This window comes from Micromonospora sp. NPDC004540 (assembly GCF_040610095.1).
Lineage (GTDB): Bacteria > Actinomycetota > Actinomycetes > Mycobacteriales > Micromonosporaceae > Micromonospora.
In genome coordinates this window covers 1-55964 of sequence record NZ_JBEXLR010000010.1, presented here as the reverse complement: position 1 = coordinate 55964, position 55964 = coordinate 1, and the positions used below count along the sequence as shown (strand labels likewise).

The window sequence follows — 55964 nt, the reverse complement described above, 5'->3', positions numbered from 1 at the left end:
CCAGGGCAACGACCTCAAGATGTCGATCGACTACAACACCACGGAGGCCGGGGCGTACCCGATCGTCCTGGCGACCTACGAGATCGTCTGCAGCAAGGGCCTCGCCGCCGACAAGCTGCCCCTGGTCAAGGGCCTGCTGAGCCACGCCGCCAGCGCCGAGGGCCAGCAGGAGCTGGTCGAGCTGGGCTACGCCCCGCTGCCCGAGACCGTCCGCGCCAAGGTCGAGACCGCGGTCAAGAGCCTCTCCTGACCCGCTGACCGACACACCTCCACTACCCCGAAGCGAGCGAGCAGATGGGTGACACCCCTCACCGCTCGGCGCACGCCGGCACCGGCGGGACCCACGTGGCCACGAGCCACGAGTGGCCCGCCGGTGCCTCGGCGCGTGTGGCCGAGCCCTCCGGCATCCCTGGCATGCCCGAAAACGGACTGGGGGGCGGCGGCGGGCTGCCCCGGGCCCGGGCCTTCGGCGCGGAACGGGCGTTCCGCGGCCTGACCCTGGCGGCCGGCACCACCGTCCTGGTGGTCATCGCGGCCATCGCGATCTTCCTGATCGCCAAGGCCGTGCCGGCCCTGCGGGCGAACAGCGAGTCCTTCTGGACCTTCGAGGGCTGGTTCCCGAACGACGACCCGCCGAAGTTCGGCATCGGCGCGCTCGCCTTCGGCACCGTCCTGAGCTCGCTGCTGGCGCTGCTCATCGCGGTGCCGGTCGCGCTGGGCATCGCCCTCTACCTGTCGCACTACGCGCCGCGCCGGCTGGGCAACGCCCTCGGCTTCCTGATCGACCTGCTGGCCGCCGTGCCGAGCGTGGTCTTCGGGCTCTGGGGCCGGGACTACTTCGCCCAGCCGGTCGCCGACCTGTCGGCCTGGCTGAACCGGTACTTCGGCTGGATCCCGATCTTCGGCGAGGGCCCGTACGGGAACTCGATCCTGCTCGGCTCGGTGGTGCTGGCGATCATGGTGCTGCCGATCGTCACCTCGCTCTCCCGCGAGGTGTTCCGGCAGACCCCGACCGCCAACGAGGAGGCCGCCCTCGCGCTGGGCGCCACCCGCTGGGAGATGGTCCGCACCGCCGTCCTGCCCTACGGCCGGCCGGGCGTGATCGCCGCCGTGATGCTGGGCCTGGGCCGGGCGCTCGGCGAGACCATCGCCCTGGCGCTGACCCTCGGCTCCACGTACGCCATCTCGTTCAACGTCCTGCAGAGCGGTGGCAACTCGATCGCCGCGAACATCGCGAACCGGTTCGCCGAGGCGAACGACACCGGCCGGGGCGCGCTCATCGCCTCCGGCCTCGTGCTCTTCGCGATCACGCTGATCGTCAACATCACCGCCCGGGCGATCATCTACCGCCGCCGCGAGTTCACGGAGTCTGCGGCGTGAGCGCGAGGAGTGAGCCGGGGTTGCGAGCCCCGCAGTCGCGAACTGAAGGAAGCCCAGCATGACCTCCACCGTCACCTCCCACCGCCCGCAGCCACCGGCCCAGCCGGTCACGCTGCGGGCCAAGCGGCTTCCCGCGTACGCCGCGCCCCTCGTCGCCGTCGTGGCCCTGCTGGCCTCGGCCGGCATCGTGTACGGCGCCGGCATCGGCGGCCCGGTCCTGGTCGTGGTCGTCGGCGCGCTGCTCTACCTGGCCGGGCTCTTCGCCGCCGCGAACGCGGTGGAGGGCCGCCGGGCCGCCCGCAACCGGACCTGGAGCGCACTCATCCACTCCGCCTTCGTGCTGGCGGTGCTGCCGCTGGCCTCGGTGGTGTGGACCCTGGTCAGCAAGGGCGCCGAGCGGCTGGACGGCAACTTCTTCGGCACCTCGATGAACAACATCGGGGCCCGGGACGCCAACGGCGGCGCCTACCACGCAATCGTGGGCACCCTGGAGCAGGTCGGCATCGCCACGCTGATCACCGTCCCGCTCGGCGTGCTCTGCGCGATCTACGTGGTCGAGTACGGCCGGGGCCGGTTCGCCTTCACCATCCGCTTCTTCGTGGACGTGATGACCGGCATCCCGTCGATCGTGACCGGCCTGTTCGTACTGGCCTTCTGGGTGCTGATCGTCTCGCCGTGGTTCAACGACGGCCGGCCGGGCTTCTCCGGCTTCGCCGCCGCGCTGGCGCTGAGCGTGCTCATGCTCCCCACCGTGGTCCGCTCCACCGAGGAGATGCTCCGCCTCGTGCCGGCCCCGCTGCGCGAGGGCGCGTACGCCCTCGGCGTGCCGAAGTGGAAGACCATCCTGCGGGTCGTGCTGCCGACCGCGCTGCCCGGCATCGTCACCGGCATCATGCTCGCCATCGCGCGGGCGGCCGGCGAGACCGCGCCGGTGCTGCTCGTGGCCGGCGGCGGCGCCGCGATCAACTTCAACCCGTTCGAGAACAACCAGTCGTCGCTGGCTCTCTTCGTCTACCAGCAGGCCGGCGAGGCCTCGAAGTACTCGCCGGCGCGGGCGTGGACCGCGGCGCTGACCCTGGTCGCCCTCGTCCTCATCCTGACCGTCGCGGCGAAGTTGCTGGCCCGTCGCAACCGGCTCGGCCGATGAACCCCGGAGGTACCACCACCATGGCCAAGCGCATCGAAGCCACCGACGTCACCGCCTACTACGGCGGGTTCAAGGCGATCGAGAACATCAGCCTCACCGTCGAGCCGAAGACGGTGACCGCCCTGATCGGCCCGTCCGGCTGCGGCAAGTCCACCTTCCTGCGGTCGATCAACCGGATGCACGAGGTGCTCCCGGGGGCCCGGGTCGAGGGCAGCCTGACCATCGACAATCAGGACATCTACGACCGGGACGTCGACGTCACCGCGGTCCGCCGGATGATCGGCATGGTCTTCCAGCGGCCGAACCCGTTCCCCACCATGAGCATCTTCGAGAACGTGGTGGCCGGTCTGCGGCTCAACGGCGTCCGGCGCAAGTCGATCCTGGAGGAGGCGGCCGAGAAGGCGCTCCGCTCGGCGAACCTCTGGGACGAGGTGAAGGACCGGCTCGGCAAGCCCGGCGCCGGCCTCTCCGGCGGTCAGCAGCAGCGGCTCTGCATCGCCCGGACCATCGCGGTCGAGCCGCAGGTGGTGCTCATGGACGAGCCCTGCTCGGCGCTCGACCCGATCTCCACGCTGGCCATCGAGGACCTGATGTTCCAGCTCAAGGACAAGTTCACCATCATCATCGTCACGCACAACATGCAGCAGGCCGCCCGGGTGTCGGACCGGACCGCCTTCTTCTCCATCGAGAAGACCGGCGACCCGGGCCGGCTCATCGAGTACGACAACACCCAGAAGATCTTCAGCAACCCGAGCCAGAAGAAGACCGAGGACTACATCACCGGCCGCTTCGGCTGAGCCGCTGACAACCCGGTCCGCGAGGGCCCCGGTCGATCCCGACCGGGGCCCTCGGCGTGTCCGGCGCACCGGCTCCGCTCAGCGCAGCGCGGCGAAGAACCGCCGCAGGTCCGCCGCCAGCAGGTCAGGCACCTGGTGGGCCGCGAAGTGCCCGCCCCGGTCGTAGGTGTGCCAGGAGACGATGTTCTTGTGGTCGCGCTCGGCGAGCGTGCGGATCGACTGGAAGTCCCAGGCGAAGTTGGCCAGGCCGAGCGGCACCGTGGTCGGCTCCGGCGCGGTCGCGCCCCGGCCGTTGACCTTCTGCGTCGGGTGCACCACCTCGGCGTCCTCGTAGTAGTAGCGGGCCGCGGACGCGGCGGTGTTGGTCAGCCAGTAGATGGTCGTGTTGGTGAGCACGTGGTCGACGTCGAGCTGATCCCCCATGAGCTGGCCCAGCCAGCCGAGCAGGCCCACGGGCGAGTCGGCCAGCGCGTGCGCGACGTTCTGCGGCTCGGTCGAGTGCAGCTTGTCGTAGCCGCCGCGCCGCTGCACGAACCAGTCGGCGAACGCCACCTTGCCCCGCTCCTCCTCGGTGAGCGCCGCCAACTCGGCGGGGTCACCGGAGGGCAGGGAGAAGACCTGCGTGACGTGCACCCCGAGCACGTGCTCCGGGTCGGCCCGGCCCACCTCGGGGGAGACGAACGCGCCGAGGTCGTTGCCGGCCGTGCCGTAGCGCTCGTAGCCGAGGCGGCGCATCAGCTCGGCCCAGGCGCGGGCCACCCGGAAACGGTTCCAGCCACGCTCCCGGGTCGGCCCGGAGAAGCCGAAGCCGGGCACCGACGGGATCACCAGGTGGAAGGCGTCGGACGGGTCACCGCCGTGCGCCCGCGGGTCGGTCAGCGGACCGATCACGTCCAGCCACTCGGCGACCGTGCCGGGCCAGCCGTGGGTGAGGATCAGCGGCGTGGCGTCCGGCTCCGGCGAGCGGACGTGCAGGAAGTGGATGCGCTGCCCGTCGATCTCGGTGGTGAACTGCGGGTACGCGTTGAGCCGCGCCTCCCACTCCCGCCAGTCGTACGCCGTGCGCCAGCGCTCGGCCAGCCGCCGCACCCAGCTCAGCGGGACGCCGTACTCCCAGCCGGGCGGGATCGGGCCGGCGGGCGCGGCCGGGTCGGGGTCGGCGGGCAGTTCCTCGGCCCAGCGGGTCCGGGCCAGCCGGTCGGCGAGGTCGTCCAGGTCGGCCTGCGGGACGTCGATACGGAACGGGACGATCGCGGTGTTCTCAGCCATGCTCATGAGCGTAGAGATTGATTAGGAACACTTCGTTCCTAATGGCCTGGCAGAATCCGCAGGATGTTGGAGACCTCGGCGCGGCTGCTGCGCCTGCTGTCGCTGTTGCAGACCCCGCGCGACTGGACCGGCGCCGAACTCGCCGAGCGCCTGGCGGTGAGCACCCGGACCGTGCGCAACGACGTGGAGCGGCTGCGTGCGCTCGGCTACCCGGTGCACGGCACCCGGGGCGCCGTGGGCGGCTACCGGCTCGGCGCCGGGGCGGCCCTGCCCCCGCTGCTCCTCGACGACGAGGAGGCGGTGGCGGTGGCCGTCGGGCTGCGGACCGCCGCCGGCGGAAGCGTCGCCGGCATCGAGGAGACCTCGCTGCGCGCGCTGGCCAAGCTGGAGCAGGTGCTGCCCCACCGGCTGCGCCGCCGGGTCACCGCCCTGCACACGCACACCGTCCGGGTGCCGCACGACCAGCCCGGCCCGACCGTGGACGCCGAGACGCTCAGCGTGATCGGGGCCGCCTGCCGGGACCGGGAACGGCTGCGGTTCGACTACGTCCGGCACGACGGGACCGCCGACCGGCGGGACGTCGAGCCGTACCGGCTGGTCAACTGGGGGCGACGCTGGTACCTGGTGGCCTTCGACCCGGCCCGGGACGACTGGCGCACCTTCCGGGTGGACCGGATCAGTCCGCGTACCCCGACCGGCCCCCGGTTCGCGGCCCGCGACCTGCCCGGGGACGTGGTGGACCGGGTCCGGCACGGCGTCTCCTCGGCCGCCTGGCGGCACCGGGCCCGGGTCCGCGTGCACGCCCCCGCCGAGGTGGTGGCCGACCGGATCAACCCGGCCGTCGGCACCGTCGAGCCGGCCGGCGACGCGACCTGCCTCCTGCACACCGGCGCCGACCGGCTGGAGACCATAGCGGTCTGGCTCGGCCTGCTCGACCTCGACTTCACCGTCGAGGACCCGCCCGAACTGGCCGACCTGCTGCGCACCCTCGCGGCCCGCTACCTCCGCGCCGCCGGCTGAGGTCAGGAGAGGCGGAAGCGCGGGTCGTCGGCGTCGGAGAGGTCGAGGTGCGGGGTGACCGGCGTGCCGGGGTCGCGTTCCGCCGCCGCGCGGGCCACGCCGGCCAGGTCGCCAGCGGCGGCGACCTCGGCGAGGGTGACCAGGGTGGGCGGGAGCATGGTCAGCTCGCCGGCCTCCGCCCGGGCCAGGGCGTCCGCCGGGCGCAGCCACAGCGTGTGGTCGGCCTCGCCGGAGACGTCCCGGGTCCGCTGCCCCTCCGGCAGCAGGGCGACGAAGAAGTACGTGTCGAAGCGGCGCGGCTCGAACTCCGGGGTGATCCACCGGCTCCACGGCAGCAGCAGGTCGGACCGGAGGGTGAGCCCCTGCCCGGCCAGCAGGTCGGCGAAGCCGGTCCGCCGGGCCACCAGGTCCTGCCGGGCCGCCTCCCAGTCGTCGCCGCTCACGTCGCCCACCACGGTCCCGCCGTCCGGGCCGGCCAGCAGCACGCCCGCCTCCTCGAAGACCTCACGAGCGGCGGCGCAGACCACCGCCTGGGCGGCGTCGGGGGCGAGCCGGAGCCGCTCCCCCCAGCCGGCCGGCGTCGGGCCGGCCCAGTCCAGGTGGGCCTGCGAGTCGGAGCGGTCCACGCCGCCGCCGGGGAAGGCGTACATCCCGCCGAAGGTCATCGCGGCCACCCGGCGGATCAGGTACACCTCGAAGTCGGCGCCGGCCGGACGGAGCAGCAGCACGGTGGCGGCGACCCGGGGCACGGCCGGCACGCCGCCCTCGGCGCGGAACCGGCGGGCGTGCTCCACCAGGGCGGGGGGTGCGGCGAAGCCGTCGATCGTCATGACCCGAGCCTAGTTCCCGACGGCTGGACCGCTTCCCCGGCGGCTCGGCGCGAGGCGCCCGGGCGCTGTCCACGCGGCCGGGACGCCTTCGGCCGATCGAGCGGGTTCCGAGTGGAACAGGTGTGTCCGTCCGGGCAGCAGGAGCGGGGTGACCAGCAGGAGAACGCCGGAGGTGGTGATCGCGGCGAGGGGGCTGGTGAGTGTGGCGAGGAGGCCCCAGATCACCATGAGGGTGGCCTGCACGAGTTTGCTACTGACACTCCAGGTGGTGAGGACCTGGGCGGCATGGTCCGCGGGAGTCCGTTGCAGGCGTTCGGTGGCGTAGATCGGGTTGAAGATGGCCATGCAGGTGATCAGCAGCCCCTCGACGACGATGACGGTGAGGAGCCCGGTGATGCCGGGCTGGGTGAACGCGAGACCGAGCGGGAAGAGCGATCGCAGCCAGCCGGAGACGGTCAGGACCCGGTGCCGGCCGTGACGCCGCACGAGGCGCGCGGAGAGGCGGGCACCCACGAAGCCGCCGAGTGCCGGGATGCCGAAGGCGAGACCGTACTGCCAGGCCGGGAAGTGGTATTCGCCCAGCAGGAGGACGGCCAGCGGTGGGACGGTGGCCATGATCAGGCCGCCGACCAGGATCGAGTTGAGGAACAGGCACCGTAGTGCGCGGTCGTGGCGGATGAACCGCCAACCTCCGAGGAGGTCGGCTCCGCGCAACGTGCTGGCCGGTTCGCGGGGCGCCGCGACGTCGCCGCCGCGGATGCGGAGGACCCCGAGCGCGGACAGCAGGTAGCTGAAGGCGTCGACCATGATGGTGACGACCGGGCCGAGCAGCCCGATGAGCGCGCCGCCGAGCGGCGGGCCGGCCGCGGTCGCCACCCAGCTCGTGCCCTCGAATCTCGCGTTCGCGACCAGGAGCTGATCACCGCGGACGAGGTGTTTCAGGTACGCGCCGGATGCGGCGGTGAAGGCGATGCTCGCAGTTCCGGAGATGACCGAGACCACCAGCAGCTGGCCGTAGGACAGCAGGCCGAGGAAGTACGCGACCGGAACACTCGCCATCGCGAGGAACCGGGCCAGGTCCATCGCGATCATCACCGGACGCTTGGACCGGTGCTCGACCCACGGCCCGAGCGGGAACGCGATGATCGCCGCGACGGCAAGCCCGGCCGCCTCCAGAAGCGAGACCGCGAATGCCGACGAGTGCAGCACCCGGACCGCGATGAGCGGGAACGCTCCGAAGGCGATCCACGTGCCGTACGTGCTGACGGCGTAGGCCGACCACAGCCAGCCGAAACCGGGCCCCAGTCTCACGCGCACCTGACTCCTCCGAGAACAACCGATGTCCGGGTCCCCGGATCACATCGGTTGCCGGCGAGCGGGATCAAACAACCGCCTTCCGGCGAGCCACAACGATCGGTTGGGCGGTCATAGGCTGGCCCGGTGGATACCGAGGCGGTGCGCTCGTTCGTCCGGGCGGCCGGGCTCGGCCAGTTGCAACACGCGGCCGACGAGCTGGGCGTGACCCAGCAGGCGGTCTCGAAGCGGGTCGCCGCCCTGGAGCGCGAGCTGGGGGTCCGCCTGTTCACCCGTACGGCCCGAGGGGTCGAACTGACCCTCGACGGCCAGGCGTTCCTCCCACACGCCCGGAGCATCGTGGCGGGTGTCGATCGCGCCGTCAGCGCGGTACGGCCGGGCTCGCGGGCCCTTCGGATCGACGTGCTGGGCCTGCGCAGCGCGCAGGCCGTGCTTCTGCACGACTACTGGCGGTCGCATCCCGGAACCCACCTCGACGTGGTGACCCTCCGGGTCGACGACCCCCACGTGGCGGCCGCCGCCGTCCAGGCAGGCGATGTCGACGCCTCGTTCCGCACCGTCACCGATCCGGCCACGCTGCCGCGCGACGTGCGAATGATCCACGCCTTCGACTCCCCGCTGGAACTCCTCGTCGGCCCCCGGCATCCGCTCGCCTCCGCACGGACACTGACACCATCCCAGCTGCGCAGGCGTCGGATCTGGGTGCCGGGGATCGCGCCCCGGAGCGAATGGGCGGAGTTCTACGACCAGCTCGCCACCGCCTTCGACCTCCGCATCGACGCGGCCGGCCCGCACTTCGGTGACGAGGTGCTCCTCGACGCCCTCGCGGAATCCGCCGACGTGGCCACCCTCGTCGGCGCCCGCGACCGGTACATCTGGCCGACGTGCCACGACCTTCGCCGCATCCCGATCGTGAACCCGACGCTCGCCTACCCGCTCTCGCTCATGGTCCCCAGAACGAATCCGCACCCCGGACTTCGGGCGATCATCAACCACTTCGCGAGCCTGACACCGCTCCCCGGGACGGCCTGGCGTCCGTCCTGGGCGACGACACCCTCATTCCCGACGGGTGGATCTTCTGCCTGGCGCGGCGACGGCCCGGGATAGCGTGCCGGCATGACGCGTTGGGGAATCCTGGCCACCGGCAACATCGCCGCCCGTTTCGCCGAGGACCTGCGGCTGGTGCCGGGGGCCGAGCTGGTGGCGGTCGGCTCGCGTACCCGGGAGAGCGCCGAGCTGTTCGCGCGGCGGCACGACGTGCCCCGGGCGTACGCCTCCTGGGCGGAACTGGCCGCGGACCCGGACGTGGATGTCATCTACGTGGCCACCCCGCACGCCGCGCACCACGAGGCGGCCCTCACCTGCCTGGCCGGCGACAAGGCCGTGCTGGTGGAGAAGCCCTGCACGCTCGACCTGGCCACCACCACGGAGCTGGTCGAGACGGCCCGCGCCCGCGGCCTCTTCCTCATGGAGGCCATGTGGATGCGCACCAATCCGCTGATCCTCCGGGTGCTGGAGCTGATCGCGAAGGGCGCCATCGGTGAGGTGACCCACGTGCGGGCGGACTTCGGGACGGCCGGCCCGTTCCCGCCGGAGCACCGGATGCGGGCCCGTACGCTCGGCGGCGGCGCCCTGCTCGACCTCGGCGTCTACCCGCTCAGCCTGGCCCACCTGCTGCTGGGCGTACCCGATCACGTGCACGCCTGGGCGAAGCTGAGCCCGGAGGAGGTGGACGAGAACACCGGCATCGTCCTCGGCTGGGACTCCGGAGCGGTGGCGACGCTGAGCTGCGGGATGGTCGGCGCCACCGCGATCACCGCCGCGATCACCGGCACGACCGGTCGGATCGACCTGCCGGAGCCGTTCTACCGGCCGGGCGCCGCGGTGCTGCACCGGCTGGGCGCGGAGCCGGAGACCATCCCGGCCGACCTGACCGGCGGCGGCTACCAGTACGAGGCGATCGAGGTGCAGCGCTGCCTGGCGGCCGGGCTGATCGAGAGCCCGCTGGTGCCGCACGCCGCCACCCTGGAGGTGATGGCCCTGCTGGACGACATCAAGGACCGGATCGGCGTCTCCTACGCGTAAGGGGTCCCCCGCCATGGCGGGGGACCCCTCGGCGTCGGTCGCTCAGAACAGCGGACGGACCAGCAGGTACGCCAGGCAGGCGATGGCCGCGGCGGCCGGGAACGTGATGATCCAGGCGATCACGATGTTGCCGGCCACGTTCCAGCGGACCGCGGAGAGCCGCTTGGTCGCGCCGACACCCATGATCGCCGAGGTGATCGTGTGGGTGGTGGAGATCGGGGCCTTCAGCACCAGGGCGTTGAAGTAGAGCACGGCGCTGGCCACGGTCTCGGCCGCGAAGCCCTCGGGCGGGCCCAGGTCGATGATCTTCCGACCCAGGGTGCGGATGATCCGCCAGCCGCCCGCGTAGGTGCCGGCCGCCAGCATGGCCGCGGAGGTCCAGAACACCCAGCCGGGGATGTGCGTCTTGGACTCCTGGAAGCCGCCGGTGTAGAGGGCCAGCACGATGATGCCCATGGTCTTGGCGGCGTCCTGCATGCCGTGGCCGACGGACATGGCGGCGGCCGAGGCGGTCTGCGCCCAGCGGAAGCCGCGGTTGAGCTTGCCGGGCTGCCCCTTCCGGAAGAGCCAGATGATCAACAGCATCACCAGGAAGCCGAGCAGCAGGCCGACGACCGGCGAGAGCACCATCGGGATGAGGACCTTCTCGACGATGTTGCCCCACTGCACGATGCCGCCGGAGAAGAGGGTCGCGCCGACCAGGCCGCCGAAGAGGGCGTGCGAGGAGGACGACGGCAGGCCGAAGTACCAGGTGATCAGGTTCCAGGCGATCGCACCGAGCACCCCGGCGAAGACCACCCCCAGGCTCTCGATCCCGGTGGGCAGGGTGACCAGCCCGTCGCCGACCGTCTTGGCCACCCCGGCGCCGAAGTGCGCGCCGATGAAGTTGCCGACGGCGGCCAGCGCGAGGGCGACCCGGGGTGTCAGCGCCCGGGTGGACACGCTGGTGGCGATCGCGTTGGCCGCGTCATGGAAGCCGTTCGTGTAGTCGAACGCCATGGCGACCACGATCACCGCCAGCACGGCGATGAGTTCGGGACTCACAGGATCAGGACTCCTTGACCGCGATGGTCTCGACGGTGTTGGCCACGTGCTCGAAGGCGTCGCAGGCGGCCTCCAGCTCGTCGGCCACCTCCTTCATCTTCAGCACCGTGAGCGCGTCGTACTCACCGCTGAAGAGGCGGACCAGCAGCATCCGGTACGCCTGGTCACCGTCGTTCTCGAGGCGGTTGCACTCGATCCAGTAGTCTTCGAGATCCTTCATCGACTTCAGCCGGGGCATCGCCTCGGCGGTCAGCTTGGCCTGCTGGTCGAGGACGTTCACCAGCTCGTGCATCTCGCGCGGCAGCGACGGCAGCTTGGTCAGGCCGTAGAGGTAGAGCAGGTTGCCGACCGCCTCCAGGTGGTCCATCACGTCGTCGAGCAGCGAGCCCAGACGGTAGATGTCCTCCCGGTCGAACGGGGTGATGAAGGTGGAGTTGATCTTCTTGTAGAGCTCGTGGGTGATCTGGTCGCTGTCGTGCTCGACCTCGGTGAGCCGCTCGCTCACCGACTGGACCTCGACACCCGGCAGGGCCAGCTCGTTGAGCAGCTCGGTTCCCTTCACCAGGTTCTGCGCGGCCCTGGTGAAGAGCTCGTAGAAGGCGCCCTCGGTGGGACGGAAGGAAAACTTCACAGCACGGACCTCGTCGTGTCGGTGGAAGGGTGGCGGTCGCCCCGGAAGGCGTCTGCTCTGCGCATGCTAGGTACCCCGTGGAACCGGGCAACGCCCGGCCCACCCCTGGTCAGGCCCGATTCACCGCTCGTTCACCTGCTGTTCACCTTGCCCCGTGCCGCCCTCGCTCCGCAGCCGGTCCCGCTCCCGCGCGATGTCGAAATCGGCAGGCGGATACCCCAGATCCAACCCGTCGAACGTCTCCCTGAGCAGGTGCGCCACCGCCCAGTCGCGGTACCACTTCCGGTCCGCCGGCACCACGAACCAGGGCGCGTCGTCCGGGCCGCACCGCTCGATCGCGTCGGCGTACGCCGCCTGGTAGTCGTCCCACCGTGCCCGGGTGTCCAGATCGCTCGGGTTGTACTTCCAGTACTTGGTGGGGTCGGTGAGCCGCTCCATCAGCCGCTCGCCCTGCTCGGCGTACGAGATGTGCAGCATGACCTTCACCACGGTGACCGCGTTGTCGGCCAGTTCCCGCTCGAAGTCGTTGATCAGGTCGTAGCGGCCCCGCCAGGTGTCCTCGTTGACCAGGCCCTCGACCCGGGCGATGAGCACGTCCTCGTAGTGCGAGCGGTTGAAGACGCCCACGTAGCCGGGGGGCGGGAGGGCCCGGCGGATGCGCCACAGGAATTCGTGCCGCCGCTCCTCCTCGGTCGGCGGGCCGAACGAGCGGATGTGCAGGCCGAGCGGGTTCATGGCGCCGGCCACCCGCTTGACCGTGCCGTCCTTGCCGCCGCAGTCCATGGCCTGGAGCACCAGCAGCACCCGGCGCGGGCGGTCACCGTCGAGCTGGGCGCCGGCCTGGGTGGGCGCACTGGTCGCGCTCCCCGGGCCGGCGGCGCCCTTCGCGGAGGCGTACAGCATCTCCTGCTGCCGGCCGAGCTCCGCGCCGAGCAGCTCCACCTGCCCGCGCGCCCACTCCTTGCGCGCCCTGCCACGCCCGGCCGCCCCGGGCAGCCCCGGCGTCGACCGGGGATCCACCGCCGCCAGGTCCACCCCGCCCGGGCCGGCCCGGAGCAGTTCCCGCATCGACCCGCCCTCGGGCCGCACCACCTCGTCGACACCGCTCATCCCTCGATCCTCACCCACCCCGCCCGCCACCGCCTCCCGAGCGGGTGTCACCCAGGGCGGCGGCGCGTCCAGGGGTACGGGGAGAATGGGTGCACCGGGCGGGAGGGGCGCGACGTGCACGAGCGGGCGGCGGAGTTCGAGGCGGAACGCGGGCACCTGCTGGCGGTGGCCCAGCGGATGCTGGGCAGCCGGAGCGAGGCCGAGGACGCGGTCCAGGAGACCTGGCTGCGCTACGCGGGCGCGCTCGGCGACCCGGCCGCCCGGGAACAGGTCCGCGACCTGCGCGGCTGGCTCACCACCACCTGCTCGCGGATCTGCCTGGACGTGCTCCGCTCGGCCCGGGTGCGCCGCGAGGCGTACCCCGGTCAGTGGCTGCCGGAGCCGGTGGTGAGCGCGGTCCCGACCGCGGACGGGTTCGCCCCCGACCCGGCCGAACGGGCGGTCCGGGCCGACCAGCTCGGCACCGCCCTGCTCGTGGTGCTGGAGCGGCTGACCCCCGAGCAGCGGGTGGCCTTCGTGCTGCACGACGTCTTCGCCGTGCCGTTCGCCACGGTCGCCGAGGTGCTCGGCACCACGCCGGCGGCCGCCCGGCAGCTCGCCTCCCGGGGCCGCCGCGCGGTCACCGCGCCGGACGTCCCGCGGCACACGGCCGACCTGGCCGAGCAGCACAAGGTGCTCGCCGCGTTCGTGGCGGCGGTCGAGTCCGGCGAGCTGGACCGGCTGGTCGAGGTGCTCGCCCCGGACGTGGTGGTGATCGGCGACAGCGGCGGGCACTTCCCGGCCGCCCGTCGGCCGGTGGTCGGCGCCGACCTGGCGGGCCGCTTCATCCTCGGCCTCTTCGGCCAGGCCGCCCGGTACGGCGAGCGCCTGCACGCCCGGCCGGTGCTGGTCGACGGCGCGCTCGGCTGGCAGGCGGAGACGGTGTTCCGGGACGGGCGGCCGCTGCGGATGGTCACCTCGTTCGCCGTGCACGAGGGGCGGATCACCGGCGTGTTCAACCAGCTCAACCCGGAGAAGGTGGCCCACCTGAGCGGCGTCGAGGCCGAGGGCTGGCCGCCGCGCTACTGAGCCCGGCTCAGACCACCAGGGCCAGCCACTTGCGGTAGGAGGTGGCGAACGGCTCGGTGCCGTCGCCGAGCGCGCCGAGCAGCCAGCGGGCCGCGGCCTCGGCCTCGGCCACCACGTCGTCGGGGTAACCCCAGCGGGCCCGGTGCTCGGCGAACTCGTCCTCGTCGCGCAGCTCGACGAGGCCGGTCTCCCGCCGGCGCACCACGTCCAGGTCGAGGTCGACCAGGTGGACCGTCTCCTCGCCCTCCCAGCGCGCCGGTGTGGCGATGTCGCAGTAGACCTCACTGGTGCGCGGGGGCGGGTTGAACATGCCGGTCCACCAGCCGTGCCGGGGCACCAGCAGGACGAACGGGATCCGCTCCACGGAGGGCCGGCCGTGGTAGACCGACTCGGTGCCGGCCGGCACGCCGAGCCAGACGCCGAGGTCGTCCTCGGCGAGCCGGCGGGCCGGGTAGTCGCGGTGTGCGCTGCCGTCGTACTTGCGGTAGATCACGCGGACCACGTCGCTCGGCATGACTGGCACCCTAACCGATTCCGGCCACGCGACGCGATCGGCAGGTAACCGGACGCGACCTGCCGGCCACGCCACGCGGCGGAGCGACCCACCCCCTGTCGGCCGCGGCGGGTACGGTCGCACGGTGACCCCGCCCCGCACCGCCACCGGCCCCGCCGTCCCCAAGAAGCGCCGGGGCGGCAAGCCCGGCGGCGGCGAGCTGCTGGCCGCCGCGGTCGGCGCGGTCCCCGGCGGCGCGGCCCGCCCCGGCCAGCAGCAGATGGCCGAGGCGATCGAGCGGAGCATCGCCTCCCGCGAGCACCTGCTCGTGCAGGCCGGCACCGGCACCGGCAAGTCGCTGGCCTACCTGGCCCCGTCGCTGACCGTGGACGGCCCGGTGGTGGTCTCCACCGCCACCCTGGCGTTGCAGTCCCAGCTGGTCGACCACGACCTGCCCCGGCTGGCCGACGCGGTCGAGCCGGTGCTGGGCCGCCGCCCCACCTTCGCCGTGCTCAAGGGACGGCACCACTACCTCTGCCTGGCCCGGCTCGACAACTCGGTCGAGGAGGAGCCGGAGGACACCCTCTTCGACGCCCCGCGCCCGGGCGGCGGCACGAAGTGGCTCGGCGAGGCGGGCCGGCTGGGCAAGCAGATGCAGCGGCTGCGCGACTGGGCCGAGGAGACCGCCACCGGCGACCGGGACGAGCTGGACCCGGGCGTGGACGACCAGGTCTGGCGGAGCGTCTCGATGCCGGCCCGGGAGTGCGTGGGCGCCACCCGCTGCCCGTTCGGGCAGGAGTGCTTCGCGGAGGCGTCCCGGGCCCGGGCCCGCGAGGCGGACATCGTGGTCACCAACCACAGCCTGCTCGCCGTCGACATGCTCGCCGGCCGGCACATCGTGCCGCCGCACAAGCTGCTCGTGGTGGACGAGGCGCACGAGCTGGCCGACCGGGTCTCCTCGGCGGCCCAGGCCGAGCTGGAGCCCCAGCTCATCGACCGGTCCGCCCGCCGGGCCCGGCCGCTGCTCCGCCCCGACGTGGCCGAACGGCTCACCGAGGCCGGCGACGCGCTCGCCGTGGGGCTGGCCGAGGCGCCGGCCGGGCGGCTCACCAACGGCCTGCCGCCCGCGCTGCGCGAGGCGTGCACCCTGCTCGACGCGGCCACCCGGGCCGCGCTGGAGGCGATCGGCGACATCAAGGCCGACGACCCGGACCCGGTGCGCAAGCAGCAGGCCAAGGCCGTGCTGGACGAGCTCTCCACCACCGCGCAGCGGCTGCTGGAGGAGGCCGACCACGACGTGGCCTGGGTGGAGAAGCCGGAGAACGGCAGCCGCCGGGCGCTGGTGGTGGCGCCGCTCTCGGTCGCCGGCACCCTCGCCACCCACCTCTACGACGAGCGCACCGTGGTCGCCACCTCGGCCACCCTGGCGCTGGGCGGCCGGTTCGACACGGTGGCCCGGGCGCTGGGGCTGGACGCACCGCCGCCCGCCCCGCCCTCGCCGGCCGCCGCCGCGCTGGCCACCGCGGCCGCCGCCGGCCGGGCCGGCACCACGCCACCGGTGGCGAGCACCGACGGCAGCCGGGCGGCGATCGGCACCGTACCGGCCACCGAGGGGCCCGGCTGGACATCGCTCGACGTCGGCTCACCCTTCGACTACGCCCGGCAGGGCATCCTCTACGTCGCCGCGCACCTGCCCCGGCCCAGCGTCTCCGGGCTGCCCGAGGCGGCCGGCGAGGAGCTGCTGGCGCTGGTCGGGGCGCTCGGCGGGCGTACCCTCGGGCTCTTCTCCTCCCGCCGGGCCGCGCAACAGGCGGCGGAGCTGCTGCGCGCGCGCACCGATCTGCCGGTGCTGCTCCAGGGCGAGGAGGCGCTGCCGCTGCTGGTCCGCCGGTTCCGCGAGGAGCGGGAGAGCTGCCTGTTCGGGGTGATGTCGCTCTGGCAGGGGGTGGACGTGCCGGGCGACTCCTGCCAGCTCGTGGTGATCGACCGGCTGCCCTTCCCCCGGCCCGACGAGCCGCTCGCGGCGGCCCGGGCGGCGGCGGTCGACGCGGGCGGCGGCTCCGGCTTCGCGGCGGTGAGCGTGCCGATCGCGGCGGTCCGGCTGGCCCAGGGGGTCGGCCGGCTGATCCGGGCCACCGGCGACCGGGGCGTGGTGGCGGTGCTCGACTCCCGGCTGGAGACGGCCCGGGGCTACGGCCCGTTCCTGCGCCGCTCGCTGCCCCCGTTCTGGTACACCACCCGCCCCGACGTGGCGCGGGGCGCGCTGGAACGGCTCGGGAAGAGCTGACGCCCGCGCCTCCCCCGGTGGGGGCGACGCGGGCGTCCAGGGCTCCGTGCGGTCAGGGCGCCTGGGAGGCGACCACCACGGCGTCGGGCGGGGTGTCGGGGACGGTCCGCGCGGCGAGCCGGCGGATCGCGGTGTTGAGCACGGCGATCAGCGGCACCGAGACCAGCGCGCCCGCGATGCCGGCCAGCACCACCCCGGCCGCGATGCCGATGATCACGGCGAGCGGGTGGATGGCCACCGCCCGGCCCATGATCAGTGGCTGGAGCACGTGCCCCTCGACCTGCTGCACACCGATCACCACGCCCAGGATGATCAACGCGGTCACCGGGCCGCTGTCGACCAGCGCCACCAGCACGGCCACCACGCCGGACAGGGTCGCACCGACGATCGGGATGAACGCGCCCAGGAAGACCAGCGCGGCCAGCGGGAAGGCGAACGGGATGTCGAAGATGACCAGGAAGATGCCGATGCCCAGGGCGTCGATGAAGGCGACCAGCACGGTGGCCCGGACGTAGGCGCCGAGCGTCGCCCAGGAGGCCCGGCCGGCGTCGTCCACCTTCCAGCGGGCCTTCACCGGCAGCAGCCGGACCAGGAACCGCCAGATCTTGCTGCCGTCCCGGAGGAAGAAGAAGGTCGCGAAGAGCACCAGGACGGTGCCGGTGAGCACCTCGGCCAGGGTGGCCGCCGTGTTGAGCGCCCCGCTGGTGAACTTCTCGGTGTTGCCGTTGATCCAGCTCTGCGCCTCGTCGATGTAGCGGTTGAGCTGGCCGTCGGAGAGGTGCAACGGGCCGGTCTTGAGCCAGTCCTGGATCTGCCGGACACCCTGGGACGACTTCTCGCTCAGCTCCGGCACGCCCTGGATGAACTCGTTCACCACCAGGGTCAGCGTGCCGATCACCGCGGCCAGGCCGCCGACCAGCACCACGCCGGTGGCCAGCGACCGGGGCAGGCGGGCCCTGAGCAGCCAGCCGACCGCCGGGGCGAGCAGCGCGGAGAGCAGCAGCGCGACCGCCAGCGGGATGATCACGATGCGGATCGTGCCGACGATCTTGAGCAGCGACCAGGTGACGATGCCGACCACGATGAGCCGCCAGCACCAGGCCGCGGCGATCCGCAGCGCGTGCGGCACCTCCACGTCGTCCTGGCTGGTGGTCGTGGCGTGCGCGGGAGGCGGAGGCTCGGCCCCCACCACGGTCGCCGCCCGCGGCGCCGCCGGGCCCGGAGAGGAGGGCGAGGCCAGGCCGGGCTCCTCCGCCGACCGGTCCGGGTCGGCCCGCCGGGCCCGAGCCGACTCGCGGCCGGACTCGTACGCGCGGCGGAGCCGTCCGCGCATCCGCTCGAAGCGGCTCAAGCGCACCTCCCGCAAACTCGTCCGCCCCCGGGGACAGGAGGGGACAGGATACGTCCGTCCGCCCCACCCTAGGGCGACTGCGCCACACATTGCCCCCCTGCCGCACCGCCCAACCACGCCGGGACCGGCCTGCGGGCACGCGGTAGCGTCTTCGCGTGACCGCCGACCAGAACCTCGACGCCGGCCTGCCGATCCGCCTGCTGCACGACCGCGTGCTGGTGCGTACCGAGAACGGCGAGGGGGAACGTCGTTCCACCGCCGGCATCGTGATCCCGGCCACCGCGGCGGTCGGCAAGCGGCTGGCCTGGGCCACCGCCGTGGGCGTCGGCCCGAACGTCCGCTCCATCGTCTCCGGGGACCGGGTGCTCTTCGACCCCGACGACCGCTCCGAGGTCGAGTTGCACGGCCGGGCGTACGTCCTGCTGCGCGAGCGGGACGTGCACGCCGTGGCGGCCGAGCGGGTGGAGAAGGAGCCGACCGGCTCGACCGGCCTCTACCTCTAGGCGCCCGCGTCACGGGCGCCGTTTGCACCGCCGTCCGGCGGGAAGCCCCAGGCACGACAGCGCCCTGGGGAGGGACCATGCCGGTAGTCGTGAAGAAGATACTCGCCTGGGGATTCCTCGCGTTCCTGATCTACTTCATGGCGTTCCGGCCGGACGGCGCGGCCCAACTGTTCAAGGGGATCGGGGCGGCCCTGATGGCCATCGCCCAGGGCCTCGGCGACTTCCTCACCGGCCTGATGACCTGACCCGCGCCAGCCGGGGGCGCCCCGCTCAGGCGTGCGGGCCCCAGGGGGCGGCGGGGCGGTGGCCGTAGCCGCCGGGTGGGCCGTAGGGGTGCGGGAAGGCGGGCGGCGGCGGGGCCAGCACCACCGGGATCGGCACCACCGGCTCGTCCGGGGCCTCGACCGCGCGCCGCGACCCGTCCGGGAAGCGCAGGTGGTAGCGCTGCCCGTCCCAGACACCGACCGGCGCCTGCGGGTCGCGACCGACGAAGAACGACCGGTACGCCCCGATCGCGTCCAGCAGCTCCCGTTCCTCCCGCGCCGTCCGGTCCCGCTCGGCGGGCTTGCGGTCCAGCCCTCGGCGCATCCCGTCGCGCAGCAGCGCCAGCCGGGTGGCGGCGAACTGGTAGCCGCGCATCGCCTTCACGCCGCCGTCGCCGGCCACCCGCCGGGCCCAGGTCCGGGCGGCGTGCCGCCGGCCGAGGCTGCCCAGCGCGGCCACCTCGGGCGGGGTGAGCCAGCCGGCCCGGACGTAGTCCGGCAGGGTGCGCTCGGTGAGCCGCCCCTCCCAGGCGCGCAGCCAGACGGCCAGCCCCACCATGCCGAAGAAGATCGGCACCATCACACCGAGGTAGCCGTAGAGCGCGATCAGCGGCTGCCCGGTGGCGGCGGCCAGCGACGGCAGCAGGTTCCAGGTGCCGTGCAGCATCATGGCGAGCAGCAGGCCGGCGATCGGGGCGAGGAAGCGCACCCGCCGGTCGGCGGTCCGCGCGGCGACCCCCAGCCCCACACCGGTCATCGAGGTGAACAGCGGGTGGGCGAAGCCGAAGAGCAGGATCCGCACGATGAAGATGGCGATCACCTGGCGCGCGCCGGTGGCCGGGCCGTACTCCTCGACGCCGGTGCGGTAGCCGTATCCGCCCAGGTAGAGGATGTTCTCCACCATGGCGAAGCCGACCGCGGAGAGCCCGCAGTAGACCAGGCCGTCGGTGACCCCGGAGAACTCCCGCCGGCGGAAGATCAGCAGCAGCAGCGGGCCGGCGGCCTTGGTCAGCTCCTCGATGAACGGGGCGACCAGCACGGCGGTCAGCGCCGAGGGCAGCCCCCAGTTCTCGAACAGCCGGGCGCCGGTCTCGTTGACCAGCAGCGAGATGGCGGTGGAGACGAACGCGCCCCAGGCGAAGCAGAAGATCAGGTATTTCAGCGGCTCGGGCTCGTAGCGGTCGAGCCAGAGGAAGCAGGAGACCAGCACCGGCACCGGCAGGATGGCCGCGATCACGCCGACCAGCAGGGCCTCCGCGCCGAGGCTCTCGCCCAGCGTGAAGACCATGAAGACCGCGCCGCCGGCGATCAGCAGCACCACCCCGGCCAGCGCCAGGAACCGCCGCCAGCCGAGCCGGCGCAGCGGCATCCGGGGGGCCGGCGACCCCGGCGGGACGGCGGGCGCGGTCGGCGGCGGCGGCAGGGCTCCGCCGGGCGGGGTGACGGCCATGCGGTCAGCGTAGTCACCCGCGACCCACTGGTCCGGTCGCATCGCGGCCGCTATGCTCCGGGACAGGTCACGAGTGCCAGCGCGAAGCCCCGGCTTGCTGGCCGGCAACCCTCGTCGAGTTCGCGGTGGGGTGCCCCGGGTGATGACCGGGCCCAGCCCGAACCGCGTGCTGGGCAAGCGCGGACCCCGTCCCGGTGCCCACCCACCCGGGGTCCCCTGGACCCGGGAGGCTCCGGCATGACCATCACCCTCGCACCCTCGCTGCCCACGCTGACCACCCCGAGCCGGCCGGACCCGCTCGGCGTGCTCGGCGTACCGGGGGAGATCAACCTGGACCACGCGGCCAGCGCGCCGTGCGCGCGGGCCGCGGCCGACGCGGTGGCCGAGCTGCTGCCCTGGTACGCGAGCGTGCACCGGGGCGCCGGCGCGCTCTCGCGGCGCTGCACGCTGGCCTACGAGCGGGCCCGGCAGACGGTCGCCGACTTCCTCGGCGCCCGCCCCGACGACCACGTGATCTTCACCCGGAACACCACCGACGCGCTGAACCTGCTGGCCCGGGCGCTGCCCGCCGGCACCACGGTGGTCACCTTCGCCGGCGAGCACCACGCGAACCTGCTCCCCTGGCCGCGCGGCTCGGTCCGGCTCCCGGTGCCGGACGGCCCGGGCGGCGCGGTCCGCTCCCTCGACGCGGCGCTGGGCGAGCTGGCCCGCGACGCCCGGCCGGGGCTGCCGGTGCTGGTCGCCGTGACCGGCGCGAGCAACGTGACCGGGGAGCGCTGGCCGGTGGCCGAGCTGGCCCGGGTGGCCCGCCGGCACGGCGCCCGGATCCTGGTCGACGCCGCCCAGCTCGCCCCGCACGCCCCGGTGGACCTGGCCGCGCTGGACGTCGACTACCTGGCCCTCTCCGGCCACAAGCTCTACGCGCCGTTCGGCGCGGGCGTGCTGGTCGGCCGGGCGGACTGGCTGGACGCGGCCCCGCCGTACCTGGCCGGCGGCGGGGCCACCAGCCACGTCGGGGCGGGCACCCACGAGGTGCGCTGGGCGACCGGCCCGGCCCGACACGAGGCGGGCACCCCGAACCTGCTCGGCGCGGTGGCCCTGGCCGCGGTCTGCGCGGCGCTGGGCGCCGCCGACCGGGACGCGCTGCACGCCCGCGAGCAGGCGCTGCTGGCCCGGCTCCGGGACGGCATCGCCGCCCTGCCGGACGTGGTGGAGCTTCGCACCTTCGGCCCGGACGCGCCCCGGGTGGGCATCGTCAGCTTCGTGGTCGCCGGCCGGGACTCCGCCGAGGTGGCCGCCCACCTGGCGACCGCGCACCGGATCGGCGTCCGGGACGGCCTGTTCTGCGCCCACCCGCTGGCCCGCCGCCTGCTCACCGAGGCGGCGGCCCGGAGCGGCCGCCGGGACCTGCCCCCCACCGCCCTCCGCGCCAGCCTCGGCCTCGGCACCACCCGGACCGACGTCGACGCCCTCCTGACCGCCCTGGCCGCCCTTCCCTGACCGGCTCAGCCGACCGGGGGTGCGGTGGGGGGTTTGGGGACGGGTTCCTGTTCCGTGGTCTCGCCGGAGCGCTGCTCCCGGTCGCCGAACGACTGACGGACCAGGCGGTTCGCCTCCTCCTGGTCGATGCCGGAGGCCACCAGCAGGTCGCTGGCCGTGGTTCGCACCTGGGCGATCACCACGCTGCCGGAGAACCCCACCCCCTCCGCGTACGCCCGGCCGGCCTCGCTGACCGCGCGCAGCGCGCGCTCGCGGGCCTTCTGCGGCTCCTCCCCGGCGGCGAACTCGTGCCGGAGCAGGCGTACCGACTCGGCCAGGTGGGCGATCGAGTCGGGCATCGTCTCAGGCACCTGTTCCTCGTCCTCGATGATGGTGACCGAGCGGCGGATCAGCGTGCCGCTGTTGCGCATCGCCCGGTCGATCGGATCGGCCGCCTCGGCGTAGTGGGTCAGCTCGTCGCGCCGGTGCCAGCGGGCCGGCGAAATGGTGATGGTCTCCTTGGCGCCCTCGATCGCCTCGCCGAGCGCGGCCAGCTCGTCCTTGTTCTCCCGGAGCCGGAACAGCGCCCGCTGCGCGGCCTCCCGGTCCCGGTTGCGCAGCGCGTCCGCGCAGGTGTCGAGCTGCCCGGCGAGCAGGTCCAGCGCCGGCCGGGCCGCCCGGTTGATCACGCGCAGCGGGTTCAGCGGCAGCAGGATCGCGGTGACCACCAACGCGATGCCGCCGCCGATGAAGGCGTCGATGAAGCGTGGGAACTCCAGGTTCTGGGTGGACGGGCTGAGCGTCACGATCAGCACCGCGGTGGCCGCCGCCTGGATCACGATGGCCACGCTGGCCCCGGCGAAGACGGTGAGCAGGATCGCCGCGGTGACCACCAGGCCGAGTTGCCAGGCACCGGTGCCGAGAAAGTAGATCAGGAGATCCCCGACGAAGACCCCGACCGCGACCCCGATGATCAACTCGACCGTACGCCGGAACCGCTGCCCCACGGAGGCGGCCAGGGTGCCCACCGCGGAGATCGGCGCGAACACCGGCTGCGGGTTGTTCAGCACCACGTGGGAGATCAGGTACGCCAGGCCGGCGGCCAGCCCGGCCTGTAGGGCGAGGCCGAAAGCGGTCCGCACCCGGTGCAGCCGGTCGTGCAGGGTGGCCTTGCTCCGGTGCCGGAGCTGCTCCATGGCCTCGGAGATCCGCGCCCCGTCGACGTCGACCAGTCCCTCGCGTAACGCGGTACGCCGGAAGAACGGCGGTCGTCGGTCCCGGGCCACGGCCATGGCCGGGACTACCCGTCCCGCCCCCGGTGAATCCTCCGGGCCGGCGGGGTCGGGCAGACTGCACCGGGTGGACGAGCTGATCGAACGGTGGCGGGCCGCGGTCCGGGCGGCGGGCGCGACCGACCCGGCCGGCGTCGAGCGGGCCGGGGCGCGGCTGCTGGCCGGCTGGCGGGAGCCGCACCGGCACTACCACACCCCGACCCACCTGCGGGCGGTGCTCGACGTGGTCGACGCGTACGCCGGGTCGGCCCGTCGCCCGGACCTGGTCCGGCTGGCGGCGTGGTGCCACGACGCGGTCTACGACCCGCGGGCCGGCGGCGACGCCAACGAGCGGGCCAGCGCCGAGCTGGCCGGGGACCTGCTCGCCGCAGCCGGGCTGCCGGCGGACGCGGTGACCGAAGTAAGCCGCCTGGTGCTGCTCACCGCCGGCCACGCGGTTGGGCCGGACGACCCGGACGGCGCCCTGCTCTGCGACGCCGACCTGGCGGTCCTGGCCGCCCCGCCGGCCGACTACGACCGCTACGCCGCCGCCGTCCGCCGCGAGTACGCCCACGTCACCGACCCGGCGTTCCGCGCGGGCCGCGCCGCCGTCCTGGCGAACCTGCTGGCCCTGCCCTCCCTCTACCGGCTTCCCGAGCCGCGCTCCCGCTGGGAGATCCGTGCCCGCGCCAACCTCACCCGGGAACTCGCGACCCTGCGCTGACCCCGGCGTCTCGTGCCGCCGGCCGAGCCGGAGCGGGAACCGTGCGGGGCTTGGGCCGGCGCAGGTCGGCGGCGCGGAGGAGGCGGACGATCTCGCGGGAGGGGACGAGCCGGGCGCCCAGCCAGACGGCCATCGGGACGCGTTCGGCGGGGAGGTCGTAGTGGTCCCGGTCGAAGCCGCGCCGGGGCACGCCCAGCGCCTCGGCGAAGGCGTGCAGTTCCGCGTACGAGACGTCGCTGATCAGGTGTGACCAGAGCCGCCCCCGAGAGGGCACCGCGGGCGGGTCCAGGTAGAGCATGGCGACCAACGGTACGCCCGGTTGGTCAACCCCGCCGGCACGACCTAGCCTTCCCGGCATGGCCGCCCATCCCCTCCTCGACGAGCTGCGGACCGCCCTCGGCGACGCCGCCGTGCTGACCGACCCCGACCTGCTGCGGACGCACGAGCGCGACGAGGCCGACCTGTGCGCGGCGGGCACCCCGCTGGTGGTGGTCCGCCCGCGCGACACCGGAGAGGTGGCGGCGGTGGTCCGGGCGGCGGGCCGGCACGGCGTACCCGTGGTGCCGCAGGGGGCGCGGACCGGGCTGGCCGGCGCGGCGAACGCGGTGGACGGCGCGGTGGTGCTGAGCACGGTGGCGATGGACCGGATCCTCGAGGTCGATCCGGTCAGCCGGATCGCCGTGGTGCAGCCCGGCGTGGTCAACGCGAGGCTTGCCGGGGCGGTCCGCGAGCACGGCCTCTGGTACCCGCCGGACCCCGGCTCCTGGGAGTCGTCCACCATCGGCGGCAACGTGGCCACCAACGCCGGCGGCATGTGCTGCGTGAAATACGGGGTGACCACCGAGTACGTGCTCGGGCTGGAGGTGGTGCTCGCCTCCGGCGAGGTGCTGCGCACCGGCCGGCGCACCGCCAAGGGCGTCGCCGGCTACGACCTGACCCGGCTCTTCGTCGGCTCCGAGGGCACCCTCGGCGTGATCACGGAGGTGACCGTGGCGCTGCGCCCGGCGCCCGAGGAGTCGCTGACCCTGGTCGCGGTCTTCCCGACCACGGCGGCGGCCGGCACCGCGGTCGCCGGGATCGCCGCGCGCGGGCTCACCCCGAGCCTGCTGGAACTGCTGGACCGGACCCACCTGGGTGCCATCGAGGCGTACCGGCCGATGGGGCTGCGCACCGACGCGCAGGCGCTGCTGCTCGCGGCCGTGGACACCGGCTCCCGGGCGGCCGACGACCTGGCCCGGCTCGCCGAGGTGTGCACGGCGGCCGGGGCCGACGAGGTCTACGCGGCCACCGACGCGGCCGAGGCGGCCGCCCTGCTCCAGGCCCGGCGGCTGGCCCACCCGGCGATGGAGAAGTTCGCCGCCGACGCCTTCCCCGGCGGCAACGGCGGCCTGGTCATCGACGACGTGGCGGTGCCGCGGGGCGCGCTGGCCGCGCTGCTGGACGGGGTGGCCCGGATCGCCGAGGAGTGCGGGGTGCCGATCGGCGTGGTCGGGCACGCCGGCGACGGCAACATGCACCCGAACATCGTGGTCGACCGGGCCGACCCGGCCAGCCTGGCCCGGGGACGGCGGGCCTTCGACGAGATCATGCGGCTCGGGCTGGAACTCGGCGGCACCTGCACCGGCGAGCACGGCGTCGGCCTGCTCAAGCGGGACTGGCTGGCCCGGGAGATCGGCCCGGTGGGCGTCCGGGTGCACCAGGCGATCAAGGCCGCGCTGGACCCGGCGGGGCTGTTCAACCCCGGGAAGGTGTGCTGAGGACTCAGCTCTTGTCCTCGGCCGGGGTGGCCTGGGTGATCAGCAGCAGGACCTGGTAGGCCACCGGGGGCTTCGGCTCGCCCGGGCAGTCCTGCGTGGTGATGGTCAGCCCCGGCGGGATCAGCAGCGTCGAGGTCAGCGCGTCGATGCAGCCCTGCTTGTAGTGCCGGGCCTCGTCGGTCTCCTTCGCCAGGGCCGGGTCGGCGAGCATCTGCTGCAACCGCTGCGTCTGCTCGGGGGTCAGTGCCCCGGTCGAGTCGACCCCGTCGCCCGCGCAGTCGCGGCACTGCCACCGCCCGGTGCGGTCGACCTCCAGCGTGCGCGCCGGGCCGTCCGCGCCGAGCTGCTGCACCAGCGAGACCCGTCGCCCGTCCGGCGTCGGCGAGGCGGTCACCGCCCCGCCCGGCGTGGTGGCGCCCTCGGCCGGATCGAAGAACGAGCAGCCGCTCAGGGCGATCGCCAGCAGGACGCCGACGGACAAAGCACGGACGCGCGACCAGGATGGGCGAACCACGCCGCGAAACCTACACTTCCGTAGGTAAGGCCGGTACCCTCCGGACCGACGTTACCGACGGGTCACCGGGAAGACGACGGAAGCTCGGCGCTGTCGCCGTCGGCACCCCGGTCCGCCGCGAAACCACGGACGTCCGGCGCGCCCAGCCGGGCCGCGTCGGCCGCCACGTCGTCCGCCATCAGCTGCGACTGCCGCTCGGCCTCCACCCGGGCCCGGTAGTGGGCCAGTTCGCGGGCGCGGGTCGCCTCGTCCCAGCCGAGCACCGCACCCATCAGCTCGGCGGCGTGCTCCGCCGACTCCAGACCGCGGTGGCTGGTCTCGATGGAGATCCGGGTGCGCCGGGTCAGCACGTCCTCCAGGTGCAGCGCCCCCTCGGCACGGGCCGCGTAGGTCACCTCGGCGGCCAGGTATTCCGGTGCGCCGGCCAGCGGGGAGCCGAGCAGCGGGTCGGCGTCGACCAGGGCGAGCAGGTCGAGGGTGAGCGTGCCGTAGCGCTCCAGCAGGTGCTCGACGACCCCGACCGGCACCTTGTGCCGGCGGGCCAGGTCGGCCCGGTCCCGCCACATGGCCGCGTACCCGTCGGCGCCGAGCAGCGGCAGGTCGGCCGTGCGCGACGGCCGGGTCCAGCCGAGCCGGTGCACCGCCCGGTCGACCACGTCCGACGCCATCACCCGGTAGGTCGTGTACTTGCCGCCGGCCACCAGGAGCAGCCCGAGCATCGGCTCGACGACCGCGTGCTCCCGGGAGAGCTTGGAGGTGGAATCCGCCTCGCCGGCCAGCAGCGGGCGAAGCCCGGCGTAGACGCCCTCGATGTCGTTCGTGGTGAGCGGGCGGTCCAGCACCGTGTTGACCTGCTCCAGCAGGTAGTCGATGTCCTTGGCGGTGGCCGCCGGGTGGGACCGGTCGAGCCGCCAGTCGGTGTCCGTGGTGCCGATGATCCAGTGCCCGCCCCACGGGATGACGAAGAGCACGCTGCTGGCGGTACGCAGGATCAGCCCGGCCTCGCCGGTGATCGCCGAGCGGGGCACCACGAGGTGCACGCCCTTGGAGGCCCGGACCCGGAAGCCGGGGCGCAGCCCGACGTCGTTGAGCATCCGCGACATGTCGTCGCTCCACACGCCGGTCGCGGCGATCACCGTGCGGGCGCGTACCTCGAACTCGGCGTCCGGCGAGCCGGCGGGGGCCTCCAGGTCGCGGACCCGGACCCCGGTGACCTCCCGGGCCTGCCGGATCAGACCGACCGCCCGGGCACTGGTCACCACGGTCGCGCCGAGGCTGGCCGCGGTGCGGGCCAGGGTCACCACCAGTCGGGCGTCGTCGACCTGCCCGTCGTAGTAGCGGATCGCGCCGGCCAGCTTGTCCGGCCGCAGGCTCGGGAAGACCCGGCGGGCGCCCTCCCGGCTCAGGTGCCGGTGCAGCGGCATGCCGCGCCCGCCGCCGAACACCCCGGCGAAGACGTCGTAGGCGGCCACCCCGGCGCCGTAGTAGGAGCGGCGGAAGAACCGGCGGGGCAGGTCGCGCACTCCGCCCTCGGCGGGGAGCGGGACCATGATCGGCACCGGGCGCACCAGGTGCGGGGCGAGCCGGGTGGCGAGCAGCCCCCGCTCGGTCAGCGCCTCGTGCACCAGGTGGAACTCCAGCTGCTCCAGGTAGCGCAGGCCGCCGTGGATCAGCTTGCTGGACCGGCTGGAGGTGCCGGCGGCGTAGTCGCGCGCCTCCACCAGGGCCACCTTCAGGCCGCGGGACGCGGCGTCGAGCGCGGCGCCCGCCCCGGTCACGCCACCGCCGATGACCAGCACGTCGAACCGCTCGGCGCGGAGTCGGCGCAGGTCGTCGGCGCGGCGCTCGACGGAGAGCTGGCCGGCCGCGGATCGGGACACGTTGGGGTCGCGCACCCGTCCACCGTAACCGTCGCCCGCCTCCGGCGGCACGCACCCGCCGGGCCGTACGGTGAGGGCCATGCAGGTCGGCCCGCCCACCGCTCCCGTCCCCCCGCCCCATCCCGCCCGCCGCGGCACCGGGCCGTGGCCGGTGGTCGCCGCGGCGGTCACCGGCGTCTGGGCCGTGCTGGTCACGGTGCCGGCCCAGCTCGTCGGCTGGGTGGTCGACCTGCTGGTGCTGGTCGCCGGCCTGGACCGCACGCTGGCCGTCTGGCCGGTGGTCGCGCTGGTCACCGTGCTGCTGGTGGGCGCGCCCACGCTGGCGCTCGCGCTGCTCCCCCGTTCTCCCGCGATCCGGGCGATCGGCCGCGCCTGGCTGGCCGGCACGCTCGCGCTCGGCGCGCTGACCCTGCTCCGGGCGCTGCCGCCGGTGCACCACGAGGCGTACCTGGCCGCGCTGGCGGCGACCGCCGCGCTGCTCGCCCTGGCCCTCGACCGGCTCGCCCGCCGTCGCCCGCCCGCCGCGCCGGCTCCGGGCGGCACGCCGGCTGCGGGCGGTGCGGCGGGCGGTCGGGGCGACGTCGGGGTCGGCGCCGGCGGCCGGGGTGGGCGGTTCGGGCCGGTGACGCTGCTCGCGGTGGCCGGCGGGCTGGCGTCGCTGCTGCCCTGGGTCTGGGTGGGCGCGCTGGGCGGCGCGCTGGAGACCCTGCTCGCCGCGCTGGCCGCCGCCGCGCTCGGCGCGCTCGCCGGGGTGCTCCTCGGCCCCGCGTTCTGGGCCGCGTTCGCGGTCGGCGCACCGCCCCGGCCGGCCCGGCTGGTGCTGGTCGGCGGGCTGGTCGCCGGGGTCACCCTGGCGCTGCTGGGCGCCGGGGCCGGCCAGTCCGGGGCGCACCTGCCGGCGCTGCTCCTGCTGCCCCCGCTCGGCTTCGTGCTGGGCGCGCTGGAGGCCGCGGCCCGGCACGCCGGCCGGCCGGCCGGGCGCGCGCCGGTGCGCTGGCTGGTCGGCCTCGCGCTGCTCGGGCCGCTGGCGTTCACCGACCCGGAGGAGGTCACCGTCCTGCTGGCGACCACCCGCGACGTCCCGTTCTGGGTCACGGTCGCGACCGGCGCCGCGTTCGCCGTCGCGGTCCTGCTCGCCGTCGGGTACGGCGTGCTGCTCGCCCGGCCCCGCGCCGGCGCGCCCCGGCGCGGCCTGGCCGGGCTGGCCGCCGCGGCCCTGCTCGCCGCCGTGGTCGTGGTGTACGCCGTTCCCGGTCAGCCCGGCCTGCACGGGGAGCGGCTGCTGGTGGTGCTCCGCGAGCAGGCCGACCTGACCGGCATTCCCGCCGGCGCGCCCGGTCGGGCCGGCCGGGACGCCCGGGCGGCCGAGGTCTACCGGCGGCTGGTGGCCACGGCCGAGCGGACCCAGGGCGACCTGCGCCGCGAACTGACCGGCCTGCGCCTGCACCCGACGCCGTACTACCTGGTCAACGCCATCGAGACGGACGGCGGGCCGGCGGCCCGGGCCTGGCTCGCCGGCCGCCCGGAGGTGGCCCGGGTGCTGGTGAGCCAGCGGCTGCGCCCGCTGCCCGCGGCGGCGCCCCCGACCCGGGGCGACGTGCCGGCGCCCGCCGGCCCGGCCTGGAACGTCTCGCTGATCGGCGCGGACCGGGTCTGGTCGGAGCTGGGCGTGACCGGCGCCGGCGTGGTGGTGGGCAGCTCGGACTCCGGGGTGGACGGCCGGCACCCGGCGCTGGCCGCCGGCTTCCGGGGCGGCGACGACTCCTGGTACGACCCCTGGGAGCACCGCCGGACGCCGGCCGACCGGGGCGGCCACGGCACCCACACGGTGGGCAGCGCGGTGGGGCGGAACGGGATCGGGGTGGCCCCCGGCGCGAGCTGGGTCGGCTGCGTCAACCTGGACCGCAACCTGGGCAGCCCGGCGCGCTATCTCGACTGCCTGCAGTTCATGCTGGCCCCGTTCCCGCCCGGCGGGGATCCGCTCACCGACGGGCGGCCGCACCGGGCGCCGGACGTGCTGACCAACTCGTGGGGCTGCCCGCCGGTGGAGGGCTGCGACCCGGGTGCGCTGCGACCGGCGACCGCCGCGCTGGCCGCGGCCGGCATCCTCGTGGTGGCCGCCGCCGGCAACACCGGCCCGTACTGCGGCTCGATCGCCGACCCGCCGGCGCCGTACCCGGACGTGCTCACGGTCGGGGCGGTCGACCGGGCCCGCCGACTGACCCGGTTCTCCAGCCGGGGGCCGGCGGCCGGGGGCGCCGCCAAGCCGGACCTGGTCGCGCCCGGCGCCGGGGTGCCGTCGGCGTACCCGGGGGGCGGTTACGCCACCCTGGACGGCACCTCGATGGCGACTCCGCAGGTGGCCGGGGTGGTGGCGCTCATGTGGTCGGCCAACCCGGCGCTGGTCGGCGACCTGGACCGGACCCGGCGCATCCTGACCGAGACGGCCACCCCGGCCGGGCTGCCCGCCGACGCGCCCTGCGGCGGCGCCCGGGACCTGGTCGGCGCCGGCCTGGTCGATGCGTACGCGGCGGTCCGCGCCGCGCGGGCCGTGGACCTCGGTTAACAACCCTGTCCATTGGCCAGCGGATGGCCTAGGGTCGGCGTCCATGGACGTGGAGATCATCGAGCTGGGGCCCGAGCGCCTGCCCGAGGTCGTCGACCTCTGCCGGCGTGCCCTCGACCTGCCGGAGGACGCCGCCGAGGCGCCCGCGATCGTCGCCACCCTGGCCGACCGCGCGGAGGCCGACCGGACGGTGCTGCGACTCGGTGCCGCCCGCGGCGGCGCGCTGGTCGGGGTGCTGGTCGGCTCGCTGTCCGCGCGGGAGCCGCGGCTCGGTCACGTCGACCTGCTGGCGGTGGCACCGGAGGAGCGCCGCCAGGGCATCGGCGGGTCCCTGCTGGCCGAGGCCGAGGCCCGGCTCGCCGGGCTCGGCGCGGCCGAACTGCTGCTGGCCGGGAACCCACCGCACTACGCCTGGCCGGGCATCGACGTGCGCTACACGCCGGCGGTCTGCGCCGCGCTGCGGCTCGGCTACCGGCAGGACCGGACGGCCTGGAACATGACCGCCGACCTGACCGGGGGCTCGGCGGCGCTGCGCTCGACCGAGGCCGCCGAGCAGCGGCTGGCCGGGCGAGGGGTGACGGTACGCCGGGCCGAGCCGGCGGACCTGCCGGCGCTGTCCGAATTCGCCCGGGCCACCTTCGGCGGCGCCTGGGACGGCGAGCTGGCCGGCTCGGTGGGGCGGCCGGACGCGGGCGCGCACCTGGCCGAGCGGGACGGCGAGATCCTCGGTTTCGCCGCCTACGGGTCGTCGCGGCCGAGCTGGTTCGGGCCGATGGGGACCGCCCCGGCGGCCGAGGGCTCGGGCATCGGCGGGGTGCTGCTCCGGCGCTGCCTGCGCGACCAGGCGGAAGCCGGGATCGAGGCGGCGCAGATCGGCTGGGTGGGCCCGGTGCCGTTCTACTCGGGGGCGGCCGGCGCGCGGATCGAGCGGGTGTTCTTCCTGTATCGAAAAGCACTTAACGGACAGAAGTAGCTAAAGTTACATAGACGCTAATAATGCCGTTCGGCCTCCTCGGCCATCGACCGGCCCCTACGGTCGGGAATTAGAGGAGGCGGGCATGACCACGGACGACGAACGGACCGACGACCAGCCGGCGAGCTGGCGTCCGGTCGGCGAGCTTCCCGGGCAGCTGCCGTTCGACCGGCTCGACTTCGGCGACGCCGAGCAACTCGCGGAGATGGCCGGGGCCGACGGGGCGTCCACCGACGAACCGCTGCAACTGGTGGACGAACCGATCCGGCTCACACCGCCCTACGACCGGGCACACAAGCGGCGCAACCAACGTCGACTGCCGACCTGAGACAGACGGAAAGGGGGCGGACCGCTGACGCGGCCCGCCCCCTTTCGGCGTGCTGGTGGAGCTGGACTCAGAAGTCCATCTCCCCGCCACCCGGGCCAGCCGGGGCGGCCGGGGTCTTCTCCGGCTTGTCCGCCACGACGGCCTCGGTGGTGAGGAACAGCGCGGCGATCGAGGCGGCGTTCTGCAGCGCGGAACGCGTCACCTTGGCCGGGTCGATGATGCCCGCGGCCAGCAGGTCCACGTACTCGCCGGTCGCGGCGTTGAGGCCGTGACCCGGGTCGAGGTTGCGGACCCGCTCGACGACGACGCCACCCTCGAGGCCGGCGTTGACGGCGATCTGCCGCAGCGGGGCGTCCAGCGCGATCTTGACGATCTGCGCGCCGGTCGCCTCGTCGCCGGCCAGGTCCAGCTTGTCGAAGGCGGTCTTGCCGGCCTGCACCAGCGCGACGCCACCACCCGGGACGATGCCCTCCTCGACGGCGGCCTTCGCGTTGCGGACGGCGTCCTCGATGCGGTGCTTGCGCTCCTTCAGCTCGACCTCGGTGGCCGCGCCGACCTTGATCACCGCAACACCGCCGGCCAGCTTGGCCAGGCGCTCCTGCAGCTTCTCGCGGTCGTAGTCGGAGTCGCTCTTCTCGATCTCGGCCCGGATCTGGTTGACCCGGCCCTGGATCTGGTCGGCGTCGCCGGCACCGTCGACGATGGTGGTCTCGTCCTTGGTCACCACGACCTTGCGGGCGCGGCCCAGCATGTCGAGGCTGACGGCGTCGAGCTTGAGGCCGACCTCCTCGCTGATGACCTGACCACCGGTGAGGATGGCGATGTCGGCCAGCATGGCCTTGCGGCGGTCACCGAAGCCCGGCGCCTTGACGGCGACCGACTTGAAGGTGCCGCGGACCTTGTTGACCACCAGGGTGGCCAGGGCCTCGCCCTCGATGTCCTCGGAGATGATCAGCAGCGGCTTGCCCGACTGCATGACCTTCTCGAGGATCGGGAGCAGGTCCTTCACCGACGAGATCTTGCTGTTGACGATCAGGAGGTAGGGGTCGTCGAAGACGGCCTCCATACGCTCCGGGTCGGTCATGAAGTAGGCGGAGATGTAGCCCTTGTCGAAGCGCATGCCCTCGGTGAGCTCGAGCTCGAGGCCGAAGGTGTTGCTCTCCTCGACGGTGATGACGCCTTCCTTGCCGACCTTGTCCATCGCCTCGGCGATGATCTCGCCGACGCTGGGGTCGGCGGCGGAGATGGAGGCGGTGGAGGCGATCTGCTCCTTGGTCTCCACGTCCTTGGCGAGCTTCAGCAGCTCCTCCGAGACGTTGGCCACGGCGGCCTCGATGCCCCGCTTCAGGGCCATCGGGTTGGCGCCGGCGGCCACGTTGCGCAGACCCTCACGAACCAGGGCCTGGGCCAGGACGGTCGCCGTCGTCGTGCCGTCACCGGCCACGTCGTCGGTCTTCTTCGCGACCTCCTTGACCAGCTCGGCGCCGATCTTCTCGTAGGGGTCCTCGAGCTCGATCTCCTTGGCGATGCTCACACCATCGTTGGTGATGGTGGGGGCACCCCACTTCTTCTCGAGCACGACGTTGCGGCCCTTGGGGCCGAGGGTCACCTTCACGGCGTCGGCGAGCTGGTTCATGCCCCGCTCGAGGCCGCGGCGCGCCTCTTCGTCGAACGCGATCATCTTGGCCATACGGCGTTGTCCTCCTGGACACTCACGGGCCACCCGAGGGTTCCCCGGATGGGCCGTCTGGTGTACGCACCTTGGGGACGTCGCCACCTGGCGACGACGACGTCTCCTCGGTCGGGCCGGACAGCCCGCGACGACCGGCCCCGTGCCACTCCGGCGCCATTTCGACACCGGCGCGGCCGTGGCCCTACCGCCCCGACCATTGGCACTCACCGTACGCGAGTGCCAATGACCTGTTTAGCACTCTCCCTAGCCGAGTGCAAGCACGATGTCGCCGCTCAGCCGAGTTCCGCGGCCAGCCGGGCGGCGTTCACCGGACCTTCCTGCGCCCGCTGTTCGGCGTACGCGGCGACCAGGCCGACGAGCTGCGCCAGGTAGGCCGGGGTGGCCAGCACGGCGCCCGCCACGGCCAGCACCACGGCGCCGGCGGCGGTGCCCGGAGCGGCGGCCATCGGGTCCAGCCCGAAGACGAGCTGGTTGACCACCCCGATCACGCCGTCCAGCACCGCCGCGGCGATCAACACGCACATGACCAGCGCGACCCGGCCCAGCACAATGCCGAACCGCCGGTGGAACATCCGCCACGCGCGGCCGATCGGCTCCTGCCGCTCGAACAGGTAGATCGGGCCGAACAGGGCGAACGCGCAGGCCGCGTAGAGACCGGGCAGCACGCAGAGGCAGGCACCCACCGTGGTCAGCAGCGAGACCACGAGGGTCCAGCCCCAGAGGCCCAGGGCGCGGCGCAGCCCGTAGCGGAGGGCGGCCCCGACCCCGACCGGCTCGCCGGCCGCCTGGCGGGCGACCACCCAGGTGCCGGCGGCCCAGCCGGTGCTCTGCAACGGGCCGAAGATCAGGGCGGCGAGGAGCACCGCGCCGTAGAAGGCGAACAGGTGCTCGAAGTAGCCGTCGGGCAGCACCGGGGCGCCGTTCGCGCCGGTGACCGGCTGGTCGGTCGGCGCGAGGGCGAGCGAGATGACCGCGATCACCGCCGCCGGCACCGTCTGGGTGAGCAGCATGATCGGCAGGAGCTGGCGCCAGCCGCGCCGCAGCGCGCCCCCGCACCGGCTGAACCAGCCGCCGACGCCCGCGTGCGGCGGGGTGACCAGCGGGTCCTGTGGATCGAGGCCCGGGTGCCAGCCGTACGGCGGGCCGGGCAGCGGGTAACCCGGGTAGGCGGCGCCGGGCAGCGGAGCCGCCCCGGCCGGCCAGGTCCAGCCCTGCGGCGTCCCGGCGGGGTCCGCCGGGTACGGGTCCCAGGGCTGCGGCCCGCCGGAGCCGGGCTGGCCGGGCGCGGCGAACCCGCCGGGGTACGGGTCCCAGGGCTGGCCGGGGGCGGCAGGCCGGTCGGACGCGCCGGGTTGCGCCGGCACGACGGGGTCGGTCGGGGTGGACGACCCGGGCGCGGTGGGATCGACCGCATGCCCCGGCGCCGGAGCCGGCGCGGTGGCCGGCGGCATGGGCCGGGTCGGGTCGACCGGGGCACCGGGCGACGCCGGGCGAACCGGCGGGGTGGAACCCGACGGGGGCAGGTCGGACATGAACCCTCCTCAGCAGCTGCGGCTGGAACGGCTCATGATCTTCCACGGCGCGGGCCTGCACCGCAGCCCCTGGGTCGGGTGGAGCGGCCACCGATCGGGCGGCGGCCCCGAAAGATCAGGCGATGACGCGGACCCGCTCGGCCTGCGGGCCCTTCTGGCCCTGGGCGATCTCGAACTCGACCCGCTGGCCGTCGTCCAACGCCTTGTAGCCGTCCATCTCGATCGCGGAGAAGTGGACGAAGACGTCCTGCCCGCCGTCGACGGCGATGAAGCCGTAGCCCTTTTCGGAGTTGAACCACTTCACGGTGCCCTGTGCCACGGTGCACTTCCTCACTCTGCGCGGCGTTTCACAACCCCCGGAGACCGGCGGACCGGCACCGGTGAGCCACCGGTTCGGCGATCGGCGACGGCCGCTGAATCGGGTGACCGAAATCGCACGCTACACGAGGCGTGACGACCGCGCACGACCACAAATCGGGCATATTTCGGCCACTGTCCGGGCCCGGCCGGGCGCGGGTATCGGCCCTTCCGGTATGCATGGCGACATGACCAGCGCGCCCACCACGACCACCACCGTTCGACGGGTCCGCCCGGCGGACGCCGCCCGGATGCGGGCGCTCCGGCTGGAGATGCTGGCCGACTCCCCGCTGGCGTTCCTGGAGACCGTGGCGGAGGCCGCCGCCCGGCCGCACGCCGACTACGCGGCCCGGATCGCCGCCGTCTCGCACGGCGACCACAACGCCCAGTTCGTCGCCGACCCGGGCGGCCGCCTGGTCGGCCACGCCGGCGGCACGGTCGACCCGGCGGAGCCCGGGCTGACCGTGATCTACGCCGTCTACGTGACGCCGGCCTGGCGGGGCAGCGGGCTGCTCGGCGCTCTGGTGGACGAGGTGGCCGCCTGGTCCCGGGCGTGCGGCCGGCCCGAGCTGATGCTGGAGGTGGTGGTCGGCAACGACCGCGCCCTCCGGGCGTACGAGAAGCTGGGCTTCGTGGACACCGGCGTGCGCGTCCCCCACCCGAGGATCCCCGGTCTCAACGAACTCCAGATGCGCCGCCCCGCCTGACCTTTCGGGTGCGTCTGTTGTCGCCGGAGCGACAACAGACGCACCCGAACCGCAACCGGCCTCAGACGTGCCGGCGGCTCTGCACGATGCGGAAGCGGTTCGCCACGTACGCGCCGTCGGTCAGCGCCGAGTTCGCCGCCGGGTTCGCCCCCGAGCCGTGGAAGTCGGAGAACGCCGCCGACTGGTTGACGAACACCCCGCCGGTCAGGTTGCAGGACAGGTGTACGCCGGCGTCGACCGCCGCCGCCTCGGTGGCGTCCAGCACGGCCTCGTCGGTGGAGTAGACGCCGGCGGTCAGGGCGCCCTTCTCCCCCACGGTCGAGCGGAGGATCTCCAGGCTGTGCGCGGTCGAGTCGGTCGCGATGGCGAACGAGATCGGCCCGAACCACTCGCGGGAGTAGGTGGCGGTGTCGGCCGCGTCGAGCTTGACCACGGTCGGCGTCCGCACCACCGCGTCCGGGAAGGACGGGTGCGCCACGGTGCGCGACTCCAGCACCGGCTCGCCGACCTTGGTGACCTCCTCCAGCCGCTCCAGCACGCCGTCGTTGACGATGGCGCCGGTCAGCTCGACGCCCCGGGCCGGGTCCGCGGTGAGCTTGGCGACCGCCCCGGCGATGCCGGCGGCCACCTCGTCGAAGCTCTTGTGCCCCTGGTCGGTCTCGATGCCGTTCCGGGGGATCAGCAGGTTCTGCGAGGTGGTGCACATCTGGCCGCTGTACAGGGTCAGCGTGAAGCCCAGGTTGCGGCACATCCCGGCGAAGTCGTCGGTGGAGTCGATCACCACCGTGTTCAGGCCGGCCTTCTCGGTGTAGACGGCGGCCTGCCGGGCGTTCGCCTCCAGCCAGTCGCCGTACTCGGTGGAGCCGGTGAAGTCGACGATCCGGACGGCCGGGTGCAGGGCCAGGGTCGAGGCGAGCTTCTCGCCGTCCGCCTCGGGGGCGAGCTGCACCAGGTTGGGGTCGAAGCCGGCCTCGGCGAGCACCTGGCGGGCGTACTTCACGGTGATGGCGAGCGGCAGGACCGCGCGCGGGTGCGGCTTGACGACCACCGGGTTGCCGGTGGCCAGCGAGGCGAAGAGCCCCGGGTACGAGTTCCAGGTCGGGAAGGTGTTGCAGCCGATCACCAGCGCCACCCCGCGGGGCACCACGTGGAAGGTCTTGCTCATCCGCAGCGGGTCGCCCTTGCCGGCGGCCTTCTCCCAGCCGGCGGTGCCCGGGTGCCGGGTCATCTCGGCGTACGCGTAGGCGATCGCCTCCAGCGCCCGGTCCAGCGCGTGCGCGCCGCCGGCCTGGAAGGCCATCACGAAGGCCTGGCCGCTGGTGAACTGCACCGCGTTGGCCAGCTCGAAGACGTTCTTGTGCAGCCGGTCGAGGATCTCCAGGCAGACCCCCACCCGGGCCTGCGGGCCGGCGTCGCGCCAGGCCGGCAGGGCGGCGGTGGCGGCCGCCACGAGCTGGTCGGCGGTGGCGTGCGGGTAGCGCACGTCGAGCGCCACGCCGAACGGGCTGACCTCGGTGGCGACCGTGCCGCCGTCGCCCGGCTGGTCGAGCGGGAAGTCGCCGCCCAGGTACGCCTCGAAGGCGGCCTTGCCGTCGGCGGCGGCGGTCTCGCCGTAGACCCGGGGGCTGGGCGATTCGGGATAGGCGGACCAGTACCCGCGCTCCGTGATCGCGGTCAGCGCCCGGTTGAGGGTCTCGGCGTGCCTGTCGTACAGGGGGTGCGGGGTCTCCGTCATGCCCGCCATCATGCAACAGCGAGCCACCAGATCAGTAGTGGCGTGTCACAAGTCAGATCGTCAGCTGCCAGTCGGTCGAGCCGGCCGCCGGCCGGTAGCCGAGCTGCTCGTTGATCGCGATCATGTGGGTGTTCGTCGCCGCGTTGAAGGTGTCGATCACGCGCAACTCCGGCTCGTGCGCCAGCGCGTGGTCGAGGTTCTCGATCTTGGCGAGCAGCCCGAGCCGGTGGCCGCGGTGGTCCGGGTCGACGATGGTGATCTGCTGCCAGGCGTGCCAGGTGGTGTTGGCGGCCAGGCTGACCATGCTCCAGGCGACCAGCCGGCCGGACGCCTCGTGCACCGCCCCGACGCTGTACCGGCGGACCCCGCGCGCGTCGAGCGCCCGCTCCGTGCCGCGGATCCGCTCGGCGTCGACCTTCTCCTGCTCCCATTCGAGGTCACCGAGGGGCGCGTCCACGAGGAGCCGCCCCTCCAGGTAGGCGACGTCGGCGACGTGCTCCTCAGGGGTGCGCTGCCCCCAGCGGACGGTGCGGTAGCCGGCGGCGGCCGTGCGGGCGCCGGCGAGCAGGTCGGCCAGGTGCGGCCGGTCGAGCGCGGTGATGTCCAGCCGGCGGCGGACGTCGGCGAGCGCCGGCTTCGCGCCGACAGCGGCGGCGAAGGCGGCCCCGGGCAGCTCCCGGGCCTCCTCCCCCGGCAGCGGGGTGACGGTCGCACCGATCAGCCGCTTGCCCCCGCGCTCGCGCAGCAGCCGCAGTCCGTGCTCGTGCAGCGCGCGCCCCACCCCGCGCCGCCGGTACGCCGGGTCCACCACCAGTTCGACGCTGGCGGTGTCGGTGTTGTCGAGGGTGTGCAGGTACAGCCGGAGCCAGCCGACGGGCACGCCGTCGAGGCGCGCGACCCACCAGCGGGTGTCGACACCGGGCATCGGGTGTCGCAGCGGCGCCTCGAACCGCCGCCGGCACAGCGGTGGGAGGTCCGGCTCGTCCACGGCCTGGGCCGCGGCCGCCGTCCGGTACATCGCGTCGAGGGTCGCCTGGTCGGCGGGATCGACGGGGGAGACCGAGATGCCCATGCCCGCGAGCGTGGCCCACCGGACAGCGAAGGGGCCAGCGGTTTTCCGCTGGCCCCTTCGGACGTTGGTCGGGAGGGACGTCCGCACAACGCCTCCGGCGTTGGGTCGCAAGAACTTGAAAAGTCTCCGGCGGATGCCCTCCCGCACGGAGCATCTTGCGCCGTCCAATTCCTGCCGTCAAGTCCTTGTCGGCGCGTTTTCCACACTCACAGCGAAAAGCCAGTTACCCAACGGATCACCCCAATCCCCCGCCCGGGCGATCCGCCCTCCCCCGACCGGGCGAGTCGGCGGGGAGTCAGGAGAGGAGGCCGGCGTCGCGGGCGGCCCGGAGGCTGGGCCGGATGCGGTGGGTGGGCCCGACCTCGGGAGCGACCGCGTCGAGGGTCTTGAGGCCCTCGCCGGTGTTGAACACGACGGTCTCCGCCGTCGGGTCGAGCCGGCCGGACTCGACCAGCTTGCGCAGCACGGCCACGGTGACGCCGCCGGCCGTCTCGGCGAAGACCCCGGTGGTCCGGGCGAGCAGCCGGATGCCGGCGCGGATCTCGTCGTCGTCGGCGTACTCCATCCAGCCGCCGGTGCGGCGGACCGCCTCCAGCGCGTAGAGGCCGGCGGCCGGGTCGCCGATGTTCAGCGACTTGGCGATGCCGGTCGGCTTGACCGGCACGATGGTGTCGCTGTCGGCGTGCAGCGCGGTGGCGATCGGGTTGCAGCCGGCGGACTGCGCGCCGAACACCTTCCAGCCGCCGGCCGGCGCCTCGACCAGCCCGATCTCGACCAGCTCGGCGAACGCCTTGTCGATCTTCGTGAGCAGCTCGCCGCTGGCCATCGGGATGACCACCTGGGCCGGGATCCGCCAGCCCAGTTGCTCGGCGACCTCGTAGCCGAGGGTCTTCGAGCCCTCCGCGTAGTAGGGCCGCACGTTCACGTTGACGAACGCGGTGTCCTCGAACTCGTCGGTCTCCACCAGCTCGCCGCAGAGCCGGTTCACGTCGTCGTACGAGCCGTCGATGGCGACCAGGTCGCCGCCGTAGACGGCGGTGGTCACCACCTTGCCCTGCTCCAGGTCGCTGGGGATGAAGACCACCGAGGGCACCCCGGCCCGGGCCGCGTGGGCGGCCACCGAGTTGGCCAGGTTGCCGGTGGAGGCGCAGGCGTAGCGGGTGAAGCCGAGCGCCCGGGCCGCGGTCAGCGCAACCGAGACCACCCGGTCCTTGAACGAGTGGGTCGGGTTGCCGCTGTCGTCCTTGATCCAGAGCGGGGCGGTGACGCCCAGCTCGGCGGCGAGGTGCGGGGCGGCGACCAGCGGGGTCAGGCCCGGGTCGAGGGTGACCCGGGTGGCCGGGTCCTGGCCGGCGGGGAGCAGGGCCGCGTACCGCCAGAGGTTCTTCGGGCCGGCCTCGATCTGCTCGCGGGTGACGGCGGCCAGGGCGGCGGCGTCGTAGTCGACCTCGAGGGGGCCGAAGCACTCGTAGCAGGCGTGCTGGGCGGCCAGCGGGTAGCGCGCGGAACAGGCGCGACAGACCAGGGCGCGGGCCGGGCTGAGGCTGGTGTCGATGCCGGAGGCAGCGGGAAGCGTCGACGTCATGTCGAGGAGTCCTCTCATCTTTCCCCGCATCGCCGGGTGCGGCGGGGACGGAATTGGCACCTGCCCGCCGTCGCTCGTCGTCGAGCGCGCGGGTGGTTGCCGGGGCGTCATCGGGCCGTATCCCTCAGCCCCTCTGGATGAGGTATGCAGTTGTGCCGCCGAGTCTATGCGCGCGCCGGGGCGCTGCCGAGCCGGGTTCCCACGGTGTGAGCTCCCGGCCCGGGTCAGCGCGCGACGACCGCGACCGGTTCGATCACCGCGGGGTGGTCGGTCACGGCGACCGCCGCTGGGGTGGCGGTCGCCTTCCGGGTACGGGTGACCAGGTTCGCGGCCACCAGGGCGCCGATGGTCAGCGCCGCGCCGACCAGCTCCACCGCACCGGGCCGGTAGCCGCGCAGGATCTGCACCGCGAACGTGGTCACCGGGACCAGGTTCATGAACAGCGCCGCGTCGGCCACGCCGAGCCGGCGGACCCCGGTGTTCCAGGCCAGGCCAGCGAGGACGGCGGCGACCACCACGGCGTACGCCAGTTGCGGGGCGACCGCGACGAGGTCGGCGGCGGCCGGCGCGTGCTGGAGGCCGGTGAGGTCGGCGACGGCGCTGGCGGCGACCATGGCGAGCATGCCGGCGACGGAGGTGAGCGTGGTGTAGCGCAGCGGCGACCACTCGGGGAACCGGCTCGCGCCGTGGGTGTAGAAGGCCCAGCCGAGCACCGCGCCGATCATGAGCAGCCCGCCGACACCGAACTGGTCCAGCCCGTCGAGCCGGCCCCGGGTGATCACCAGCCCGACGCCGAGCAGGGCGACCAGGGAGAGGCCGAGCAGCGCCGGCCGGGGGCGTACGCCGTCGCGCGCCCAGCGGACGAGCTGGGTGACCAGCGGGGTGCTGGAGGCGAACAGGGCGATCTGCTGCGGGGTGGCGTGGCCGAGGGCCAGGTTGGTCAGCACGTTGAAGCCGGCGAACCCGAGCACCCCGAGCAGCACCACCTCGGTGGCGCGCCGCCGCGCCCGCAGGGCGCCCCACCCCTCGCGAGCCAGCAGCAGAGCGAGCAGCACGGCGGTGGCGAGCAGGTACCGGGCGGTGGTCAGGTTGAGCGCGTCCACCCGGGTGAGCGCGCTGGCCAGCACGGGGAACATGACACCCCAGCCCACCACGGCGAAGAGCGGGAAGGCGGCGTTACGGAAGCGCATCGCAGCTCCAATGTTCGAGTATCGTCGAACCAACGGAACCGACTCTAGGAGGTTGTTCGACGGATGTCGAACATGGGTTACGCTGGTCACATGGAGCTGCACGAACCCGAACTGCGCGAGGTGCCGGTCACCGCCGTGCTGGCCGCGCTGGCCGACGACGTCCGGCTGCAGATCGTGCGCGCCCTGGCCGAGGGCGGCGAGTACGCCTGCGGCACCTTCGAGTTCGGGGTCTCCAAGGCGACCCGCAGCCACCACCTCAAGGTGCTGCGCGAGGCCGGCCTCACCCGCACCCGGGTCGCCGGCACCAGCCGCTACGTGCGGCTGCGCCGCGAGGAGCTGGAGCGCCTCTACCCGGGGCTGCTCGGGGCGGTCCTCGCCGCGCCCGCCCGCGCCTGACCCCCGCGTCTCGGGCCGCGCGGGGCGGCCGCGGGCTGGGATGATCGCCGGATGCGGACGGCGGCGGCACGGATCGGAGCCCTGGCGGGCGTGGCCCTGCTCACCGCCTGCGCACCCGCGCCGACGCCCCACCGCGTCTCCGCACCGGTCTCACCGACCCCGGTCCCCAGCACGTCACCGCCCCCGCCGGCCTGCTCGCCCGAGGGAATCCGCATCACCGAGCTCGGGGTGAGCGCCGCCATGGGCCTGCGGGCCATGGGCCTGGAGCTGGTCAACTGCGGCAACCGCCCGTACGTGCTGCGCGGTTATCCGGCACCCCGCCTCCGGGACGCCGACGGGGATCCGATCGCGGTCCAGATCATTCCCGGCGCCCGCCCGATCACGTCCGGCTTCGACCAGCCACCCGCCCGGCTCGTCCTGCGCCCCGGCGAGCGGGCCGGCGCCGCGCTGCTCTGGCGCAACCTGGTCACCGACCCCACGGTGGTCGCGAGCAACGGGGCCCACCTCGACGTGGCCCCGCTGCCGGGCCGGCCGACGTACCCGGTCGAGCTGGACGGGCCGATCGACCTCGGCAACACCGGCCGCCTCGGGGTGAGCGCCTGGAAGCCCCACAACGGCACATCCTCGACGCAACCACCCGCCCCGACCGGCCCACCCTCCACGGCACCGACCCCCGACAGCCGCCTCTGAGCGTGATCCCCCGCGAGATCTTGGTAGCAAACGGCCCCCTGAGGGGCCACTTCCTACCAAGATCGCGGGACGCGTCCGGTCAGGCGGGGACCGAGGGGCGGGTGGTCGGATCGGCCACGATGGCGCGGCGCTTCCGGAGCAGCGCGTCCAGGGCCCAGCTGCCCGGGCCGAGCACCGCCACGAGCAGGAACGACCAGCAGAAGAGGGCCGCCAGTTCGCCGCCGTTGTGCAGCGGCAGCGGGTGGTCCGGCTGGTGCACCACGAAGTACGCGTACGCCATCGAGCCGGAGGCGAGCAGCGCGGCGGGCCGGGTGAACAGGCCGGCGAGCACCAGCGCGCCGCAGACGAGCTGGATCAGGGCCGCCCACCAGCCGGGCCACTCGGCGAAGGGAACCGCCGTGCCGGTCATCGGGTTGCCGCCGAGGATGCCGAAGAGCGACGCCGCGCCGTGGCAGAGGAAAAGCGCGCCGGTGACCATGCGGAAGAGCGCGAGTACGGGACCGTTCAGCCGTGCCGGAACCATCGTGACCTCCTGAAACGTGGTGGACGTAGCCCCAGGATGACCGACGACTTTATCGAAGTTAATAAATTCTTTGTTAACGGGACGGGAGCGTGGGAACGCTCCCAAGATGTGAGCCGCTCAGCTTGTTACGTCCTTCCGGGTGAACCGCCAGAAGGCCAGGCCCCAGAACAGCGTCGCGTAGGCGATCGCCGAGATGGCGCCGCGCACCACGTCGTCGGTCTGCACCGGGGTGGAGAGCAGCCCCAGCCAGGCGCTGCTGAAGTGGGTGGGCAGGAACGCGCGCAGCCCGCCCAGCGCGGTGATCTGATCGAGGATGCTGGAGAGGATCCAGAGCAGCACCGCGCCGCCGACCGCGCCGAGCGCGGCGTCCGTGGTCACCGAGAGCAGGAACGCCAGGCCGGCCACCACCAGCAGGACCACCGCCAGGTAGCCGAGCACCCCGAGCAGGCGGACCAGCCCGTCGGCCGGGGCCAGCTCGGCGGCGACCTGGCTGCGCAACGGGGACCAGCCGTAGCGGAGGGTGCCGGCGAGCAGCGCGGTGCCGGCGAGCAGCACCAGCGCCAGCGCCGAGTACGCGAGCGCGACCAGCAGCTTCACCGTGAGCAGCCGGGCCCGGGGCACCGGGACGGCCAGCAGGTAGCGCAGGCTGCCCCAGCTCGCCTCGCTGGCCACCGTGTCCCCGCAGAACAGCGCCACCACCACGACCAGCAGGAAGGACGACGACACGAAGATCGAGAAGAGGGTGAAGTTGAGCCCGCCCGAGGTGGCCAGGTCGACGAGGCTGGAGAACTCGCCCCGGCCGTTGTCGTCATCACCGCCCGAGTCGAACTGGAACGCCACCAGGATGATCAGCGGCAGGAGCACCATGAACCCCAGCGCGAGCTGGGTACGCCGCCGCGACGCCTGCCGGCGGAACTCCGCCCGGAAGGGCAGGGTGGCCGACGGCCGGTAACCGGTCGCCGCCCCGACCGGTCCCACAGAAGACGACTGAGCCATCACCGGTCCCCGCTTCCCCGAGAGTTCTCGCCGACCAGGGCGAGGAACGCGTCCTCCAGGCGCCGCCGGGGCACCACCCGGTCCACCCCGATGCCGGCCCGGACCAGCTCGGCCACCACCTCGCTGCGGGCGGTGCCGTTGGTGTCCACCACCAGGCCGCCGTCGCCGTCGGGCAGCACCCGTACGCCGCCCAGCCGGTCGAGCACCGTGCGGGCCGCGTCCGGGTCGCTCACCTCGAACAGCACGCTCGGCGACTCGCCGACGATCTCCTCGACCGGGCCGGACGCCACGATCCGCCCCTTGTTCACCACCACGGCGTGGGTGCAGGTCTGCTCCACCTCGGCCAGCAGGTGGCTGGAGACCAGCACCGCCCGGCCGTCGGTGGCGTACCGCTGGAGGACCCGGCGCATCTCGGCGATCTGCGGCGGGTCGAGACCGTCGGTCGGCTCGTCGAGCACCAGCAGTTCGGGCAGGCCCAGCATGGCCTGCGCGATGGCCAGCCGTTGACGCATGCCGTGGCTGTAGTTCTTCGTCCGCCGGTGCACCGAGTCGCCCAGCCCGGCGATCTCCAGGGCCTCGTCGAAGTGCGCGTCCGCCCACGGCCGGCCGGTCGCCCGCCAGTACGCCTTCAGGTTGTCCAGGCCGGACAGGTGCGGCAGGAATCCCGGCCCCTCGACCAGCGCGCCGATCCGGGAGAGCACCGGCGAGCCGGGCACCAGCCGGTGGCCGAACACGTAGATCTCGCCGGCGGTGGGCTGGGTCAGCCCCATGAGCACCCGCAGCGTGGTGGTCTTGCCGGCGCCGTTCGGCCCGAGCAGGCCGACCACCTGGCCGGGGTGCACCTCGAAGTCCACGTCGGAGACGGCGACGAAGCCGTCCGCGTACTCCTTGCGCAGGTTGCGCACGGCGAGCGGGACGCCCGCGTACGCCGGGTGGACCGAGCTGTCCTGGCGGCGGTGCCGGCGGCGGGCGACCAGGACGACCACGACGAGCCCGACCGCGATCGCGGCGAGCAGGCCGACCAGCACCCAGCGCCAGACCGTGGCGGTGGTGGGAATGGGTGTCGCGTCGACGGTGGGCAGCACCAGCGGGTCGTCGCCGAGCGCCACGGTGTGCACGGCCGGCTCCGCCGGGGTGGCGTACGCCTGGTCGGAGGTGGCCACGACGACCCGCAGGCGGTGCCCGGCCTCGATCCGGCGGACGATCGCCGGCAGGGTGACCGTGACCGGCTGGGCCGCCTCGACGGTCCGCGGCAGGCCGGTCAGCCGGACCGGCGCGACGAGGCCGTCCGGCAGCGTGGCCGCGCCCTGCGGGTCGACGTCGTAGAGCTTGACGAAGAGCACCGCCTCGCCGGTCGCGGAGGCGGCCCGGATCCGCACGGTCGGCGCGCCGACCACGTCGACCGGGTCGGTCAGCGGCGCCGACTCGAACCGGGCGTGCTGACCGGGGATGTCGCCGGCCACGCCGTCCAGCAGCGAGCCGAGCGCCCCGGCGAACGGCACCGACGAGATCGCCGCCGGGTTGCCGTTGGGCGGGTTGGCGACCGGTTGGGCCGGCCCGGCCAGCGGCACCTCACGGCGGCCCTGCCCGGTCACACCCGGGTAGTCGGCGGTGCGGTAGCCGGTGGCCACCAGCCCCCGGTCGAGCGCGTCGAACCCGGCGATCCGGGAGAAGGTGAAGGTGTCGCCGGGCGCCTCACCCTCGCCCTTGACGTAGTGGTCGAGCCACTGCGCGGTCAGGAACTTCACCCGGTCCGAGTCGGAGGTCGGGCCGGTGCCGCCGTCGTGGCCGCCGGTGAACCACGCGACCCGCACCGGGGTGCCGCCGGCGGCGATGCCGCGTGCGTTGGCGTCGGCCTCGGTGAGCGGGAAGAGGGTGTCCGCCTCGCCCTGCACCAGCAGGGTGGGCGCCTCGATCCGGTCGAGCACCCCGGCCGGCGAGGAGCGGCGCAGCAGGTCGACCGCCGGGCCGTCGGCCCGCCCGGTGGTGGCGATCCGCAGGTACGCGGCGCAGACGTCGGCGGCGAACCGGCCGCACGACGGATCGGCGGCGCCGGCCGGGGCGCGACCGGGGCCGGTGCCCGGACCGGCGCCCGGCTGCGGGCTCGGCGCGCCGGCCGACGCCGGAGCGCCCTCCGGCCGGTTCGCGGTGGTGCCGGAGAGCCCGGCCGGGCCGGAGCCGGCGTTGCCGCCGCCGCCGAAGAAGATGCCGGCCCAGCCCTTCTTGAACACACCCTCGGTGGGCGCCTTGCCGCTGCTCTCCGGCAGGAAGGCCCGGGACAGGTCGTTCCAGGTGATCATCGGGACGATCGCGTCGACCCGGCGGTCCTGCGCGGCCAGCAGCAGGGCCAGGCCGCCGCCGTACGAGCCGCCGACGACGCCGACCCGGGGGTCGCCGGCGGCGTCGAGGCGGATGTCCGGGCGGGCGGCGAGCCGGTCGAGCAGGCGCTGGGCGTCCCGCACCTCGTAGTCCGGGCTGTCCAGGTGGATCTCGCCGCCGCTCCGGCCGAAGCCGCGGGCGGTCCAGGTGAGCACCGCGTACCCCCGGGCGGCCAGGTCCTCCGCGTCGGAGCGCACCGATTCCTTGGTGCCGCCGAAGCCGTGCGCCAGCAGCACCGCCGGGACCCGGTGCCGGGCCGAGGCGTCGCCGGGCAGGTAGAGCGTGGTGTCCAGGTCGACCGGCTGGTCGCCGGCCGGTCCGGAGCGGACGGTCACCAGGGCCGACTCGGTCCGGAAGTCGGTGCGCTGCGGGCGGGCCGCCCAGACCAGCGCGGCGGCGACCAGGACGACCACCACCACCGCGGCGACGACCCGACGAGGGCGGCTGGCCAGGGCGCGCCGGATCCGCGCGACGGGCAGCGGTGATCTCATGCGGCACACGGTACGGGCCGCCGGCTGAGCGTTCCCTGAGATCCGCCGTACGTCCGTCCGGTTGCGCCGTTCGTTGTCCGGGTCCCGTCGACCGCGGAAGGTCCAGAGCGTCCCAGCGAGTTGAATTCGGATCCCGTGAATTCACATCTACGCTCGCAAATCGCCGCCGATGCCACCTTCTCCCCGGCCAGGTCGGACAGTCCGTAGGTGCAAGGTCAACCGGATGTGACGCCACCCGGAGTGACGCGAAGCCGACTCGGCGAGCACGCCCCCACGCGCGCCCGGTTCGACTACTTTTCCGGTCCGGTGCACGGGACTGCGTACGGCGACCTCCCGGCTCCGGACCGTCCCCCGCCGTCGCCGGAGGAGACAGACCATGACCGTCCCCGCGCCGCGGGTCCGTCGACGGCCCTCCACACCGGGCCGTGCCCTTCCCCTGCTGCTGGTGATGGCGCTGCTGGCCCCGCTCGGGCTGCTCTTCGCCCAGACCGACCGGCACACCGGCGACGAGCGCGACCTGGCGGCCCGGGAACGGCTCGGGGTCCGCTACCTGCGCGCGCTCGGGCCGGTCACCGACGCGCTGACCGACGCGCAGACCACGGCGGTCGCCGGCCGCCCGGTCTCCCGTACGGCGCTCACCGCCGCCGTCGAGCAGGCGGCGCAGGTGGACAGCGCGGTCGGCGACCGGCTCCGCACCCGGGAACGCTGGGCCGGGGTGCGGGCCAAGCTGGAGGCGCTGCCGGAGCGCGGGTTCGCCGACCCGGAGGCGGCCCTCCAGGCGTACGGCGAGGTCACCGACCTGCTGCTGGCCCTGCACCGGAAGGTCCGGGAGTCCTCCGGACTGGTCCGCGACCCCCGGTCCGACTCGTTCTTCGTCCAGGACGCCATCGGCGCGGACCTGCCCGCGGCCATGGTCGCCGCCGGCCGCCTCGCCGACCTGGCCACCCTCGCCCCGAGCCGGCCCGCCACGGAGCGGCCGCGGACGGTCGCCGAGCTGGCCGAACTCCGGGTTGCCGCGCTCGGGCCGGCCACCGGCCTGGTGGACGACCTGCGGGCGGCCGTGGACAGCTCGGAGAGCACCGACCTGGGCCCCACCGTGCTCACCCCGCTGGACACCTACCAGCGCGCGGTGGAGGCGCTGGCCACGTTCTCGGCGCCGGCCGGGGCGGCCGGCCCCGACCCGGTCCAACTCGGCGCCGCGCGGCGCGCCGCGCAGTCGGCCGCCGCCCAGCTCCGGCAGGTCATCCTCGACCAGCTCGACGCGCTGCTGGCGGAGCGGGTGGACCGGCTCGACCGGGACCGCTGGCTGGCCCGCGGCGCCGTCGCGGTGGCCGCCGTGCTGCTCGCCGTGCTCGCCGGGGTGCTGGTCACCGCGCTGCGACGGGCCCGCCGCCGGGCCGCCGAGGCCGACCGGGAGCCCGCCGAGGCCCCGCCGGCAACCCGCCCGGACCCCCCGGCCTCTCGCGGCGGGGATGGCGAACTGCTTCCGGTCGGCGCCGGCGACCCCGAGCGGTGGAGGCCGTTCGATGCTGCTCGGTAGGCTCCGGATCCGGGGCAGGCTCGCCCTGCTGGTGATCATTCCGCTGCTCAGCATGGTCGGGCTGGCCGTGCCCGTGGTCCTCGACCGGGTCGCCGCCGCCCAGCGGGCCGCCGACACCGCCGACACCATCCGGGTGGCCAGCCGGATCGGCAGCCTGGTCCAGGATCTCCAGCAGGAACGGCTGCTCTCGGTGGGGTCGCTGCTCGGGCGGGTGACCCGTACCGAGCTGGTCCAGAAGTCCGCCACGGTGGACGACCGCGTCGCCGACCTGCGGGCCGAGCCGCTGCCGGCGCCCGTCCGGGAGGCCCTCGACGGGGTACGCGCGCTGGCCGACCTGCGTACCGCCGTGCTCGCCGGCAGGGCCACGCCGGACGAGATCATGACCGCGTTCCGCGCCGTCGACATGGCGCTGATCGAGGCGCTACGGCTGCCGTTCCAGGTGGACACCGGCACCTCGGCCGGACGGCAGGTGCTGGCGCTGGACGCGCTGCTGCGCGCCGACGAGGGGCTGGGCGCCTGCGCCACGCTGATCGTGCTGGTCAAGGCGACGGGTGACCCCAAGGTGGCCGGCTCCTACATCGCCTGCATGGCCGCCCTCCAGGTGGACAACCAGCGGTTCCGCAAGCTGATCAGCCCGGAGCAGTACCGGCTGGCCATGCTGGACGACGCCGCGGTGGCCGCGCGGACCAGCCCCACCTTCCTGGTCGACAGCGTCAAGGACCCGGTGGCGGCGATCGCGGCGGTGCCGCTCGACGCGCTCTTCCCCTCGGTCCGCTCGATGATCACCCTCGGCCAGTTCGTGGAGAAGAAGATCGTCGCGGACGTGATCGCCGAGACCCGCGGCGAGCAGCGGGACGCGCTCACCGCCGCCTGGCTGGTCGGCGCGGCGGCCCTCCTCATCCTGGTGACCGTGGTGCTGCTCAGCATGGCGGTGGCCCGCACCGTGGCCCGGCCGTTGACCCGGCTCACCCGCTCCGCGGACCGGGTCGCCCGGGTCGCCGAGGCCGAGCTGACCCGGGTGGTCGACGACGAGGCCGAGGCCGTCCCGCCGGTCCGCCTCGAACCGGTGGACGTCCGGGCCCGGGACGAGATCGGCGACCTGGCCCGGGCGTTCGAGCGGGTGCAGCGCACCGCCGCCCGCCTGGTCGAGCGGCAGGTGGCCGGCCGGCGCAACGTGGCGCAGATGTTCGGCCACGTCGGCCGGCGTACGCAGAACCTGGTCGGCCGGCAGATCGCCCTGATCGACCGGCTGGAGCGGCAGGAGACCGACCCGGGACGGCTGGAGCACCTGTACCGCCTCGACCACATCTCCAGCCGACTGCGCCGCAACGCCGGCAGCCTCGTGGTGCTCTCCGGCGCCACCGGCTCGGACGGGCACGTCGCGCCGGTCCCGCTGGCCGACCTGGTCCGCCTCGCGCTCGGCGAGATCGAGGACTACACCCGGGTGGACGTGCAGGTCCCGCCCGGCGTCTCGGCGGCGCCCGCGACCGCCGGCGACCTGGTGCTCGCGCTGGCCGAACTGATGGAGAACGCCACCGTCTTCTCGCCGCCGCACACCCGGGTGCTGGTGGCCGGCGAGCAGACCGACGGCGGCGCGCGGCTCACCGTGGTGGACCGGGGCATCGGCATCGGGGGTGGGCAGCCTGCGGGAGGCGCGCCGCTCACTGGTCGAGGCGCGGCAGATCGCCGAGGCGGCCCGCCGGGACCGGCGGGACCTGCCCTACTTCCGGCTGCCGCACGTCGGGCTGGCCGGCCTGCTGCATCTGCTCCGGGACGAGCCGCGGCTCCAGACCTTCGTCGAGCGGGAGCTGGGCGGCCTGCTGGCGTACGACGCCCAACACCCGAGAGAGCAACTGCTCGGCACCCTGCGGGCGTACCTGGAGCAGGGCCGCAACAAGTCCGCGGCGGCCGCCGCCGCCCACCTGTCCCGGCCGGCCTTCTACGAGCGGCTGGCCCGCATCGGCCGCATCCTCGGCGTCGACCTCGACTCGGTCGAGCAGTGCCTGTCCCTCCACGTGGCCCTGCTCGCCCTGGACGCCGTCCGCACCCCCTGACGGGTCAGGCGGTCAGGTCAGGGCCGTCAGGGCCTTGGCGTAGGGGGCCGGGACATAGGTGGGGCCGCCGGGGGTGAAGACGTCCGAGGTGGCGGCGGTGGACCAGGCCGTCGGGGGGACCGCGTCCACCAGGGCGCGGACCACCGGGGCGTCACGCCACTGCTCCTGCTCGGCGAGCAGGCTCAGCGCAACCACCGATTCCTCCACCTCGCCGACGCACTCGAAGGGCTTGTGCCCGTCCACCCCGAGCAGCTCCCGGTAGCCGGGGATCTGGGACTCGTCGGCCAGCAGGTCGCCGCCGAAGATCGCGGTCAGCCGCTCCCGGGGCATGAACGGGGCCATGGCCAGGAAGACGAACCGGCACTTCGGGCAGTCGCGGCACCAGCGCTCGCTCGCGTCGCGCAGCTTGAACGCGGCGTTGCAGCTGGTCACCACCGCGTCGTACCGGTCGGTCTCGGCGAAGAGCCGGGCGATGTGCAGCTCGGACAGCGACCGCAGCAGCGAGAAGTACGGCTCGGTGAGGCCGGCGTGCTCGGCCAGCGCCGCGCGCAGCAGCCCCTCCGCCTCGACGCCCTTGGACCACTGGTGGTTGATCTCGTGGCCCTGCCAGACCAGGTTCGGATCCGACGCCGAGCGCTCGTTGGACATCACCACCGGCCCGAGCCCGTGCAGCACGGCCGTGGCGACCGCGATGAGCGAGTTGATCGCGGTGACCGGGATGTGCCCGTTCAGGGCGCCGGCCGCGTTGAGGTCGAACAGCACCGGGTCGATCCGCCGTCGGGCGGCGAGCGGCACCAGGTCGGACGCCTCGTTGACCGAGACGATGACGTGGTTGGGGTTGACCGAGAAGGGCACCGGGTCGAAGCCGGCCCGGCGCAGCGCCTCCAGCGTGACGATGGAGTCCTTGCCGCCGCCGACGGCCGACAGCGGGCGCCGGTCGGAGTTGTCCAGCGGCGTGGCCGCCTCCACCGAACCGGCCGGCACCTCCGGGCGCAGCTCCAGCACGTGGGGGAGCTGGTTGCGGTAGGCGTACTCGGCGAGGCCCTTGGTGTAGACGGCGGTCACGAGGTCGGCGGCGGCCGCGCCCAGCGGCGCCGGCAGCACCAGCCGGGGCGGCGCGGCGGCCTTGTAGTAGCTGACCCCGGCGACCACGTGCAGCAGTTCGAGGACCCGGGCCAGGGTGGCCGCGGTCTCGTCGGACACCGGCTCCGCCGGCAGGGGAAGGGTGACCACCTCGGTGAACCGCTGCTCGCCGTCGGGGCCGGTCAGGGCGTAGTCGAACAACACCTCACCGGTGGCGAAGTCGATCGAGTAGGACGGGAAGGTGAAGGCGTCCATCCGCCGCAGCTGCTCGTTAGGCACACGCAATACTAGGCCCTGGTTCGTCCGGCCGTGTCCGGCTGTGCCGGACCGCACCCGCCGACCCGTCGACCCGACCCCCGAGGAGAGCCTGTGCGCCTGTCTGATCTGCGCGGACGTCATGTCGCCGTCTGGGGAGCCGGTCGGGAGGGCCGGGCAGCGGTAACCGCGATCGCCGCGCACGGCCCGGCCGACCTGGTGGCCGTCGACGACAGCGCGAACTTCCTCACCCTGCCCTGGGAGGGCCCGCTCGCCGCGGCCGCGCCGCTGGTGACCGGGGCGGACGGCTTCGCCCGGCTGGCCGCCGCCGACGTGGTGGTCCGCTCGCCCGGGGTGCCGAACACCCACCCGTGGATGGTGGAGCTGCGCCGCCGGGCCGTCCCGGTCACCCAGGGCAGCGCGCTCTGGATGGCCGACCACGCGGACCGGACCGTCGGGGTGACCGGCAGCAAGGGCAAGAGCACCACCTCCAGCCTGATCAGTCACCTGCTCACCGCGATGGACCGGCCGAACGTCTTCGGCGGCAACATCGGCGTGCCGCTGCTCGACCTGCCCGAGGCGGAGCTGTACGTGCTGGAGCTCTCCAGCTACCAGTGTGCCGACCTGACCGACTCGCCCCGGGTGGCCGTGGTGACCGCCCTGTTCCCCGAGCACCTCGACGCGCACGGCGGCGAGCGGGAGTACTACCGGGACAAGCTCAACCTGCTGGCGCACGGCCCGCACACCGTGGTGGTCAACGGCGCCGACCCGCGGCTGGCGTTCGAACTGGGGGACCGGGCGGCGGTGCGGGCCGGCTCGTCGGACACCACCCACGTGGCCAGCGGCCCGGACGGCGCGCCCTGGTTCCACCTGCGGGACACCCCGCTCTTCCCGCGCGCGGTGCTGCCCCTGGTCGGCCGGCACAACGAGGGCAACCTCTGCGTCGCGCTGGCGGTGCTCGACGCGCTCGGCGTCGACGTGGTGGCGCACAAGGACAGCCTCGCCATCGCGGTCGCCGGGTTCCAGGGCCTCGCCCACCGGCTCACCGAGATCGCCGACCCGTCCGGGCTCACCTTCGTCGACGACACCCTGGCCACCAGCCCGTACGCGGCCATGCACGCGATCGACGCGTACGAGGGGCGGCCGCTGACCGTGATCGTCGGCGGCACGGACCGGGGGCTGGACTACACCCCGCTCCGCGATCACCTGGCCGAGCGGGAGATCACTGTGATCGGCATCCCGGACAGCGGCCCCCGGATCGTCGAGGCCCTGGCGGGGTTGGCAGCGGTGCGGACCGAGCTCGCCGAGGACCTGGTCGCCGCGGTGGGGCTGGCCCGCAAGCTCACCCCGGCCGGCGGGGTGGTGCTGCTCTCCCCGGCCGCGCCCAGCTACGGGCAGTTCCGCAACTTCGAGCACCGCTCCGAGGTCTTCGCGCAGGCGGTCGCCGACACCGCCCGCTGACTCAGCGCCGGTCAGCCGGCCGCCAGCGCCGTGTGCAGGGCGCGCATCGACCGGAGCGCCGAGCGGATCTCCTGGAGGTAGCGCCCCGCGGTGAGGGTGGGCTCCGGCACCGCGACCGGCGTGGCGAGCGCCGGGTCCACCCCGACCGTGTCGATCCCGCAGCCGAACGGCACGGCGAGCGTGCGCAGCGCGTCGCAGTGCTGGAACGGCACGTAGATCGGCGCGGTCACCATGAGCACCGGGTCGCCGTCGCGCAGCCGGACGTGCTCGGCCCAGAACCGCTGGGTGTCGGCGGTGTGCGCCCGGCGGCGGTCCGGCTCGCCGGACGGGGCGGCCAGCACCCGGACCGGGGGCAGCCCGGCGGGCCGGTAGGTGCGCGACGACCAGGCCCGGTGCGGGTGGTCCGCGGTCTCGCCGGTCTCCTCGCTCGGCGCGTCGACCCCGAACGCCACGCGCACCCCGGCGTCCAGGGCGTCCACCTCGGTGGCGCAGCCGTGCACCCCGACCTCGGCGAGCAGCCGCGACTCGACCGGGGAGAGGGGCCGGAAGCTGCCCAGCACCGCCACCTCGCCGGCGACCCCGGCGACGGTCCGGGCCAGGTGCGCGGCGTAGGCGGTGCGCCGCAGGCAGGCGTGCGCCAGGCCGCCGAGGACCAGCAGGTGCGCGTACCGGGGCAGGGTGGGCGGGACGGCCCGGACCAGGCCCAGCGCCGTGGCCGCGTCGAGCACCAGCCCGACCGTGGCCGGGTCGAACGCCGGCTCCCGGGCGTCGGGGCGTTCCCGCCCGTCGCGGAAGTCCCAGTGCCGGGCGGAGAAGTGGTCCAGCCCGGCCAGCACCGCGCTCAGGTCACCGGCCGGCCAGTCGCCGCCGAAGTGCCCGACCAGGGCCCGCATCGGCGGGGAGTCCACCCAGGCGCGTACCCCCGCCGCGATTTCCGCCCGGGTCGTCCCCACCGCGCCGGCCGGCAGCGCCACCTCCGTCGTCCGCACCCGGCGGATGCTACCGGCGGCGGGCGGGGGGCGACCGACCGTTGTGGATCGTGGCTACCCTGAGCGCACGAGGATCGGGGGTGGCCGATGGCGGGTGAGGCGATGCGGCGACGGGCCCGGGGCCGGAGCGGCTCGGCGGAGAACCTGGTGCGCCTGGTGGCGCACACCGACCCGGTGGCCCTGGTCGGCATCACGCTCTCCATCTTGCTGTCCGTGACGCTCGACCTGACCAACGCGGCCACCGGGGTCGAGTCGCTGCTGGCCGGGCTGATGGGCATCACCATCTCGCTGGTGCTCGACTCGCTGGCCCGGGCCGAGCGCCGGTTCCACCTGCGGACGCTGCTGGACGGGCCGCCCTGGCTGGTCCGCGCCACCCCGCAGCTCGCCGGCGCGCTGCGCGAGGCGGCCGAGCGGCACGCCGGGACCCGGGTGGCGGCCGAGGCGCAGCGCCGGTTCGAGGAGTTCCGCCGGGAGGCCGAGCAGCTCGCCGCGGGCCGGATCATCCGGCGCGGCGACGACGACGAGGACCTGCTGGGCGCCACCCGGGACTGCACCCGGGAGCTGGTCGGGCTGACCAACGTGATGCCCCGGGTCAGCGGCGAGCTGAGCTGGTGGCGCGGAGACGTCGGTCGGCGCTACTGGGAGGCGAACCTGGCCGCCCTGGCCCGGGGCGTACGGATCACCCGGATCTTCACCTACGCCACCCTCACCCCCGAGCTGTCCGAGCTGGTGGAGACGCAACGGCGGGCCGGCGTGCGGGTGGGGCTGCTGCCGCTCGGGCGGGTCAGCCCGCATCTGCAGGTCAACCTGGCAGTCTGGGACGGGTCGAGCTGCTGGGAGGCGAAGATGACCGCGCACGGCGAGATCAGCGAGAACGAGTTCTCCGTCCACCCGGCCGACGTGGAGCGGCTGACCCGGATCTTCCGGCTCTGCGCCGACATCGCCACCTTCCAGGGCTGAGACGCCATGACGTGGAGCGCGGTGCTGGTGGTGACCGCCGTGGTCTGGGCGGTCAGCGTGATCCGCTCGGTGCGGGTGCGCGCCTTCGTCTACAGCCTGCCGCTGCCGATGACCGTCGCCCTGGTCACCACCGGCCACCGGGTGGACGGTGCGCAGCTGCTCGGCGTGGTCGGCCTCAACCTCTTCTTCGTCACGGTGGCACTCACCCACCGCCGGCTGCGCTGGCCGATCCTCCTCGCCGACCTGGCCGGCGTCGCGGTCTACGTGGCGCTCAGCGCCGGGGTGCTGGCGGTGCCGGTGCCGTTCGAGGCGGCGCTGGCCGGCACCGTGGCGCTCTGGGCGCTGACCATGGTGCTGCTGCGCCGCCGGACCGCCTCCGCGCCACCCCCGGAGCCGGCGGACGCCCGGCGGGACGGCCTCGCCGCCCCGGTCAAGCTGGTGGTCATCTTCGTCGGCGCGCTGCTCACCGGGCTGCTCGGCGAGCTGCTGCGTGGCATGGTGGTCACCTTCCCGTACTCCGGGGTGCTGGTCGCCGTCGAGGCCCGCCGCCAGCTCGCCGAGTTCAGCCGGCACTTCGCCCGCAACAGCCTGGCCCTGGTCGGCTTCCTCGCCGGCCACCACTATCTCCGGGACACCTCGCCGGCGCAGTCGACACGGCCGGGCCGACCGGGCTGCTCCCCGAGCAGTACGACCCGCTCGCCGAGCGCGGGCTGGGCAACCACCCGCAGGCGTACAGCCACCT

At 74.2% G+C, this 55964-nt stretch carries 49 protein-coding genes, 2 pseudogenes and 2 riboswitches (1 of these 53 running past the window's edge); of the genes and pseudogenes, 26 read left to right on the top strand and 25 right to left on the bottom strand.

Features of this window, described 5'->3' with window-relative positions; genetic code table 11:
- The 4 genes in view from pstS to pstB are tightly spaced (at most 58 nt apart) and all read left to right on the top strand, a layout consistent with a single transcriptional unit that may run on beyond the window.
- Nucleotides 1-250 carry the end of a phosphate ABC transporter substrate-binding protein PstS gene (gene pstS / locus ABZV78_RS05665; protein WP_355635611.1) on the top strand. Its footprint begins 854 nt before the window's first position, so the window shows 250 of its 1104 coding nt (coding positions 855-1104); the start codon falls outside the window, past its left edge; the stop codon is at nt 248-250.
- Nucleotides 251-294: 44 nt separating this feature from the next.
- Nucleotides 295-1380: a phosphate ABC transporter permease subunit PstC gene (pstC, locus tag ABZV78_RS05660; RefSeq protein ID WP_355635609.1), complete on the top strand. Its 1086-nt coding sequence runs from the start codon at nt 295-297 to the stop codon at nt 1378-1380.
- A 58-nt stretch (nt 1381-1438) separates the two neighbouring features.
- Nucleotides 1439-2527: a phosphate ABC transporter permease PstA gene (gene pstA, locus ABZV78_RS05655; protein WP_355635607.1), complete on the top strand. Its 1089-nt coding sequence runs from the start codon at nt 1439-1441 to the stop codon at nt 2525-2527.
- Nucleotides 2528-2547: 20 nt separating this feature from the next.
- On the top strand, nt 2548-3324 hold the full coding sequence (pstB, locus tag ABZV78_RS05650; RefSeq protein ID WP_091317434.1) for a phosphate ABC transporter ATP-binding protein PstB: 777 nt from the start codon (nt 2548-2550) through the stop codon (nt 3322-3324).
- Nucleotides 3325-3402: 78 nt separating this feature from the next.
- On the opposite strand, the gene ABZV78_RS05645 is transcribed toward pstB, so the two are convergent.
- Nucleotides 3403-4593 (bottom strand): epoxide hydrolase family protein, encoded by a 1191-nt coding sequence (locus ABZV78_RS05645; protein ID WP_355635605.1) that lies wholly within the window; start codon nt 4591-4593, stop codon nt 3403-3405.
- A gap of 63 nt (nt 4594-4656) precedes the next feature.
- Between ABZV78_RS05645 and ABZV78_RS05640 the strand changes: the two genes are divergently transcribed.
- Nucleotides 4657-5613: a YafY family protein gene (locus ABZV78_RS05640; RefSeq protein WP_355635603.1), complete on the top strand. Its 957-nt coding sequence runs from the start codon at nt 4657-4659 to the stop codon at nt 5611-5613.
- A 2-nt stretch (nt 5614-5615) separates the two neighbouring features.
- Here ABZV78_RS05640 and ABZV78_RS05635 read toward each other — a convergent pair whose 3' ends face one another.
- On the bottom strand, nt 5616-6443 hold the full coding sequence (locus ABZV78_RS05635; protein WP_355635601.1) for an NUDIX hydrolase: 828 nt from the start codon (nt 6441-6443) through the stop codon (nt 5616-5618).
- 9 nt (nt 6444-6452) lie between these two features.
- Nucleotides 6453-7760 (bottom strand): MFS transporter, encoded by a 1308-nt coding sequence (locus ABZV78_RS05630; RefSeq protein WP_355635599.1) that lies wholly within the window; start codon nt 7758-7760, stop codon nt 6453-6455.
- 123 nt (nt 7761-7883) lie between these two features.
- Between ABZV78_RS05630 and ABZV78_RS05625 the strand changes: the two genes are divergently transcribed.
- The gene (locus ABZV78_RS05625) at nt 7884-8864 is read left to right on the top strand and encodes a LysR family transcriptional regulator (RefSeq protein WP_355635597.1); all 981 of its coding nucleotides are present in this window, start codon (nt 7884-7886) and stop codon (nt 8862-8864) included.
- Between the two features lie 9 nt (nt 8865-8873).
- Nucleotides 8874-9842 carry a Gfo/Idh/MocA family oxidoreductase gene (locus ABZV78_RS05620; RefSeq protein ID WP_355635595.1) on the top strand — a complete coding sequence of 323 codons (969 nt, stop codon included), beginning with the start codon at nt 8874-8876 and terminating at the stop codon, nt 9840-9842.
- A gap of 42 nt (nt 9843-9884) precedes the next feature.
- Here ABZV78_RS05620 and ABZV78_RS05615 read toward each other — a convergent pair whose 3' ends face one another.
- The 3 genes from ABZV78_RS05615 to ABZV78_RS05605 all read right to left on the bottom strand — a co-directional run bounded on the left by ABZV78_RS05615 (nt 9885) and on the right by ABZV78_RS05605 (nt 12627).
- Nucleotides 9885-10886, bottom strand: coding sequence for an inorganic phosphate transporter (locus tag ABZV78_RS05615; protein WP_355635593.1), 1002 nt, complete (start codon nt 10884-10886; stop codon nt 9885-9887).
- 4 nt (nt 10887-10890) lie between these two features.
- Nucleotides 10891-11517 carry a DUF47 family protein gene (locus ABZV78_RS05610; protein ID WP_091267422.1) on the bottom strand — a complete coding sequence of 209 codons (627 nt, stop codon included), beginning with the start codon at nt 11515-11517 and terminating at the stop codon, nt 10891-10893.
- Nucleotides 11518-11637: 120 nt separating this feature from the next.
- Entirely contained in the window at nt 11638-12627 is a 990-nt protein-coding gene (locus tag ABZV78_RS05605) for a PPK2 family polyphosphate kinase (RefSeq protein WP_355635592.1), read from the bottom strand.
- A gap of 114 nt (nt 12628-12741) precedes the next feature.
- Here ABZV78_RS05605 and sigJ point away from each other — a divergent pair, with 114 nt between their 5' ends.
- Entirely contained in the window at nt 12742-13695 is a 954-nt protein-coding gene (gene sigJ / locus ABZV78_RS05600) for an RNA polymerase sigma factor SigJ (protein ID WP_355635590.1), read from the top strand.
- Nucleotides 13696-13702: 7 nt separating this feature from the next.
- On the opposite strand, the gene ABZV78_RS05595 is transcribed toward sigJ, so the two are convergent.
- Nucleotides 13703-14209, bottom strand: coding sequence for a DUF402 domain-containing protein (locus ABZV78_RS05595; RefSeq protein WP_355635588.1), 507 nt, complete (start codon nt 14207-14209; stop codon nt 13703-13705).
- A gap of 124 nt (nt 14210-14333) precedes the next feature.
- On the opposite strand from ABZV78_RS05595, the gene ABZV78_RS05590 reads away from it, so the two are divergent.
- Nucleotides 14334-16475 carry an ATP-dependent DNA helicase gene (locus tag ABZV78_RS05590; protein ID WP_355635586.1) on the top strand — a complete coding sequence of 714 codons (2142 nt, stop codon included), beginning with the start codon at nt 14334-14336 and terminating at the stop codon, nt 16473-16475.
- 52 nt (nt 16476-16527) lie between these two features.
- Here ABZV78_RS05590 and ABZV78_RS05585 read toward each other — a convergent pair whose 3' ends face one another.
- Complete coding sequence (locus ABZV78_RS05585; RefSeq protein ID WP_355635699.1) at nt 16528-17808, bottom strand: AI-2E family transporter; 1281 nt, start codon at nt 17806-17808, stop codon at nt 16528-16530.
- A 173-nt stretch (nt 17809-17981) separates the two neighbouring features.
- Here ABZV78_RS05585 and ABZV78_RS05580 point away from each other — a divergent pair, with 173 nt between their 5' ends.
- Both ABZV78_RS05580 and ABZV78_RS05575 read left to right on the top strand, forming a co-directional pair.
- On the top strand, nt 17982-18329 hold the full coding sequence (locus ABZV78_RS05580; protein ID WP_355635584.1) for a co-chaperone GroES: 348 nt from the start codon (nt 17982-17984) through the stop codon (nt 18327-18329).
- 77 nt (nt 18330-18406) lie between these two features.
- A complete protein-coding gene (locus ABZV78_RS05575; protein ID WP_355635582.1) occupies nt 18407-18574 on the top strand; it encodes a hypothetical protein in 168 nt (55 codons plus the stop codon).
- Between the two features lie 25 nt (nt 18575-18599).
- Here ABZV78_RS05575 and ABZV78_RS05570 read toward each other — a convergent pair whose 3' ends face one another.
- Nucleotides 18600-20084, bottom strand: coding sequence for a PrsW family intramembrane metalloprotease (locus ABZV78_RS05570; RefSeq protein WP_355635580.1), 1485 nt, complete (start codon nt 20082-20084; stop codon nt 18600-18602).
- 23 nt (nt 20085-20107) lie between these two features.
- Nucleotides 20108-20228: riboswitch (SAM riboswitch) on the top strand.
- A 51-nt stretch (nt 20229-20279) separates the two neighbouring features.
- Between ABZV78_RS05570 and ABZV78_RS05565 the strand changes: the two genes are divergently transcribed.
- Nucleotides 20280-21542, top strand: a complete 1263-nt coding sequence (locus ABZV78_RS05565; protein WP_355635578.1) for an aminotransferase class V-fold PLP-dependent enzyme — start codon at nt 20280-20282, stop codon at nt 21540-21542.
- Nucleotides 21543-21547: 5 nt separating this feature from the next.
- On the opposite strand, the gene ABZV78_RS05560 is transcribed toward ABZV78_RS05565, so the two are convergent.
- Nucleotides 21548-22807, bottom strand: a complete 1260-nt coding sequence (locus ABZV78_RS05560) for an FUSC family protein (protein ID WP_355635697.1) — start codon at nt 22805-22807, stop codon at nt 21548-21550.
- A gap of 73 nt (nt 22808-22880) precedes the next feature.
- Here ABZV78_RS05560 and ABZV78_RS05555 point away from each other — a divergent pair, with 73 nt between their 5' ends.
- Nucleotides 22881-23516, top strand: a complete 636-nt coding sequence (locus tag ABZV78_RS05555; RefSeq protein WP_355635576.1) for a metal-dependent phosphohydrolase — start codon at nt 22881-22883, stop codon at nt 23514-23516.
- On the opposite strand, the gene ABZV78_RS05550 is transcribed toward ABZV78_RS05555, so the two are convergent.
- Complete coding sequence (locus ABZV78_RS05550; RefSeq protein WP_355635574.1) at nt 23488-23814, bottom strand: DUF4031 domain-containing protein; 327 nt, start codon at nt 23812-23814, stop codon at nt 23488-23490. The two genes, ABZV78_RS05555 and ABZV78_RS05550, sit on opposite strands and share 29 nt — an antisense overlap.
- A gap of 58 nt (nt 23815-23872) precedes the next feature.
- Between ABZV78_RS05550 and ABZV78_RS05545 the strand changes: the two genes are divergently transcribed.
- The gene (locus tag ABZV78_RS05545; RefSeq protein WP_355635572.1) at nt 23873-25273 is read left to right on the top strand and encodes an FAD-linked oxidase C-terminal domain-containing protein; all 1401 of its coding nucleotides are present in this window, start codon (nt 23873-23875) and stop codon (nt 25271-25273) included.
- Nucleotides 25274-25277: 4 nt separating this feature from the next.
- Here ABZV78_RS05545 and ABZV78_RS05540 read toward each other — a convergent pair whose 3' ends face one another.
- Both ABZV78_RS05540 and ABZV78_RS05535 read right to left on the bottom strand, forming a co-directional pair.
- Entirely contained in the window at nt 25278-25754 is a 477-nt protein-coding gene (locus ABZV78_RS05540) for a hypothetical protein (protein WP_355635570.1), read from the bottom strand.
- A gap of 95 nt (nt 25755-25849) precedes the next feature.
- Nucleotides 25850-27667, bottom strand: coding sequence for a glycerol-3-phosphate dehydrogenase/oxidase (locus ABZV78_RS05535; RefSeq protein WP_355635695.1), 1818 nt, complete (start codon nt 27665-27667; stop codon nt 25850-25852).
- Between the two features lie 79 nt (nt 27668-27746).
- Here ABZV78_RS05535 and ABZV78_RS05530 point away from each other — a divergent pair, with 79 nt between their 5' ends.
- The 3 genes from ABZV78_RS05530 to ABZV78_RS05520 all read left to right on the top strand — a co-directional run bounded on the left by ABZV78_RS05530 (nt 27747) and on the right by ABZV78_RS05520 (nt 31534).
- Nucleotides 27747-30233, top strand: coding sequence for a S8 family serine peptidase (locus tag ABZV78_RS05530; RefSeq protein WP_355635568.1), 2487 nt, complete (start codon nt 27747-27749; stop codon nt 30231-30233).
- A gap of 43 nt (nt 30234-30276) precedes the next feature.
- Nucleotides 30277-31206: a GNAT family N-acetyltransferase gene (locus tag ABZV78_RS05525; protein WP_355635566.1), complete on the top strand. Its 930-nt coding sequence runs from the start codon at nt 30277-30279 to the stop codon at nt 31204-31206.
- An 85-nt stretch (nt 31207-31291) separates the two neighbouring features.
- The gene (locus ABZV78_RS05520) at nt 31292-31534 is read left to right on the top strand and encodes a hypothetical protein (RefSeq protein ID WP_355635565.1); all 243 of its coding nucleotides are present in this window, start codon (nt 31292-31294) and stop codon (nt 31532-31534) included.
- 67 nt (nt 31535-31601) lie between these two features.
- Here the strand turns inward: ABZV78_RS05520 and groL are convergent, their stop codons facing one another.
- The 3 genes from groL to ABZV78_RS05505 form a co-directional block, all read right to left on the bottom strand.
- A complete protein-coding gene (gene groL / locus ABZV78_RS05515) occupies nt 31602-33224 on the bottom strand; it encodes a chaperonin GroEL (protein WP_091317388.1) in 1623 nt (540 codons plus the stop codon).
- Between the two features lie 275 nt (nt 33225-33499).
- Nucleotides 33500-34759 carry a hypothetical protein gene (locus ABZV78_RS05510; RefSeq protein ID WP_355635564.1) on the bottom strand — a complete coding sequence of 420 codons (1260 nt, stop codon included), beginning with the start codon at nt 34757-34759 and terminating at the stop codon, nt 33500-33502.
- A gap of 115 nt (nt 34760-34874) precedes the next feature.
- Nucleotides 34875-35078, bottom strand: a complete 204-nt coding sequence (locus ABZV78_RS05505) for a cold-shock protein (RefSeq protein WP_067305333.1) — start codon at nt 35076-35078, stop codon at nt 34875-34877.
- A gap of 226 nt (nt 35079-35304) precedes the next feature.
- Between ABZV78_RS05505 and ABZV78_RS05500 the strand changes: the two genes are divergently transcribed.
- Nucleotides 35305-35823, top strand: a complete 519-nt coding sequence (locus tag ABZV78_RS05500; RefSeq protein WP_355635563.1) for a GNAT family N-acetyltransferase — start codon at nt 35305-35307, stop codon at nt 35821-35823.
- 61 nt (nt 35824-35884) lie between these two features.
- Here ABZV78_RS05500 and paaN read toward each other — a convergent pair whose 3' ends face one another.
- The 4 genes from paaN to ABZV78_RS05480 all read right to left on the bottom strand — a co-directional run bounded on the left by paaN (nt 35885) and on the right by ABZV78_RS05480 (nt 41405).
- Nucleotides 35885-37558: a phenylacetic acid degradation protein PaaN gene (gene paaN, locus ABZV78_RS05495; protein ID WP_355635562.1), complete on the bottom strand. Its 1674-nt coding sequence runs from the start codon at nt 37556-37558 to the stop codon at nt 35885-35887.
- Nucleotides 37559-37610: 52 nt separating this feature from the next.
- Entirely contained in the window at nt 37611-38630 is a 1020-nt protein-coding gene (locus tag ABZV78_RS05490; protein ID WP_355635561.1) for a GNAT family N-acetyltransferase, read from the bottom strand.
- 295 nt (nt 38631-38925) lie between these two features.
- Complete coding sequence (thrC, locus tag ABZV78_RS05485) at nt 38926-40215, bottom strand: threonine synthase (protein ID WP_355635560.1); 1290 nt, start codon at nt 40213-40215, stop codon at nt 38926-38928.
- A gap of 11 nt (nt 40216-40226) precedes the next feature.
- A riboswitch (SAM riboswitch) is annotated at nt 40227-40359 on the bottom strand.
- A gap of 80 nt (nt 40360-40439) precedes the next feature.
- Entirely contained in the window at nt 40440-41405 is a 966-nt protein-coding gene (locus ABZV78_RS05480; RefSeq protein ID WP_355635559.1) for a DMT family transporter, read from the bottom strand.
- 90 nt (nt 41406-41495) lie between these two features.
- Here ABZV78_RS05480 and ABZV78_RS05475 point away from each other — a divergent pair, with 90 nt between their 5' ends.
- Entirely contained in the window at nt 41496-41801 is a 306-nt protein-coding gene (locus ABZV78_RS05475; protein ID WP_355635558.1) for a metalloregulator ArsR/SmtB family transcription factor, read from the top strand.
- 51 nt (nt 41802-41852) lie between these two features.
- On the top strand, nt 41853-42491 hold the full coding sequence (locus tag ABZV78_RS05470) for a DUF4232 domain-containing protein (RefSeq protein WP_355635557.1): 639 nt from the start codon (nt 41853-41855) through the stop codon (nt 42489-42491).
- Between the two features lie 79 nt (nt 42492-42570).
- Here ABZV78_RS05470 and ABZV78_RS05465 read toward each other — a convergent pair whose 3' ends face one another.
- The 3 genes from ABZV78_RS05465 to ABZV78_RS05455 all read right to left on the bottom strand — a co-directional run bounded on the left by ABZV78_RS05465 (nt 42571) and on the right by ABZV78_RS05455 (nt 46880).
- Complete coding sequence (locus tag ABZV78_RS05465; protein WP_355635556.1) at nt 42571-43014, bottom strand: DoxX family protein; 444 nt, start codon at nt 43012-43014, stop codon at nt 42571-42573.
- A gap of 117 nt (nt 43015-43131) precedes the next feature.
- Nucleotides 43132-44010, bottom strand: a complete 879-nt coding sequence (locus ABZV78_RS05460; RefSeq protein ID WP_355635555.1) for an ABC transporter permease subunit — start codon at nt 44008-44010, stop codon at nt 43132-43134.
- Complete coding sequence (locus ABZV78_RS05455; RefSeq protein WP_355635554.1) at nt 44010-46880, bottom strand: alpha/beta fold hydrolase; 2871 nt, start codon at nt 46878-46880, stop codon at nt 44010-44012. Before ABZV78_RS05455 ends, ABZV78_RS05460 begins: the two co-directional genes overlap by 1 nt.
- Nucleotides 46881-47256: 376 nt before the next feature.
- Between ABZV78_RS05455 and ABZV78_RS05450 the strand changes: the two genes are divergently transcribed.
- The 3 genes and pseudogenes from ABZV78_RS05450 to ABZV78_RS05440 form a co-directional block, all read left to right on the top strand.
- Nucleotides 47257-48420: a hypothetical protein gene (locus tag ABZV78_RS05450; protein WP_355635553.1), complete on the top strand. Its 1164-nt coding sequence runs from the start codon at nt 47257-47259 to the stop codon at nt 48418-48420.
- Nucleotides 48353-49534: pseudogene (locus tag ABZV78_RS05445) on the top strand (nitrate- and nitrite sensing domain-containing protein); the annotation flags it as partial. The gene ABZV78_RS05450 and the pseudogene ABZV78_RS05445, both read left to right, overlap by 68 nt.
- Before the next feature lie 514 nt (nt 49535-50048).
- Nucleotides 50049-50474 (top strand): annotated as a pseudogene (locus tag ABZV78_RS05440) (helix-turn-helix domain-containing protein); the annotation flags it as partial.
- A gap of 12 nt (nt 50475-50486) precedes the next feature.
- Here ABZV78_RS05440 and ABZV78_RS05435 read toward each other — a convergent pair.
- Complete coding sequence (locus ABZV78_RS05435) at nt 50487-51836, bottom strand: hypothetical protein (protein ID WP_355635552.1); 1350 nt, start codon at nt 51834-51836, stop codon at nt 50487-50489.
- Between the two features lie 90 nt (nt 51837-51926).
- On the opposite strand from ABZV78_RS05435, the gene murD reads away from it, so the two are divergent.
- Nucleotides 51927-53273, top strand: a complete 1347-nt coding sequence (murD, locus tag ABZV78_RS05430) for a UDP-N-acetylmuramoyl-L-alanine--D-glutamate ligase (RefSeq protein WP_355635551.1) — start codon at nt 51927-51929, stop codon at nt 53271-53273.
- Between the two features lie 11 nt (nt 53274-53284).
- On the opposite strand, the gene ABZV78_RS05425 is transcribed toward murD, so the two are convergent.
- On the bottom strand, nt 53285-54262 hold the full coding sequence (locus tag ABZV78_RS05425; protein ID WP_355635550.1) for a hypothetical protein: 978 nt from the start codon (nt 54260-54262) through the stop codon (nt 53285-53287).
- 87 nt (nt 54263-54349) lie between these two features.
- Here ABZV78_RS05425 and ABZV78_RS05420 point away from each other — a divergent pair, with 87 nt between their 5' ends.
- Complete coding sequence (locus ABZV78_RS05420) at nt 54350-55222, top strand: hypothetical protein (RefSeq protein ID WP_355635549.1); 873 nt, start codon at nt 54350-54352, stop codon at nt 55220-55222.
- A 6-nt stretch (nt 55223-55228) separates the two neighbouring features.
- Nucleotides 55229-55964: hypothetical protein (locus ABZV78_RS05415; protein ID WP_355635548.1), on the top strand; the 736-nt coding region annotated here is incomplete at its 3' end.

What these genes read in the sequence shown, in the direction of transcription:
- paaN (WP_355635562.1), bottom strand. Translation starts at nt 37,558, where the DNA reads ATGACGGAGACCCCGCACCCCCTGTACGACAGGCACGCCGAGACCCTC.
- ABZV78_RS05640 (WP_355635603.1), top strand. Translation starts at nt 4,657, where the DNA reads ATGTTGGAGACCTCGGCGCGGCTGCTGCGCCTGCTGTCGCTGTTGCAG.
- ABZV78_RS05565 (WP_355635578.1), top strand. Translation starts at nt 20,280, where the DNA reads ATGACCATCACCCTCGCACCCTCGCTGCCCACGCTGACCACCCCGAGC.
- ABZV78_RS05510 (WP_355635564.1), bottom strand. Translation starts at nt 34,759, where the DNA reads ATGTCCGACCTGCCCCCGTCGGGTTCCACCCCGCCGGTTCGCCCGGCG.
- thrC (WP_355635560.1), bottom strand. Translation starts at nt 40,215, where the DNA reads ATGACGTCGACGCTTCCCGCTGCCTCCGGCATCGACACCAGCCTCAGC.
- ABZV78_RS05520 (WP_355635565.1), top strand. Translation starts at nt 31,292, where the DNA reads ATGACCACGGACGACGAACGGACCGACGACCAGCCGGCGAGCTGGCGT.
- pstB (WP_091317434.1), top strand. Translation starts at nt 2,548, where the DNA reads ATGGCCAAGCGCATCGAAGCCACCGACGTCACCGCCTACTACGGCGGG.
- ABZV78_RS05530 (WP_355635568.1), top strand. Translation starts at nt 27,747, where the DNA reads ATGCAGGTCGGCCCGCCCACCGCTCCCGTCCCCCCGCCCCATCCCGCC.
- ABZV78_RS05475 (WP_355635558.1), top strand. Translation starts at nt 41,496, where the DNA reads ATGGAGCTGCACGAACCCGAACTGCGCGAGGTGCCGGTCACCGCCGTG.
- ABZV78_RS05550 (WP_355635574.1), bottom strand. Translation starts at nt 23,814, where the DNA reads ATGCTCTACCTGGACCCGCCCGCGGTGCCCTCTCGGGGGCGGCTCTGG.
- ABZV78_RS05465 (WP_355635556.1), bottom strand. Translation starts at nt 43,014, where the DNA reads ATGGTTCCGGCACGGCTGAACGGTCCCGTACTCGCGCTCTTCCGCATG.
- ABZV78_RS05570 (WP_355635580.1), bottom strand. Translation starts at nt 20,084, where the DNA reads ATGCGACCGGACCAGTGGGTCGCGGGTGACTACGCTGACCGCATGGCC.
- ABZV78_RS05490 (WP_355635561.1), bottom strand. Translation starts at nt 38,630, where the DNA reads ATGGGCATCTCGGTCTCCCCCGTCGATCCCGCCGACCAGGCGACCCTC.
- ABZV78_RS05545 (WP_355635572.1), top strand. Translation starts at nt 23,873, where the DNA reads ATGGCCGCCCATCCCCTCCTCGACGAGCTGCGGACCGCCCTCGGCGAC.
- ABZV78_RS05480 (WP_355635559.1), bottom strand. Translation starts at nt 41,405, where the DNA reads ATGCGCTTCCGTAACGCCGCCTTCCCGCTCTTCGCCGTGGTGGGCTGG.
- ABZV78_RS05500 (WP_355635563.1), top strand. Translation starts at nt 35,305, where the DNA reads ATGACCAGCGCGCCCACCACGACCACCACCGTTCGACGGGTCCGCCCG.
- ABZV78_RS05470 (WP_355635557.1), top strand. Translation starts at nt 41,853, where the DNA reads ATGCGGACGGCGGCGGCACGGATCGGAGCCCTGGCGGGCGTGGCCCTG.
- ABZV78_RS05645 (WP_355635605.1), bottom strand. Translation starts at nt 4,593, where the DNA reads ATGGCTGAGAACACCGCGATCGTCCCGTTCCGTATCGACGTCCCGCAG.
- ABZV78_RS05420 (WP_355635549.1), top strand. Translation starts at nt 54,350, where the DNA reads ATGGCGGGTGAGGCGATGCGGCGACGGGCCCGGGGCCGGAGCGGCTCG.
- pstA (WP_355635607.1), top strand. Translation starts at nt 1,439, where the DNA reads ATGACCTCCACCGTCACCTCCCACCGCCCGCAGCCACCGGCCCAGCCG.
- pstC (WP_355635609.1), top strand. Translation starts at nt 295, where the DNA reads ATGGGTGACACCCCTCACCGCTCGGCGCACGCCGGCACCGGCGGGACC.
- ABZV78_RS05605 (WP_355635592.1), bottom strand. Translation starts at nt 12,627, where the DNA reads ATGAGCGGTGTCGACGAGGTGGTGCGGCCCGAGGGCGGGTCGATGCGG.
- ABZV78_RS05460 (WP_355635555.1), bottom strand. Translation starts at nt 44,010, where the DNA reads ATGGCTCAGTCGTCTTCTGTGGGACCGGTCGGGGCGGCGACCGGTTAC.
- ABZV78_RS05455 (WP_355635554.1), bottom strand. Translation starts at nt 46,880, where the DNA reads ATGAGATCACCGCTGCCCGTCGCGCGGATCCGGCGCGCCCTGGCCAGC.
- ABZV78_RS05575 (WP_355635582.1), top strand. Translation starts at nt 18,407, where the DNA reads ATGCCGGTAGTCGTGAAGAAGATACTCGCCTGGGGATTCCTCGCGTTC.
- ABZV78_RS05585 (WP_355635699.1), bottom strand. Translation starts at nt 17,808, where the DNA reads ATGCGCGGACGGCTCCGCCGCGCGTACGAGTCCGGCCGCGAGTCGGCT.
- ABZV78_RS05450 (WP_355635553.1), top strand. Translation starts at nt 47,257, where the DNA reads ATGACCGTCCCCGCGCCGCGGGTCCGTCGACGGCCCTCCACACCGGGC.
- ABZV78_RS05635 (WP_355635601.1), bottom strand. Translation starts at nt 6,443, where the DNA reads ATGACGATCGACGGCTTCGCCGCACCCCCCGCCCTGGTGGAGCACGCC.
- groL (WP_091317388.1), bottom strand. Translation starts at nt 33,224, where the DNA reads ATGGCCAAGATGATCGCGTTCGACGAAGAGGCGCGCCGCGGCCTCGAG.
- ABZV78_RS05620 (WP_355635595.1), top strand. Translation starts at nt 8,874, where the DNA reads ATGACGCGTTGGGGAATCCTGGCCACCGGCAACATCGCCGCCCGTTTC.
- ABZV78_RS05595 (WP_355635588.1), bottom strand. Translation starts at nt 14,209, where the DNA reads ATGCCGAGCGACGTGGTCCGCGTGATCTACCGCAAGTACGACGGCAGC.
- ABZV78_RS05525 (WP_355635566.1), top strand. Translation starts at nt 30,277, where the DNA reads ATGGACGTGGAGATCATCGAGCTGGGGCCCGAGCGCCTGCCCGAGGTC.